We start from the raw sequence: 57,671 nt of genomic DNA, 5'->3' as shown, positions 1-57,671 counted from the left end.
GCGGTCGTTCCGGCCGGCGAACACGAGCGCCTCACCGGGAGTGGGCAGCCCTTCCGAGACCTTCAGCGGCCGCACTTGCGCTCGGGCGTCCAGCCGGATGACGGCCACGTCGCGGCCCCGGTCCACGTGGATGTAGGTGCCACCCAGCCGCCGGCCGTCCAGGAAGGACATGTCCACCCGGGTGTCGTCGGGCTGGACGCAGTGGGCCGCCGTGAGGGCGTGCCTGCCGTCTTCCACCACCACCCCGGCACAGTGGCCGGGCTCCAGCGTCACCGTGGCGGCGGCCACGTCCTCCACGCCGGGAGGCCCCTCCTCCGAGCCCTGACAGGCCGCCAGCACCGCCATGCCCAGCGCTCCCGCGCACGCCAGCCACTTCCTCGAGCCCCCGCGCATCGTCCACCTCCCGCGCCTGGACGTGGCCCCCTGGCCGGCGTCCTCGCGAGGAAGGATGTGCACCCACCCGGCGGGCCCCTCAGGCAGGGCCGCCGGGCAGCCACACAGCCGGGGCTCGCTCTGGCCGACGCTCGCCGTGACGGCCCTGACTCAGGTCCACTGTTACCCGCATGGGTACCTTCGAACGTGCCCGTACCGTGGAAACGTGATATTCCATCGACCTCTGGATTTCGCTGACCCTCAGAGCCCCCTACCATCCCTGTGAGCGACGAGGAGAAGACAACCGTCCTGGACGAGCGCAGCCGTCCTCCAAGCTCGTGGGGGGACCGCATCCGCACGCCCATCACCCTACCGGGGGCTCGCGCCGGAGAGCGCCGCTCGCTGGAGCCGGGCATGGTGGTGACGGGGCGCTACCAGGTGGAGGGGCTGCTGGGTGAGGGCGGCATGGGCCGCATCTGGCTGGCGTCGGACCTGCACGAGCACCGGCGGGTGGCGCTGAAGGAGATGCAGGTCCCCGCGGGGCTGACGGCGGCGAAGACGGAGGAGCTGGTGCTGATGTTCCGGCACGAGTTCTTCGCGATGAAGAAGCTGCAGCACCCCGGCACGCTGAAGGTGTTCGACTGGGGCATGACGGAGGCCGGCAACCGCTTCATCACCATGGAGGTGGTGGACGGGACGGACCTGAGCACGCTGGCGCGTGAGAAGCCGCTGGACACGCGCACGTTGTACCGGGTGCTCATCCAGATGGCGCAGGTGCTGGCCTTCCTGCACTCGCGGCTGTACGTCCACTGCGACATCAAGGCCAGCAACGTGCGCATCACCCGCTCCGGCGCGGTGAAGCTGATGGACTTCGGGGTGATGCACCAGCTCGGCACGCCCAGCCCCGGCCGGCTCAAGGGCACGCTGGAGTACCTCGCTCCGGAGTGGCAGCGCGGCGCCAGCATCGACGGGCGCGCGGACCTGTACTCGCTGGGGGTGATGGCCTACTACCTCGTCACCGGCCGGCTGCCCTTCAAGCGCAACACGCCGGCGGCCCTGCTGGCGGACCATCTGACGCGCCCGCCGCCACGGCCCTCGACGATTTGCCCCGTGGAGCCGCAGCTCGAGGAGCTGATTCTCCTGCTGCTGGCCAAGGACCCTCGCGAGCGTTTCCAGGACGCGGGCGAGCTGCTGGAGGCGCTGTGCCACGCCAGCGGCGAGCCGCTGCCCGAGGAGACGCTGTCGGCGCGCGCCAGCTACCTGCACGTGCCGGAGGTGGTGGGGCGCTCCACGGAGCTGGAAGCGCTGATGAACGGGCTGGCCGAGGCGGACTGGGCCCAGTCCCGGGCGATGCTCATCGGCGCTCCGGCGGGCGTGGGCAAGACGCGGCTGCTCCAGGAGTTCGAGCTGCAGGCGAAGCTGGCGGAGGTGCCCTTCGGGCGCGGGCAGTGCCGGGCCGAGGGACAGGCCCCCCTGACGCCGATTACGCAGGCGCTGCGCTGCCTCATCCCGCACACGCCGGTGGAGATGATGCAGCGGCTGTCTCCGAAGCTGGGGCGGCTGCTGCCGGGGCTGGGGGCGGAGGCGGGCGCGGTGCCTCCCCAGACGGTGGGCGAGGAGAAGCTGGCCTTCTTCGGCGCGCTGGCGGAGTGGGTGCAGGCGCTGGGGCGCCAGATGACGCTGGTGCTGTGCTTCGAGGACCTCCAGTGGGCGGACAGCGCCACGCTGGAGGTGCTCAACGTGCTCATCCGCACGCTGCACGGCACGCGCGGCATGGTGGTGGGCACGTTCCGCTCCGGCGAGCTGAGCCGGCTGAGCCTCGCCTTCCAGACGGTGGACGAGAAGCTCACCACGCGCATGGACCTGGAGCCGCTGACGGTCGAACACGTGCGCACGCTGGTGGAGCTGGCGCTGCCGGGGCTGGCGGTTCCCGAGGGTTTCGTGACGCGGCTGCACGCCACCACGGGGGGCAACGCCTTCTTCGCCACCGAGTGCCTGCGCGCGCTGGTGGAGGAGAACGCGCTCACGCGCGTGGGCGGCCGGTGGAGCGCGGCGGAGGGGCTGGACACGCGGCCCCTGCCCGCAAGCATCGAGGACGCGGTGCTGGCGCGCCTGGCCACGGCGCCTCCGGAGCAGGTGGCGCTGCTGCGGCGGCTGGCGCCCGCGGGGCGCAGCCTGGAATTGCCCCTGGTGCGCGCGCTGGCGGACCTGCCCGAGGTGGAGCTGTTCGCGGTGCTCGACGGCATCGTCGAGCGGCAGTTCCTCCAGGAGGCCGAGGGGCGCTACGTCTTCACGCACGACACCGTGCACCAGGCCGTCTACGACAGCACGCCGGAGCCCGAGCGGCGGGTGGCGCACGGGCGGGTGGCGCTGGCGCTGCAGACGCTGCACTCGCAGCGGCCGGACCTGTCGCGCACGGTGGGCTGGCACTACCTGCGCTCGTCGGAGCCGGAGCTGGCCATCGGCCCGCTGCTGGACGCGGGGCGGGCGGCGATTGAAGCCCAGGCGCTGCTGGAGGCCACGCTCCTCTTGAAGGAGGCGGCGGCGCTGCTGGAGGCCGCGCCGGACTTCCCGGGACGAGACAGGCTGCTCTTGCGCATCTGGGTGACCATCGTGGAGGTGGGCTACTCGAGCGACCCGCCCACCTCGCTGGCCTTCGCGGAGAAGCTCTTCGCGCACTGGGCGGCCGGGGTGGACCTGGTGGCGGGGCAGCGGCAGGCGCTGGCGGAGCTGGAGGCGGCGTGCTCGGCACCCGAGGCCGAGCGTCCCGCGCGGCTGCGGGAGCTGTTCCGCGAGCGCGAGGCGGATGCGTACGCGTCCGAAGCGGACGTGTTCTGGAAGCAGGCGGAGCTGCGAATCCTCCAGGGCATGGCGCTGGCCATCCTCGGGCGCACGGAGGACCTGGCGGCGCTGGTGGAGCGCGTGCGGACCGAGCAGCCGGAGGTGTCGCCGTACCGGGCCGCGACGCTGCTGTCTCCGGCGATGGTCTGCGCGTATACGGGCCGCTTCGCGGGCGTGCTGGAGACGCAGTTCGAGCAGCTCGCGCGCCTGCGCGGGATGCGCGAGGCCCTGGGGCGGCTGCCCCGTCGCCTGGCCTGGGCGCTGGGCATGGGCGGCTACATGATGAACATGACCCTGGCGCTGCGGGGCGAGCCGCTGGACGCGCAGGCCACGCGCGACGGGTACGCGGCGGCGGAGGCGCACGGGTTCTCGGACGTGCGCGCCTTCCACCTGTTCTCGGTGGTGACGCGCGCGGCCTTCACGGGCGATGGCTCGGCCTTCGTGCCGGCGTTCACGGAGAAGACGGACCTGGTGCGGCGGCTGGGCAGCCCCCGGCTGATGGAGCGCAACCTGGCCATCTTCACTCCGCCCTACTACCTGGAGCGCGGCGAGCACGAGCACGTGGCCGCGGTGGTGGCCCGCGCGGAGGCGCTGGCGCGGGTGCTGCCGGGAGACCGGTGGCTGCAGAGCCACCTGCTGGTGTACCAGGCGTGCCGCGACGTGCTCTTCGAGGACGCGGCGGCGGCGCGCCAGTCGCTGCCGAGGGCCCTGGCCGCGGCCCGCGAGGGGGGGCTGCGCATGGAGACGCTGCTGCGCGTCTACGAGTCGCGGTTCGAGCGCGAGCAGGGGAACATGCTGTCGGCGGGTGACGCGGCGGAGGCGGCGCTCGCACGGGCGACGGACCCGATGCTGGCCAACCCGTGGGATGAAATCCTCGCCCGCCGGGCCATGGCGGCGCTGTTGCCCGGAGAAGAGGGCACCATGCACCTGCGGCGCGCGCTGGCGCTGGCGGAGCTGACGGGCAACACCTTGCAGATGGGGCTGGTGCACCTGGCGCTCGCGGAGCGCGAGCCCCTGGGCGAGTCGGTGGCGGAGTTGACGACGGCGGAGGCCCTCTTCACCGAGGCACGCGCCACCGGCCTCCTGTCGCTGGCCACCTCCGTGCGAACCGCCCTCCAGCGGCGCGTGGGGGTCCTGCGGAGCGCGTGAGCGCGCGGACCCGCTTTCCGCTAGGGTGCCCGGATGACCCTCTTCGAGGGGCTCCCCGCATGAATCTCCTCGTCGAACTGGGCATCGCCGTCGCCGGCCTCGTGCTCGCCGTGGTGCTGCTGAGCCTCAACCTCTGGCGCGCCATCCTCTTCCTCTTCCCCGGCAGCGTCCGCGTGGAGCCCGAGGCCCCCTCGGACCAGATGGACCTTCCGCTGGAGCTTGGCCCGCTGGCCGCCCAGCTCCAGGCGCTCGGCTTCGTGGCGCTCGGCAGCCACGAGGAGAAGCCCCGCCTCCAGCGCGCCACCCGCTCCTATGACTGGGCCCACCCGGGGGAGCGCGTGTTCGCCACGCTCCATCTGGGGCAGGACGGCTCCCCCCGGCTCTACCTCCTCACCCCGGTGGCGCCCCGGGGCTTCGTCATCACCGCCGGCTACCGCCGCCCCGCCATCGAGCTTCCCGGCGTCTACCGTTCCGGTTCACTGGAAGACGCTTCCCCGGAGCGGCTGCTGCGTGCCCACCTCCGGCGCCTGGAGGGCTTCACCCCCACGGGCGATTTCACGTGGGAAGGCCGCGTGGAGGCCGGGCGTTCCTGGTACCAGGGGCTCGGACGCAAGGAGATTCGGCGACAGAACCTGCAGGGGTTGTTGTTGACCGTCATGGCGCTTGCCATCGTCGCCAGCGCCTTCCTGGGCCGGCGGCTGCCCTGACGACTCAGACCCACACGTCATCACGTCACGGCGTGCGTGCACCGCGCGTCTGTTGAGAGTAGGTAGACGACCACCATGAAGAGCGTGTCCAAGAACGAGGAGATCTACTTCCTTTCCGGCAAGCGCACCCCGTTCGGTACCTACGGGGGCAGCCTGAAGGAGCTCAGCGCCACCGACCTCGCCGTGGAGTCGGCGAAGGCCGCCCTCGCCCAGGCGAAGGTGTCGCCCGAGGATGTCCAGCACATCGTGTACGGCAACGTGGTGCAGACCAGCGCGGACGCCATCTACCTGCCGCGCCACGTGGGCCTGCGCACCGGCGTGCCCGTGCCGGTGCCCGCCCTGGGCGTCAACCGGCTGTGTGGCTCCGGCTTCCAGGCGTTCGTCACCGCGGCCGAGATGATGCTCACCGAGCAGGCGAGCTGCGTGCTGGCCGGCGGCACGGAGTCCATGAGCCAGGCGCCCCACGTCATCCGCGGCGCCCGCTGGGGCCTGCCGCTGGGCAAGGGGAACCTGGAGGACATGCTCTGGACGGCCCTCACCGACAGCTACACCGGCCAGGCCATGGCCCTCACCGCCGAGCAGCTCGCGGTGGACTACTCGCTCACGCAGGACCAGGTGGACGAGTACGCCGTCCTCACCCAGAAGCGCTTCGCCGCCGCGCAGGAGGCGGGCCGCTTCAACGACGAGATTGCCCCCGTCACCATCAAGGGCAGGAAGGGTGACACCGTCGTCTCCCGCGACGAGCACAACCGTCCGGAGACCACGGTGGAGGGGCTGCGCAAGCTGCCCAAGGTCTTCAAGAAGGACGGCGTGGTGCACGCGGGCGCGGCCAGCGGCATCTGCGACGGCGCGGGCTCCATGGTGATGGCCACGCGCGGGTTCGTGGAGAAGCACGGCCTGAAGCCCATCGCCCGGCTGGTCAACTGGGGCATCTCCGGGTGTGACCCGCGCATCATGGGCATTGGCCCGGCGCCGGCCATCCGCCAGCTGCTGGAGCGCGCGCAGTGCCAGCTGTCCGACGTGGACCTCTTCGAGGTCAACGAGGCCTTCGCGCCGCAGTACCTCGCGGTGGAGAAGGAGCTGGGCCTTCCCCGGGACAGGACCAACGTCAACGGCGGCGCGATTGCCGTGGGCCATCCGCTGGGCGCGTCCGGGGCTCGCATCACCACCACGCTGGTGTACGAGCTGAAGCGTCGTGGTGGCCGCTATGGTATCGGGTCCGCCTGCATCGGCGGCGGCCAGGGCATCGCGGTGCTGGTCGAGGCGCTCTGATGACGGCACAGGACTTCCAACCGGGACGCGAGATGAGCAACGAGGTGGACGCGAAGACGGCCCGTGAGCGGGCCAAGGCCATCGCCGAGCAGCGCCGCGCCGAGCGCCGCAACCGCAAGCGCAAGTGCGTGGTGTGTGGCGTGGAAGAGAGTGACAAGACGCCGCTCACCGCCCACCCCGAGGGCATCGGTCCCGCCTGCAAGGACGAGGTCGCGTGTCTGTCCCGCAAGGCCGCGGGCGCGAGGTGAAGTAGACGGCCCGTGCCCCGTGCACCCGGTGCGGGGCTGCGACCGCGCCCTGGCCGCCCTGGAAGGTGGGGCGGCCCGGGCCTTCTGTTCGACGGAGAACCGCCGGCCCCCCGAGGAGCCGGGTCCGCCAGGACTGGAATGTCGGCCCCGTTTCTTGATGGCGGAATCGTCTCGGGGTAAACGTCCAGAATCTCTGGTTTAGACGAGGGTCGGAATGGGCGTTATCAGCTTCACGGGAGTCAAGGTGTTCTCCACGACTCTGGCGCGTGACCGCGAGAACATGGGTGAGAACATCACCAAGTGGCTCAAGGAGAACCCCAACGTCGAAGTGGTGGACAGGGTGGTGACGCAGTCCTCCGACAAGGAGTTCCACTGTCTGACCATCACGCTCTTCTACCGCGCGAAGTCCTGAGCGGCCGCGCGAGGGCGGAAGAGCCGGCATTCGAGGGCGCTCTCCCTGGTGACGGGGATGGGCGCCCTTGTCGTTTGGGGTTGCGAAGCGGCGGGGGTTCCACCACCTTTGGGCGTCCCTTGAGCGGTGAGTGGGAGGAGTACTGAATGCGACCGATGCGCAGCTTCGGCGGCAGGGGTGGTGGTGGACTGCCCGGCCTGGAGACGATGGCGTCCAAGCTGGCGGTCGCGCTGGTGGCTGGCTCCGTGCTGTTCCACCTCACCAAGGGAGGGCAGGGCGGGCTGCTGCTGCTGCTGCCGGACGTCGTCCTCCGCCGGCTGCTGCTCTGGCAGCCGCTGACCTATGCCTTCATCGAGGCGAGCCCCCTCGGCATCATCTTCGGCGCCATCATCATCTGGTCGATTGGTGGCTACCTGGAGTCCATCTGGGGCGGCAAGCGCCTGCTGCTGGTGGGGTTGGGCATCACCGCGCTGGCGGGCGTCGTGACGGCGCTGCTGGCCATGGTGGTGCCCGGGGCGACGACGCAGGCGTACACCGGCGGCAACGTGATGACGACGGTGCTGTGGGTGGCGTACGGCCTGAGCATCGGGCGCGGTGAGACGAACTTCTGGGGCATCCCCCTGTCCGGCAACGCGCTGGCCGGCATCGGCGCGGGCTTCGTCGTGCTGTCGGCCGTCACCGCCGGCTGGCAGACGCAGGTGCCGGACCTGCTCGCGCTGGGCATGGTGTTCGCCTACGTGCGGGGTGTCAGCCCGCGCCGGCTGATGCTGCACTTCCAGCACTGGCGCCTGCAGCGCCAGCTCAAGGACCGTTCCAAGCACCTGCGCGTGGTGCCGAAGAACCCGAACCGTCCGGACCGGGACCAGTACCTGAACTGACCCCGGGCCTCGGAGTTCCGTCCCTGGAGGGCGGCCTCAGTGGGCCGCCTCGGGGTGTCCGTACTGCTTGAGCTTGCGGTAGAGCGTGGCCACGCCGATGTCGAGCTGTTCGGCGGTGCGCGCGCGGTTGCCGCCATTCTGCGCCAGCACCGCGAGGATGTACTCCTTCTCCATGTCCTCCAGCCGGCGCGGGTTGCCGGTGGGGACGAGGCTGGGCGGCGCGGCGCGGACCTCCTCGGGCAAATCCTCCCGCTCCACGCGCTGGCCCTCGCACAGGGCCACCGCGCGCTCCACCGCGTTGCCCAGCTCGCGCACGTTGCCGGGCCAGCCGTAGCGCAGGAGCTGGTCGGCCGCCTCGGGGGCCAGGGCCGCCACCTTGCGGCCCAGCCGCTCGGAGGCCTCGGCCAGTAGCAGCCGCGCCAGGGGGAGGACGTCCTCGCGCCGCTCGCGCAGCGGCGGAATCTTCAGCTCGATGACGCGCAGGCGGTAGTAGAGGTCCTGGCGGAAGCGGCCCAGGCGCACCTCCTCCGCGAGGTCCCGGTTGGTGGCGGCCACCAGGCGCACGTCCACCTTGCGGCTGGTGTTCTCGCCCACGCGCCGCACCTCGCGCTCCTGGAGCACGCGCAGCAGCTTGGCCTGCATGGACGCGGGCACCTCGCCCACCTCGTCCAGGAAGAGGGTGCCGCCGTGGGCCGCCTCGAAGAGGCCCGCCCTGTCATGGGTGGCGCCGGTGAAGGCGCCGCGCGCGTGGCCGAACAGCTCGCTCTCCAGCAGGCTCTCCGTGACGGCGGCGCAGTTGACGGCGACGAAGGCCTTGTGCGCGCGGCCGGACTCGTCGTGGATGAGGCGCGCGACGCGCTCCTTGCCCACGCCGCTCTCGCCGGTGACGAGCACCGTGGAGTCCACCTTGGCCGCGCGGCGCGCCAGGTTGAGGACGCGCTGCATGGCCTCCGAGCGCGCCACCATGCCCGCCGGGTCCTCCGTCACGCCCGCCCGTGCGAGGGACTGCCGCTTCGCGCGCAGCTTGCGCTCGGCCTGCCTCAGTGCGTCCGTCACCTGCGCCAGCACGCCCTCCATGCACTGCGTTTCATAGAAGCGCAGCACCTCGGTGCACTCGGTGCTCCACTCCTCGGCGGGCCGGCCGACGAAGAGGCACGCCGCGTCGCCCTTGCCCACGCAGCGCAGCTCCGTGCCGTAGATGGGCTTGCCGTTGACGTAGCTCATGTAGCCGGACGCGAAGCCGGTGAGGCTCCAGCACACCGGCTGGTCCGCCTGGCCCAGGTGCAGCAGGTGCTGCTCGGCCTCATAGGAGTCGCGCCACTGCGCCTCGGCGAAGGGCTCCGGGCCCTCGTCCGGCCGGCGCTCCACGCGCTCCACCCGGACCTGCCCCTGCAGCATGTGCAGGCGCCCGCCCGCCCGCCTCCACATCGACTCTTCCGGCCAGGGCACCGCCGTCTTCAGGGCCTCCGCCGTCCTCCAGCCATGTGCGTAGCCCAGCCGGGTGAAGATGCCGCGGGCCGCCGTCATGCCCAGCAGGCCGATGAGCTCCTTGCGCAGCAGCCCCAGCGCCACCGGGTCCATCAGCAGCGCCCGCTGCCCCGCGAAGTGGATGAGTCCGCCCCCCGGCTCGAAGGACAACAACTCGTTCAAGCCCAGTTCGAATCCGGCAGCCACGGTGTACGACTCCCTTCCAGAGTGATGTGTCTCTCTATCAATCTGAGATGCTCCGCGCACGCGGTGACAGGCTCATGGAGTAATTCCAAGGGGTTGGCGTGTCGCGTGCCTTGGTCTTCCGGTTGCAGTAGAAGGTCCCGTCACCCGGCTCCGGAAGTTCCGAGCAGGGAACCCTGTCGATGCGCGGCTTCGCGCCGCGCTTGAAACGCAGCACCCCGAGGAGAACAGCTACATGAAGATGTCCCTGAAGAGCGCCGTTGCCCTGATGATTGCCCTGCCGTCCCTGGCGTTTGCCTCGACGTGGGACATCGACCCCGCGCACTCCAGCGCCGGCTTCACCGTGCGGCACATGATGGTGTCGAACGTGAACGGCTCGTTCAACGTGAAGAGCGGCTCGGTGAACCTGGACGACAAGGACATCACCAAGTCCACCGTCGAGGCGACCCTGGACGCGGCGTCCGTCAACACCGCCAACACCAAGCGCGACGAGCACCTGCGCGCCCCTGACTTCTTCGACACGGCCAAGTTCCCGACCATCTCCTTCAAGTCGAAGAAGGTGGAGCAGGCCGGCGAGGGCAAGCTGAAGGTCTCCGGCGACCTGACCATGCACGGCGTCACCAAGCCCGTCGTCCTGGACGTGACGGGCCCGAGCCAGGAGTCGAAGGACCCCTGGGGCAACATCCGCCGCGGCGTGCAGGCGACCACCAAGCTGAACCGCAAGGACTTCGGCCTGACCTACAACGCGGCGCTGGAGACCGGCGGCGTGGCGGTGGGTGAGGAGGTCACCGTGAACCTGGACCTGTCCCTGACCAAGAAGCAGCCGGCGCCCGCCGCGAAGCCGGCGACCGCGTCGGACAAGAAGTAGTCCGAAGCCACGGCTGACGCTGAATGACGAAGGGGCCTCCCACGGTGGTGGGGGGCCCCTTTTTCACTTGCGGGGGGAGCGACGTGGGCGCCCCCCGCCCGGGTTGTGCCTCAGCCTTCCGCCACCGCCTGCACGCTGGAGCGGTAGATGAAGATGCGGGCGGTGTTGGTGCGCTGGTCGGCGGGGATGACGAAGAAGCCCGGCGTGCTGCCCTTGAAGTCCCGCGAGAAGCCCGCGACCTGACGGCCGTCGTTGAAGGTGACGCGGATCTTCTGGCCCTCCGCCTGCGGCTGACGCACGCCGGCGCCGAGCATGAAGAAGATGGCCTTCACGCGCTTGCCGGGAATCTGCTCGGGGGCGAAGCCGCTCTGCTGCTCCAGCGAGATGACCTCGTCGAGCAGGTCGGCGTCGCGGATGGTGCCGCGCTTCACCTGGCCCTCGACGGTGTGGATGATGACGCGGTGCTCGCCCTCCACGAAGGATGTGACGGGTGCCGTGTCCGCCACGGCCGGCTGGGGGAAGAGCGGCTCACGCGAGGCTGCGACGCGGTTGGACGCCTGCGGCGCGGGCGGAGGCGGAGGGCGGGGCGCCGGAGGCGGCTCCACGGACTCCTCCTCGAGCTCGATTTCGGCGATCTCCTGCTCGAGCTCCACCGCGACCTCCTCCTCGATGGGGGAGGGCAGCGGGGCGTCGAGGTTGACGTCGATGTCGGCTTCGGGCTCGGAGAGGTGGTGGCCCTGGGCGCCGAAGGGGCTGTCGCCGCCGGACCGCCAGGCCGGAGCCTCGGGCTCGGGCTCCTGCTCCCAGGGCACCGACTCGGACGGCGCGGCGAAGCGCGAGGCGGTGGCCTGCGCTGGCGTGTCGCTCCACGAAGGCTCCGGCTCCGCGGGCGTGGCCTCGAGCATGGGCTCGATGTCCACGGGCGTGTCGCTCCACTCGGCCTGGACGCCCTCGGCGGGAGTGGACGTGTCCGCCAGGGAGACTTCCTCGACGGGGGCCTCGCTCCACTCCGGCGTGGCGGCGGCGGGCTGCTGCGCGCTCCACTCGGGAGCGGCCTCGGCTTCCGGCGTCACCCACTCGGGCTGGAGCTCGACGGGGGCCTCTTCGGCCGGAGCGGACTCCCACTGGGACGCGGGCTGCGTCTCGACGGAGGCCCATGCGGACGACGCCGTGTCCGTGGCGGGAGTGTTCCAGTCGGAGCCGGGCTGGGCCGCGGCGGTGGAGGACCACTCGGGCTGAGCGGCGGCTTCGCCCGTGGGCGTGGCCCACTCCGCCTGGACGGCGTCGGGAGCGAGTTCCTCGACGGGCGAGGCCCACTCGGGCTGGGCCTCGGTGGTGGCACCCGTCCACTCGGCCTGGGGAGCGGCGTCGGTCGCGGGCGTTGCCCACTCGGGCTGCGTGGCCTCGGGCGCCCCGGTCGTGATGGTGGACCACTCGGCCTGCACGGCGTCGGGAGCGAGCTCCTCTACGGGCGAGGCCCACTCGGCCTCGGGAGTTGCTTCGGCGGCAGGTGCGGCCCACGCGGCGTCGGGTGCCGCCTCGGCAGTGGGGGCGGACCAGTCCGTCTGCGCGGACGTTGCGGCGATTTCTCCGGTGGGTGCACCCCACGCGGCGTCAGGCGCCGAGTCAGCGGCGGGGGCGGACCAGTCCGTCTGCGCGGGCGCGGCCCACTCAGGCTGGGTGGCCTCCGCGGACGCTTCAGCGGAGGTCGCCCATTCGGCCTGGACGGCCTCGGGCTCGATTTCAGCGGCGGCCGTCCACTCCGGCTGCGCGGCCGCGGGCGCCTCGGTCGCGGGTGCGGACCACTCGGCCTGCACGGCGTCGGAAGCGACTTCGGTATCGGCGGACCATTCAGCCTGGGCAGTCTCGGAAGCGGCTTCGGTGGTGGCGGACCACTCAGCCTGGGCAGTCTCGGAAGAGACTTCGGTGGTGGCGGACCACTCAGCCTGGGCAGTCTCGGAAGCTCCCTCGGCGGAGGAGGACCACTCGGCCTGGACAGCCTCAGAAGCGACTTCGGTGGTGGACCACTCAGCCTGGGCGGTCTCGGAAGCAACCTCGGCGGTGGCGGACCACTCGGTCTGGGATGTCTCGGAAGCGACTTCGGTGGTGGACCACTCAGCCTGGGCAGCCTCGGGCTCGGCCTCGGTGGTGGCGGACCACTCAGCCTGGACAGCCTCGGGCGCGACCTCTTCGGCGGGCGTGGCCCACTCCGGCTGGGTGGCCTCGGGCTCGACCTCGGTGGTGGCGGACCACTCGGCCTGGACAGCCCCGGGCTCGACCTCGGTGGTGGCGGACCACTCGGCCTGGGCAGCCTCGGGCGCGGCCTCTTCGGCGGGCGTGGCCCACTCCGGCTGAGCGGCCTCGGTGGCAGCTGCCGTCCACGGCGCCTGGGCGGCGTCGGTCTCGGGCGTGGCCCACTCGGCCTGGAGCTCGACGGGCGCGGCCTCTTCGGCGGACGAGGTGGCCCACTCGGACGGCACGCTCTCGGGCGCGGCCTCTACCGGCGCGGTCCACCCGGTCTGGGCAGCCTGGGATGCGTCCTGCGCGGCCGGGGTGGCCCACTCGGCCTGTGTCGCCTCCGGAGCAACCTCCTCGACAGGCGTGGCCCACTCGGCCTGTGCCGCCTCCGGAGCAACCTCCTCGACAGGCGTGGCCCACTCAGCCTGCGCAGCCTCCGGTGCGGCCTCCTCGACAGGCGTGGCCCACTCGGGCTGCGCCGCGGTTTCCGCTTCACCGGTGGGCGTCGCCCACTCGGGCTGCGCGGCATCAGGAGTCGCCTCACCAGTGGGAGCGGCCCACTCGGCCTGTGCGGCCTCGGGAGAGCCCTCTTCGATGGGCGTGGCCCACTCGGCCTGGAGTTCGACGGCCGCTGCCTCTTCGGCGGCCGTCCCCCACTCGGAAGGAGTCGCGCTGGTCGCCGCCGCCTCACCGGCCGACGCGGCCCACTCAGCCGCGAAGGCACCAGGGGCGGCTGCCTCGCCGGCCGGCGGAGCCCACTCGGTGGCAAGTGCTTCCGTGGAGACCTCTTCGCCGGGCGTGACCCACCCGGCCTCGAGCTCCGCCGCCGCGGGCGCGGTCTCGGAAGGAGCCGCCGCATTCGCGGTCAGGTCGGAGGGCTCGGAGGCCGAGGCCCACTCGGGCTGCAGCTCGATGGGGGCCTCTTCGGCAGGCGTGGACCACTCGGGCTGCTCGGTGGAGCCGGACGCCTCCGTGGACGCATCACCCCACGAAGCACCGGACGTGCCCATCTCCGCGGCGAACTCGGCGTTGCTCGCGAGCGGCACGGCGTCGGCCGATTCCGCGCTCCAATCGGCGCTGGCGGCCTGCTCCTCGCTCATGAGCGGCACGGCGTCGGTCGACTCCGAGCCCCAACCCGCGCTGGACGACGGCTCCTGACCCGAGAGCGCCATGCCGCGCTCGCCCGGGCTCGCGAAGCGGCCGTAATCGACGAACTCTCCCGCGGCGGCGAGCGGCACGGCCTCCTCGGGATTGCCGCTCAGGTCGAACATCTCCTCCGCGGTCGGGGTGCCCGCGAACGCATGGGCCGCGGGGGACGCCGGCGCCGGCGTCCCGGCGAGCTCGACGGTATCGGCCTGGAGGTCCGGTCCCACCTGCACCGAGCGGAGCTCGAGCGAGGTCTCATCCGGGTTCTCGAACGGAGACCCGGCGGACGCCATGGGGGCTTCGGGCTCCATCTCGGAGCCGAGGTCGGCCACGTCGAAGGTCGGCGGCTCCGTGCTCTCCGGGGCCGACTCGATGTCCATGACGTCGAGCGGCGGCTCCTCCGCGGAAGTCTCGCCCTGCGCCGACAGCGGAGCCTCCGCCGCGGCGAAGTCCGTCGCTTCGGACGCGTTCAGCTCGAACGTGGGAACGCTCTCCTCCGCGCCGGCCGCCTGGACGTCGTCAGCGGGCTCCATGCTCACGTCGGACGCCTCGAGCGCGATTTCCGCCGAGCCGGCCTGCGCTTCGAAGGAGGACGCGTCGCTCATGTCGGACGCGTCGAGGGCAATCTCCTCCGAGGCGGACTGCGTTTCGAAGGAATGCGCCTCGGAGGCGTCGAGCGAGAACTCCGTCGAATCGCCCTGGGACTCGGTCGCAGCCGATTCGCTGGAGGCAGGAGTGCCCAGGTCCCAGGCGTTGGACGAGACCTCCGCGGACGGAGTCGCCTCGTCCGGGGATGCGGCCTCGAGCATGTCGGAGGCGTCGAGCGCCAGCACCGAGGGCTGCGTGTCCGACTCAGCGGCCGGGTCGGCGGGAGTCAGCGCGGCGACGTCGATGATGTCACTCGCGTCGGCACTCTCCGCCTCCGAAGGCTCCATCGGCTCCACGGCGAGCGGGGCGGACGCCCAGGCTTCGTCCATGGGCGCGGGCGAGCGTTCCTCGGCCAGCACCGGCTCGCTTTCGGCCGTCGCGTCGACCAGCTCGACCTCGGAGGAGGGGACCTCCAGCTCGGCGGAGGCGAACTCCGCCTCATCGGACGGCGCCGCCGCGGCAACGGGCGCCTCGGCGGAAGTGTCCGGCGCCGACTCGACCTCCATCGACAGGTCGGCGAATGAAGACTCCAGCGAGGACTCGGGCTCGGAGGCGGCCGGGACCTGGGGCTCAGAGGCCGTCACGGACGAGAAGTCATCCTCCGCGACCATCGCGCCCGGCTCGGTCTCCGGCGCCTGCGCACCCTGCTCCCCAAGGTCGGCGGTGACGTCCGCGAACGAAGCGGACGGGTCCGGAGTGGTGTCCACCGCGACGTCCGACTCCATCACCTCGAGCACGTCCTCAGAGGAGGTGGACGTGGCCTCGGTGCCCGGCTCCTGCTGTGCGTCCAGCGACTCCTGCTCGGCGGCGGGAGCGCCAGCCGTCTCGGCGGCGCCAGGGGTCATCCAGGGCGCGGGCTCGCTCAGCGCGGGGATGTCGATCTCGTCCGCGGTGAGGCTCAGGTTGTCGGGCTCGACAGGGGCCTGCGGCGCGTAGCCGGACCAGGCCTGCTGTGCATTCGGATCCGCCTGCCAGCCACCGGCCTGGCCCTGCGCATTCGGGTCATAACCCTGCTGCGCATTCGGGTCATAGCCCTGCTGCGCGTTCGGGTCATAGCCCTGGGCATTCGGGTCGTAGCCCTGCTGCGGCCAGGCCGCGTAGCCCTGGTTCGGGTCGTAACCCGGCTGCGCATAGGCCTGACTCGGGTCGTAACCCGGCTGCGCATAGGCCTGGTTCGGGTCGTAACCCTGCTGCGCGTAGGCCTGGTTCGGGTCGTAGCCCTGCTGCGCGTAGGCCTGATTGGGGTCGTAGCCCTGCTGCGCGTAGGCCTGATTGGGGTCATAGCCCTGCTGCGCGTAGGCCTGCTGGGCGGGGTAGGCGTACCACTGGCCGTCGGCGCCGTAGTAGCCCTGGGGCTGCTGGGCGTAGTCGGCGGGGTAGGCGTACCACTGGCCATCGGCGCCGTAGTAGCCCTGGGGCTGCTGGGCGTAGCCGGCGGGGTAGGCGTACCACTGGCCATCGGCGCCGTAGTAGCCCTGGGGGGCCGCCTGTTGCTGCCATGCGGAGGCGTCCGGCACGGCGGGAGCGTCCTGGATGCCCAGGAGCCCGCGCAGCTCGCTCCAGCGAGCCTCCTCCACGGGAGACAGGCTTCCCAGCTTCCGCTTCTCGTCCAGGAAGCGAAATTCTCTCATCGCCGCGCGCGTGTCCGACATCCGTCACCTTGCTGCGGGACAGCGTACAAACCGACTCCTGCCGCAGCGTAAATAGGGGGCTGTGAGTGTAGGGGACTCCCGGGGAGGGGTAAACCAAATGGACCGGGCTTGGCTGGCAGCCTCCCCTACTGGAAGGCGGCCCGCACCTCCTCGTCCATCGTCGCAAGGGTTTCCCCGTAGTGGTCCCGCAGTCCCTCCTCCAGGGGTTTGCCCCGGCACAGCTCGCGAGTGAAGGTGAGGAGCCGGCCCGTCCCCCCCCTTCGCACCAGCTCACGCACGGCCACGCCGGAGGTGCCGTACGAGAGGGCCGGGCTCCGGGTGTACATGAGGGTCTGGTCCCCCATCTCCGCCAGTTTGGGCAGCCGGTTCGCCTTGGCCGCGCTCACCAGGGCGTTGTGGACGACCCGCTCCGGTTCCTCCCGACCCAGGTAGCGCCACTCGACGTACTCGGCCAGCCCCTCATTGAGCCAGGTGGGCAGGAGGTGGCCGCCCTTGTCGCAGAAGTCGTCCAGCGCCGCGTGCACGTACTCGTGCACCAGGGTGGCCCGGGTCTGCTGGGTCAGCTCCGCGGCGTCATTGATGCGGATGGCGTCGTCCGAGTAGAGCCCGGCCACCCCGCGCGCCCGGCGCGCCCCGAAGTGGACGCTGAACTCTTCCCGTGTGTACAGGATGACATCCACCGGCGACTCGCGGGCCTCGCCCAGCATGCTCCGGGTGAAGTCATATGCCTCCTCCAGCGCGGAGACGATGCGGCCCTCGTACTCGGCGCGTTGGCTGAAGTCGCGCTCGTTGTTGAAGTAGCGGATGACGAAGCGCCCGTTGGAGCGCGTGCGCATGCCCCGCGGGTCCGTGCCGGACTCGTACGTGAGGCTGACCGCGCGCGTGTCGCCCTTGCCGCCGTTGCCCACCGCGGGTGCGTTCTCCAGGGCGGTGCCCGAGGGGCGCCGCCCCGTGCCGGGCTTGCCGTTCATCAACCGCTCCAGGCGCTCGGCCTCCTTGCGCGCCTGGCCCTCCTCGCTCGTCTTCGCGCGGGCCTGCTGAATCAGCCGCTTCGCCTCCGCGCCCTCGCGCGAGCGGGGCGGTACCTTCTCCAACACCGCCAGGGCTCCCGCGGCGTCCTGCTCCTCCAGCAGCAGCCTGCCCAGCTCCAGCCCGAAGGCGCCGTCCTTCGGGTGCCGCTCCAGGCCCTTGCGCAGGGCGGTCTCCGCGGCGGCCCGCTGGTCCGTCTTTCGAGCGGAGCGGGCAAGGCACTTCAGGGCTCCGGCGGACGCGTCGAACACCACGGCGCGCTCGCCCAGCGAGTACGCCATCACCGCGTCCTCCTCCAGCAGGGCCTCGCACCCCTTGAGCAGCGCGCCGGAGATGGTGCGGCGCTGGGCTTCCGGTACGCCCGCCACGTCACCCGAGGCGAAGGCCAGGTACAGCTCCTCCCAGGCGCGGCGGGCGGCGAGCTCCTTCGCCTTCTGTGCGGACGGAGGCGGGGCGGCGGCGATGAGCAGGGCGAGCAGGAGGGTACTCATGACCCCAGTATGACCGAGCCCCCGCGCGCTGGCGCAAGGCCCCCGCGGCCCCGCCGTGTACTACTTGCGGGCCACCTGCCAGCCCAGCCCGCGCAGGGCCTGCATCAGCTCCTCGATGTGGCCGGGGCCGGTGGTCTCCAGCGTCACCTCCACCATGGCCTCGCCCAGGCCCGCCTTGGAGAAGGCGCGCTCGTGATGGATTTCCACCACGTTGGCGCGCAGGTCGGCCACCTGCGTGGTGAGCTTCGCCAGCATGCCGGGCCGGTCCGGCAGCCGCACCTCGAGCTGCACCAGCCGTCCCGTCTTCACGAGGCCGCGCTCGATGATGCGGCTGATGACGTTCATGTCGATGTTGCCGCCGCTGAGGATGATGGCCGTGCGGCGGCCCTTCGCCATGGGCACGTCGCCGCTGAGCAGCGCGGCCAGGCCCACCGCGCCCGCGCCCTCCACCACGCTCTTCTCCTGTTCCAGCAGCGTGAGGATGGCCGCGGCGATTTCCTCCTCGTCCACCGCCACCACGTCATCCACGTACTTGCGCACCATGGGGAAGGTGAGCTCGCCCACCCGCTTCACCGCGATGCCGTCCGCAATCGTGGTGCCCGCGGCCGGGAGGTCCACGAGGTGGCCGGCCTCGAGGGACGCCTTCATGCTGGCGATGGTGGACGTCTGCACGCCCACCACGCGGATGCCCGGCTTCTGCTCCTTCAGCGCGCAGGCGACGCCGGAGATGAGCCCTCCGCCGCCGATGGGGACGAGCACCACCTCCAGGTCCGGGCACTGCTCCAGCAACTCCAGGCCGATGGTGCCCTGGCCGGCGATGACATGCGGGTCGTTGAAGGGGTGGACGAAGACGAGTCCCTCCTCCTTCTGGATGCGCAGCGCCTCCGCGTACGCGTCGTCGTAGTTGGAGCCCTTGAGCACCACGCGCGCCTTGTACTCGTCACGCGTGCGCGACACCTTGATGAGCGGCGTGCGCTCCGGCATGACGATGGTCGCCTTGATTCCGAGCCGGAGCGCGTTGTACGCCACGCCCTGCGCGTGGTTGCCGGCCGACGCGGCGATGACGCCCCGGCGCCGCTCGTCCGGGGAGAGCGTCAGCAGCTTGTTGAGCGCCCCGCGCTCCTTGAAGGCGCCGGTGCGCTGCAGGTTCTCCATCTTGAAGTACACCGCCGCGCATTCCGTCTTCTCCGTGAAGTAGTCGGACTGCGGGCACGGCGTGGGACGGATGGACTCGCGAAGGCGCTCACGCGCGGCGAGGATGTCCTGGAGGGTGACCATGTGGGGCGCGTGTAGCGGATGCGGGCCCCGGGCGGAAGAGACACGCGGCGGGCGGACGTCCTTCCGCCTGTCCCGCCGCGCCGCGCCGCGTTGGCCGGAGGACATCCGGCGCCCCTGGCGGGGTGCGTCAGATGCCGCGCAGCACGGTGGCCTTGCCCACCCGGCCGATGGCGAGGATGTAGGCCGCCGTCCGCATGGAGACCTTGCGCGAGCGGGCCACCTGGGCCACGCGCTCGTAGGCCTCCTTCATCGTCTTCTCCAGCTCCGCGTTGACGCGCTCCTCCTCCCAGGAGAGGTGCTGGAGGTTCTGCACCCACTCGAAGTAGCTGACCGTCACACCGCCCGCGCTGGCGAGCACGTCCGGCACCACGAAGATGCCGCGCTTCTCGAAGATTTCGTCCGCCTCCGGCTGGGTGGGGCCGTTGGCGCCCTCGATGATGAGCTTCGCGCGCACCGCGTGGGCGTTCTCCCGGGTGAGCACGTGGCCCAGCGCCGCGGGGATGAGCACCTCGCAGTCCGCCGCCAGCACGTCCTCGTTGCTGCACGGCGCGCCGCCCGTGAAGCCCGTCACCGTGCCGGTGCGCTTCACGTGCTCGAAGAGGGAGGGGATGTCCAGGCCCTGCGGGTTTCGCACGCCGCCCAGCACGTCCGACACCGCCACCACCACGCCGCCGTCCTCCCAGAGCAGCTGCGCGGTGTGGCTGCCCACGTTGCCAAAGCCCTGCAGCGCGAAGCGCGTGCCCTTCACCGGCAGGCCCAAATCCCTCAGGATTTCACGGCACACGTAGAGCAGCCCGCGCCCGGTGGCGGCCTCGCGGCCCTTGGAGCCGTACAGCTCCAGGGGCTTGCCCGTCACCACCGCCGGCGAGTGGCCGTGGTAGCGCGAGTACTGGTCCATGATCCACGCCATCACCTGCGGGTTGGTGTTGACGTCGGGGGCGGGGATGTCCCGCGTGGGGCCGATGACGTCCTGCACCTGGTCCACGTACTTGCGCGTCAGCCGCTCCAGCTCCTTGAGGCTGAGCTGCGACGGGTCGCAGGCGATGCCGCCCTTGGCGCCGCCATAGGGCACATTCACCACCGCCGTCTTCCACGTCATCAGCGAGGCGAGCGACGAGCACTCGTCCTGGTCCAGGAGCGGGTGGTAGCGCAGGCCGCCCTTCATGGGGCCGCGGCTGTTGTCGTGCTGAATCCGGTAGCCGAGGAACGTGCGAATCTCCCCCGAGTCCATCTCGATGGAGACCTGCACCTTCACCTCGCGCAGTGGCGTGGCGAGCAGCGTCTCGATGGGGGTGCCCACGTCCATGATCCGCGCGGCCTTGCGGAAGAAGTAGTTGGTTCCCTCGACGGCGCTCATGGCTTCGAATGCTCCTCGCGCGAGACCTTAACAGAAGGGGTGCGCTACCATAGGAAACTGCCAATGCCTTCCGGCCCTCCAGATGCTTCCCCCGCGAGTGGCCACCTGCACGGACTGGCCCGGCGCATCCGCGCGCTGCGAGAGCGCCGGGGCCTCACCCAGGAGGACTTCGCCGCCCGCTGCGGCATCTCCGTCTCCTTCGCGTCCCTGCTGGAGCGCGGCGAGCGCAGCCCCAGCTACGAGACGCTGCTCCAGGTGGCGTCCGCGCTGGAGCTCCCGCTGTGGGAGTTGCTGCGCGTGGACGACGCGCAGGACGCGGGCGTGCACCGGCTGGAGGCCTTCGTCCGGGCACGCCGGCTGTCGCGGGCCGAGGTGGACCGGCTGCTGGCGGTGGCGGAGGTGATGTTCAGCGAGGCGGCTCCGGAGAGGGCTGCGACGTCCACGCCCGAGCCCGCGCGCTGCGGTGAGCCCGGGTGTGGCCGGCCGGTGCTCGCCCGGAGCCTGTGCACCGCCCACTACCATCGTGAGCGGCGCAGGAAGGCGGCCGGAGCGGGCACCGCGGGGGAGTAGCCCCCGGCTACTTCTTCTTCGCCCGCTCCACCTTCAGCGTGCGGTCGCCGTGCGGCTTGCCATGGGTGGTCTCGAAGCCGGCCACGTCCTCGTCGGCGACGAAGACGTACGCGTAGGTGGGGCGCAGGTCCATGCGCAGCACCTTGCCCGCGGGGGCCCCGGCGGCCTCCAGCGCGCTGGTGACACCCGCCTCATCGAGCCCGTCCTGGCGGCCCAGGCCCACCCACAGGCGCGTCTGGCCCGGCACGTCCGGCAGGGCCTCGGCGCGCGGCCGGCGCTCCTCGCGGGCCCCACGCGGGCGGTGGCGCTCCACCTTCAGCGCCTTCTCGCCGTGCTGCTTGCCGTTGAGGGCCTCGAACGCGGGCGCGTCCGCCTCGGCCACGTAGGCGTAGCCGTACGTGGGGCGCAGCACGGTGCGAAGCACCTTGCCGGCCGGAGCGCCCAGGGCCTCCAGCGCGGCGGGCAGCTTCGCCTCGTCCATGCCGTCATCCATGCCTAGGTTGGTCCACAGCTTCACCTCGCCGGGGCCCGCGTCCGGGGACGGGGGCGGGCGGGGCGTGGACTCGCGCTCGGTGCGCGGCTTGCTGCGCTCCACGCGCAGCGTCTTGGTGCCGTGCTGCTTGCCGTTGAGCGCCTCGAAGGCCGCCACGTCGTCCTCGGCGACGAAGACGTACGCGAAGGTGGGGCGCAGCTCCGCGCGCACCATCTTCCCCACCGGGGCGCCCGCGTCCTCCAGCGCCGTGGCGATGCTGCCCGGGCCCAGGCCGTCCGCCGTGCCCAGGTTGACCCACAGCTTCACCTCGCCAGGGCCGGCCTCCAGCGCCGCCGCGCCGCCGCCGCGCTCACGCCGGGGCTCGTCGCGCCGGGGGCGCCGCTCGCGCTCCGCGTGCTCCGCCCGCTCGGGACGCTCCGCGCGCGCCGCCGGACGCTCGCGCCGCTCCTCGCGCTCCCGCCTCTCGCCGCGCTCGCGCTTCTCGCCGCGCTCCCGGCGCCCGCCCTCGCGGGCCTCCGGCTTGCGCTCCTGCGGGGGCTCGCGCCCCTCGGCCGCGGCGGCCGCCGCCGCCTTCTCCATGCGCAGGTGGCTGAAGAAGTACTTCAGCAGGAAGGCGATGAGGTCGTCCGCGTCCGGGCGCGTCTTGAGCTGCGAGGCCAGGGGCAGGAAGCCCTCGAAGATGGAGGAGCCGGCCGCCTCGTGGATTTCGCGCACGTGGCGCTCGGTCCACAGCCGCATCGCCTCCTCGGGCGCCGGCATCTCGCGCTTCTCGAACTTGATGCCGTACTTCTTCTCCAGCGTGGTGTACGTGGCCAGCTCGCGGCCGGAGAAGAGGTTGATGGCGGTGCCCTTGTTGCCGATGCGGCCGGTGCGGCCCACGCGGTGCAGGTACACCGCCGCGTCCTCCGGCAGCGAGTAGTTGATGACGTACTCCAGGCCGGAGATGTCGATGCCGCGCGCCGCGATGTCCGTGGCCACCATGAAGGCCACCTCGCCGCGCTTCACCTTGCCCATCACCCGCTCGCGCTCCTTCTGCGGCAGGTCTCCGTTGAGCAGCTCCGCGTCGAAGCCGTTGCGGTTGAGCACCGCCGTCACCAGCGCCGTGTCATCCCGCGTGTTGCAGAAGATGATGGCGTTCTGCGGCTCTTCCTTCTCCAGCACGTAGATGAGGTTGCGCGGCTTGGGGAAGGCGTCCGACACGTCGTAGCGGATGTGGTGGATGTGCTCCACCGTGAAGACGTCGCCGGACAGCAGCAGCGTCTCCGCGTTCGTCGTGTAGCGGGCGATGAGGTTCTGGATGTCGGTGGGGACGGTGGCGCTGAAGAGCAGCACCTGCCGCGTCTTCGGGAGGCGGTCGAGGATGCGGGTGACCTCCTCGTAGAAGCCCTGGTTGAGCATCTCGTCCGCTTCGTCCAGCACCGCGTGGTCACACCCCTCCAGCTTCAGGTTGCCGCGGTTGATGTGGTCGAACACGCGGCCGGGGGTGCCGACGATGATGGGGGTGCCCTCCTCGAGCGCGTCCTCCTGCTGCTTCATGGAGGCGCCGCCGTAGATGGCCGCCACCTTCACGCCCTTGTGCTTGGCGAGCATCTTCAGCTCGTCCGCCACCTGGAGCGCCAGCTCGCGGGTGGGGCAGAGGATGAGGGCGCGGACCTTCTTCTCGTCGGCGGGAATCTTCTCCAGCAGGGGCAGGCCGAACGCGGCCGTCTTGCCGGTGCCCGTCTTGCTGCGGACGATGAGGTCTCGTCCCTCCATGGCGGGCCGGAAGGCGCGCGCCTGGACGGGGGTGGGGTGGGTATAACCGCGCTCCGCCAGTGCGAGGCGGAGGGGCTCGGAGAGGTTCATGTCGTCGAAGCCGATGTCCGCGACGTACTCGGCGGGACGCATCGGGGCTTCGTCAGGCGCCGGACTGCCCGGCGTGGTCTCTGGGTTGTCGCTCATCAAGCATGGGCATAGCCCCTGCATTACCCTCTGGCAACAATCGCAGCACTTTGCTGTATGGAGTGCCCATGGCGAATGGGAGGAAGAGAACCAAAGGAGCGTCCCCCCGCCCTCGCGCGAAGCGGCCAGCCACGGCGGAGGTCGTCGAGGCGGAGGTCGTGGAGCCCGAGGCGGAAGGGCCCGGGGCGTCGGCCGACCCGGACGCCCTGGAGCCGGACCCCTCGGAGCTGGCCGAGGTGGAGTCCGACGTGGACCTGTCCACCCCCGCCGTGCCCACCCAGGCCCTGGCCCGGGTGGCGGACTCGGGGCTGGCCACGAAGGACCCCCTCCAGGCCTACATGGCGGAGGTGCAGCGCCACCCCCTGCTGACGCGGGAGGAGGAGGTCGCCCTCGCCCGGAAGTACCGCGACACGGGGGACGTGGGGGCGGCCTACCGGCTGGTGGCCTCCAACCTGCGCCTGGTCGTCAAGCTGGCACACGAGTACCACCGCAACCCGCTCTCCCTCCTGGACCTCGTCCAGGAGGGCAACATCGGGCTGATGCAGGCGGTGAAGAAGTACGACCCCGAACGCGGAGTGAAGCTCAGCAGCTACGCCGCGTGGTGGATTCGCGCCTACATCCTCCGCTACATCATGGACAACTGGAAGATGGTGAAGCTGGGGACCACCGAGGCCCAGCGGAAGCTCTTCTTCAAGCTGCGCCAGGAGCAGGAGAAGCTCATCGCCCAGGGCTTCGAGGCCAGCCCCAAGCTCCTGGCGGAGCGGCTCAACGTCAGCGAGCAGGACGTGGTGGAGATGGACCAGCGGCTGGGGCACGACGAGGTGTCCATCGACGCGCCGCTGCGCGGGGACGAGGACTCGGGCGCGACGCGCGCCGACCGCTACCTGCCCTCCGCCGCCATGCCCGCCGACGAGCGGCTCGGCGCCGAGCAGCTCAAGGCCCTCTTCCACGAGAAGCTGGCCGAGTTCGCCCGGACGCTGGAGGGCAAGGAGCGCTTCATCTTCGAGAACCGCCTCGTCTCCGACGAGCCCCTCACGCTCCAGGACATCGGCGACAAGTACGGCGTCAGCCGCGAGCGCGCCCGGCAGATTGAGGCCGCCCTCATCAACCGGATGCGCGAGTTCATGCGCGAGCAGATTCCCGACTTCGACCTCGTTGCAACACCAAAGGTCTGACGGCCCCGGAGCTAGGCCGGACAGCCAGGGAGCCCCGGGATACACCGCCGGGCGGGGGCGGTATGCTGGCCGCCCGGCGCCGTTCATCTCGGACTTCAGGGGGCCTTCGCATGTACCGCATCACCCGCTTCGCGGGAGTGTGTCTCGCCATCGCCATGTTGATGGTGCTCACCGGTTGCTCCGGCTCGCTCCGGAAGAACTACATGCGGGACAAGGCGGCGGAGCACGTCTACCGGAAGCCGCTGGCGGAAATCTGGCCGCGCGTGCACGAGGTCATGAATGACAAGGGCTACTCGTGGCGGGAGAACCCGGGCCGCTACGTGCTGGAGACGGAGTGGCGTGAGTCCGGGGGCGGCACGCTGGGCCCCACCACCTCCTCCAAGTTCCTGGTGGAGGGCGTCTCCCGGGCGGACGGGGGCTGCGTGCTGCGGGTGCAGCGGCTGGACCGCACCACGCAGGAGATTGGCACCAACTACACGGACGGCGTGGTGAGGACGCGCACGGAGCGGGCGGTGGCCATCTCCGGCGGCGGCGCCCGCAGCTCGCTGCCCACGCAGCAGACCTTCGCCAGGGACTTGCAGATGGAGCTGGAGCTGCTCCAGCGCATCGACCCCGAGGCGGCCGCGAGGCTGGAGGCGGACGCGAAGAGCGCCCACCCCTGAAGCCCTCCTCGCGCTCCTACTTCTTCCAGGGGCGCGAAATCACGCAGGCGTTGATGCCGCCCACGCCCATGGACAGCTTGCCCGCGCAGCCCGCGGGCGCCGCCACCGCCTCGTCGAAGACGAAGCGGCCGTGGACGCGGGAAATCTGCTTGTTGAGCTCCGCCTGCTTCAGCGGCGTGGGGTACACCTTGCCCTGGCCGTAGCCGAGGTACTGGGCCGTCAGCTCCCAGCCGCCGCCCGCCGCCATGCCGTGGCCGAAGGTGCCCTTGCGCGCGGTAATCAGCACCGACTCGGGCAGCACGTCGCGCAGGTTCTGCACCTCCAGGAAGTCACCCGGGGTGGCGGTGGCGTGCAAATCCCAGCTCCCCATGTCCGCCGGGGTGGCGCCGGCGGCGTCCAGCGCCTCGCGGATGGCCAGCGTGGGGCCCTCCTTGGACGGGGTGATGATGTGGTCCGCGTCCGCGGTGACGCCCACGGACACCGGCTCCATGCCCAGCGGCTTGAAGCCCCTGGCGGTGAAGTGCTCCAAGTCTCCCAGCACCCACACCACCGAGCCGCCGGCGATGTGCGTGCCGCGCAGTGCGGTGAGGGGCTTGGAGACGGCGGCGTCCGCGGAGATGACGCGGGCGTTGTAGAAGCCGCCCACGACGAGCGGGTTCGGTGCCGCGTCCGTCATGCCCATGACGACGGCCTTCGCCTGGCCGAGCTGGATGGCGTTGATGGCCAGCTTCAGGCCGTAGCCGAAGGAGGAGCACGCGGCCACCGGGGCGAACGTCATGCCGGTGATGTGCCCCAGCATCGAAATCTGCGAGGCGGGCGTGTTGTGGATGTTCCACAGCACGTTGGAGGACACCGAGTTCCAGGGCGGCTCCGGGGAGCTCCACTTCTTCTGCAGCCGCGCGTTGCGGGTGCGCTTCTCCTTGATGACGGCCAGCTTGGCGGACTCGACGTCGCCCTCGTCGGGCACGCCGAGGGCTTCAATCTCGCGCAGCTCCGCCAGGTACTCGCGCAGCTCGGTGGAGCGGCCGGCCCAGTAGTGCCACCAGGCGTCCTCGGCCTCGTCGCGCGTGGCCTCGTCCACGGTGGAGGGCTCCGGCGGCAGGCCGGGCAGCGGCTCGCGCGTCTCCAGCCACTGGCGCAGGACGGCGTTGCGCTCCGGGGCCGCCCAGAAGCGGTCCCACCGGCGCTGGGCGCGGTACAGGTCCAGGGAGATGGCCTGGATGGTGGGCAGGTCTCCCAGGCCGGTGCCCACATAGACGTGGGCGCGGGGCCCCAGCGCCTGCAGCTCCTGCTCCAGGCCGGGGTTCTGCGAGAGCGACTGGATGAAGGCGCCGATGGCGAACTGCGTCGGCTGGCCCATCTTCCGCTCGAGCTGGGAGAAGCGGCTGCCGGGGAAGCGGGCGTCAATCCATGGCTTGTACTCCGCCAGGTCGAACTCCGGCATGCCGACGAGGAAGTTGTCCGGCCCGAAGCCGTTGAAGGGAGACAGCCAGCTCTCGGAGGACGAGAGGTTCCTCTCAAAAGCTTCGATGTTCCTGGACCGGGGGGCGACGACGCCCCAGCCGAAGATTCCGACTCTACGCACGGGAGGGCTTCCTTGCCGCTAGGGGGAGAGCGGCTCGATTTTCAGATTGTCGAAGTGGACACGGGTCTTCCAACCCGAGAACCCGAAGTACTGGTTGCGCGGCCCCTCCAGCGGAGCGGGGTCCTGGAGGGTGAGGAAGGGCTGGCCATCCAGCTCCCACGCGAGGTGGCCTCCGCGGCGGGTAATCTTGATGTGGTGGCGCTTGCCGGCCACCACCGCCGCGCCGTCGCGCACCGCGCGGTCGTTGGTGTGCTCGTGCTGACGGGCAATGGCGGACTGGGTGTTGCGCCAGCCGCCGAAGATGAAGACGTAGCCGCTGGCCGTGTACTGCAGCCGCAGGTCGCCGGCATAGAAGGAACGGCCGTCGCCCCAGGCCTCCACCTTGATGTCGCCCTCGGGGTTCTCCGTCCAGGCGTCGAACTCGATGGTGGCGTTGGTGGGGATGGGCCGCTTCAGCCACACGGGGCGGTTGTGGGCGAGCTCCACCACGAGCGCGCCGTCCACCAGCCTCACCGCGGAGGGGTTGGTGACGTTCCACGCGTCGCCCAGCTCGGAGCGGTTGAAGTCGTCCGCGTAGGGGCCGGGCGGCGGCGGGGGCGCGGCGGCCCGGGGCGCGGTGGCGGGCAGCCGGTCGGGCGTGTCCACGCGCAGGTTGTCGTAGAAAATCTGGGACTCGTTGCCGGACAGCCCCAGCCGGTCATGGCCCGGGCCCTTGAGCGGGAACGGGTCGTCCAGCTCCAGCAGCGTCTCGCCGTCGACGGACCAGCGCAGCAGCGAGCCGCGGCGCTCGATGCGCCAGTGGTACGTGCGGCCCGCCTGCACCGGGGTACCCCGGGCCTCCACGCGCACCTGGGTGTCCTCCTTGAAGACGCCGCTGCTCACGAGGTCGGCGCCCTGGCCACCCCCGGACTCGGCGACGCGGGCGGCGCGGCGCTTGAGCGCGTCCAGCGAGGGCGCGTTCATGTCCTTGCGGGCGAGGACGGACAGGGAGTTGTTCCAGCCGCCCTGCACCAGCACGTAGCCCGAGGAAGGGTCCACGCCGTTGCCGAAAATCTCCACCCGGATGTCGCCCTCCGGGAACTCGGACCGCACGTCGAACTCGACGGCCACATCGTCCGGCAGGGGAGCCTGCAGCCAGAGGGGGTTGTTCTTCACTCCCGGGGCGAGCAGCTCGCCGCGCACCGTGCGCCAGAAGCCACCGGTGGTGAAGAAGTCGCGCTCCACCACGGCCGGGTCCGAGAAGTCCTGCGAGTAGGGCAACGCCGCCGTCACGTCCGCCTCACCGCGGAAGAGGGCGTAGTGGATGAGGGGCGCCTGCATGAGGAGGATGAGGCCGGCGAGCACGGCCCAACCCCTGCGGGACAACCCCACGGGCTTCACCCACGCGTGGGAGGCGGGGGCCTCCTGCTGGGGAGCGGGCGCCGCGGGGACGTCCTGTTGCTTTTCCTTCTCCTTGCGCCTGGCCTGGCCCATCAGTCCTTACGGGGGGATTCCGGGGGGAAAGGCGGCGGAATGTACGCGCCGGGCCGCTGGACGTAAAGCACGGCCCGGAGGGGAGGGCCCGTTACTTGACCCCCCACCGTTTTTCGAGCGCCCGCTGCTCCGCCTGTCGTTGCTTCAGCCGCTCGCGCTCGGCGCGCTCCTTGTCCGCCTGCTCGGGAGAAGGGCGGACCGCCAGCTGGTACACGGCGCCCGCCACGGCGAAGAGGCCCGCCGCGACGATGACGCCCCACGGCCGGCCGGCCACCGCCGCCACCAGCCCGCCGAACTGGTGCAGCGCCGCGAGCGCGCCGATGACCAGCACCCACGCGCCCACCGCCGAGGCGACCAGCACGCTGACCTGACGGTGGAGCAGCGCGCCCACCAGCCCGCCGATGATGAAGCCCGGCGCGAAGCCCAGCAGGAAGTCCTGGGGCCCGGCGATCTGCCCGGCGACGAGGCCCAGCGGCACGCCCAGGCCCAGGAAGGTGATGGCCGGCGGGAAGAGGAAGCCCATGGCGAGCAGCACCACCGCGACGACGGTGGGCAGGCGCCCGCCCAGCATCTCCGCCGGCAGGCCCAGCTTCGTGACGACGACCTGCGTCCAGAGCAGGCCCAGCACGCCGCCGATGGGGCCCGCCAGCACGCGGAACAGCCTGCCTCCGCCCACCAGCAGCAGTGTCACCCCGGCGACGCAGCAGACGATGCCGCCCCACATGGGCAGCAGCCGGTAGATGCCCACCCAGCCGGAGGGGTTGAACGTCTGGTACGCCTTGAGGGCCTGGAGGAGGCCTTCCATGGCTCCATCTCCTTGCTTCTTCGAAGCGGTGCGCGGCCGGGACGGACGCGCGGACCACCTCTCTAGCTTATGCGTACCGGGATAGCGCCAGCATCAGCAGCACGATGAAGACGGCGGCGGCCAGGAGGGCGTAGCCGTACAGGTCGCGGGGCGTGGAGGTGCGCCGGAGCAGCTCCTCCGCCTCCGCCCGGTCCTCGGGGGAGGGGTTGCCCGCCAGGATGCGCTCGGCGTCGCGCCGGGCGCCGGCCACGTCACCCGCCTCCTTCCGGGCCCAGGCGGCCCGGACCTCCGCCGAGCCGGGTTCCGGGAGCGTCTGTCCGCCTTTTGCCATGGGGCCCCTCTATACCGGGGAATGCGAGCACCCGTCGACGGTATATAGAAACGCTCCATGTCCGCCCGGCGATTGACGCGTCGAAACCTCCTGCTCGGCTCCGCCGCGCTCGTCCCGCTGCTGTCCCGGCGGGCGGACGCCTTTGGCGAGAAGAGCCGCTTCATCCCCGCGGTGGCCCGCCACGGCGGCCGCTGGGACTCGCGCCTGTCCGGGCTGCGGCGCATCGCCTGGGAGCTGCAGCGCCGCACCTCCGTGGAGGTGGTGCCGGACGCGCGCCCCTTCGCGCTCAGCTCGCCGGAGCTCTTCGAGTACCCCTTCCTCTACTTCGGCGGCGAGGGCGGCTTCCCCGCGCTCACCGAGGCGGAGGTGGCCAACCTGCGCCGCTACCTCACCTACGGCGGCTTCCTGCTGGCGGACGCCAACGACGGCAGCGACGGGGACGGCTTCGACAGCGCCTTCCGCCGGGAGATGGCGCGCGTGCTGCCGCAGAACCCGCTGGCGCCGGTGCCCTCCAGCCACGTGGTGTTCAAGTCCTTCTTCATGCTGGACTCGGCGCCGGGGCGGCTGCTCAACAAGCCCCAGTTGATGGGGGCCATGCTGGGCAAGCGCGCCGCGGTGCTCTACTCGCAGAACGATTTGGCCGGCGCGTGGAGCCGCAGCGAGTCCGGCGACTTCGAGTTCGACGTGTCCCCCGGCGGAGAGCCCCAGCGCGAGCTGGCCGTGCGGCTGGGCATCAACATCTGCATGTATGCCCTCTGCCTGGACTACAAGGACGACGCCGTCCACCTTCAGCTCATCCTCAACAAGCGGCGCTGAAGCCCCGGCCCGATGCCGAAAGCCTGGATGAACCCGCCCACCTTCAACGCCTGGAAGTTCGTCAGCCTCTCCCCGCTGCCTCCGTGGGCGCTGGTGCTGCTCGCCCTCGGACTGGTGCTGGGGGTGGCGCTGGCCGCCTGGGGCGTGCGCCGCGAGCCCTCGCGCGGGCGCCGTGTCCTCCTCTGGGCCCTGCGGGTGGGGGCGGGCGTGGCCGCGTTCTTCTTCCTGCTGGAGCCCGGCATCCGCCACCTGCAGGTGGCGCGGATGAAGAACCGCGTGGCGGTGCTGGTGGACCGCTCCGCCTCCATGAGCTTCCCCACGGAGCCCGGGGGCCCCACGCGCACCGCGCAGGTGGCCTCCTTCCTGGAGAAGGCCGCGCCGCGGCTGGCGGCCTTGCAGGACCGCTTCACGGTGGAGCTGTACGGCTTCGACCCGGAGCTGGCGCCGGTGACGGCCGCGTCGCTGGCGAAGGAGCCGGCGCGCGCGGGCACCACGGATTTGCTGTCCGCGGTGCGCTCGGCGGCGGGCGCGGGGCAGGGCTCGCGCAAGCTGTCGGGCGTGCTGCTGTTCAGCGACGGCGCGGACAACACGGAGCTGAAGGCGGGCGTGGTGGGCCGGGCGCGCGCGGCGCTGGCGGACCTGAACGTGCCCGTCTCCACCTTCACCGTGGGGCAGGAGGCGCTGAAAGATTTGGCGGTGGAGGGGCTGAAGGTGGACGACTTCGCCTTCGTGCGCAACTCGCTCACCGTGGAGGTGGAGATTCACGGCCGCGGCTTCAGCGGGCGCGAGATTCCGGTGGTGCTCAGCCAGGAAGGCAAGACGGTGGCGAGCAAGACGGTGCGCCTGGAGTCGTCGGACGACGTGAAGCCGGTGGCCTTCACCTTCACGCCGGACCAGACGGGGCGCTTCGTCTACACGGTGACGGTGCCCACCTTCCCGGACGAGGCGGTGGCGGACAACAACAGCCGCTCCTTCACGCTGAAGGTGATTCGGGACCGCGTGCGTGTGCTGCTGGTGGTGGGCCGGCCCTCGTGGGACGAGCGCTACCTGCGCGGCCTGCTGAAGCAGGACGCCAACGTGGACCTGGTGTCCTTCTACATCCTCCGCACGCTGTCGGATGACCCGGGCGTGGTGAGCGACCGCGAGCTGTCCCTCATCCCGTTCCCCATGGAGGAAATCTTCGACACGAAGCTGGACACCTTCGACGTCGTCATCTTCCAGAACTTCGGGCACGCGGACCCGTCGCTGTCCATCGCCGAGTACGAGCGGAACCTGGAGCGCTACATCCACAACGGCGGCGCCTTCGTGATGATTGGCGGCGACAGCGTGCTGGGCGAGGGCCGGGCGACGATGCCCACGCTGATGGAGGCGCTGCCGGTGGCGGCCGCCGGCCCCGCCAACCCGGAGCTCTTCACGCCCCGCCTGACGCCGGAGGGGCTGCGCCACCCGGTGACGTCCATCGGCACGGGCGCGGCGAGCACGGAGGCCGCGTGGGCGGAGCTGCCGCCCATTCCCGGCGCCAACCTCACGACGGCGCGCCCCGGGGCCACGGTGCTGATGGACCACCCGCACCTGACGGCGAACGGGAAGAACGCGCCGCTGGTGGCGGTGTGGGACTACGGCCGGGGCCGCTCCCTGGTGATGGCCACGGATGCGTCCTGGTACTGGGCCTTCGCGGCGCACAAGGATGGCTCGCCCAGCCGCGCGTATGACCGCTTCTGGGGCAACGCGCTGCGGTGGCTGGTGAGGGACCCGGACCTGACGACGCTGAAGGTGACGGCGGACCCGCCGTCGGTGGAGCCGGGGCGGCCCGTGGGCGTGGTGGTGCAGGCGCGGATGGCGGACTACCAGCCCGCGCTGGACGCGCAGGTGCGGGTGGAGCTGTTCTCCGTGACGGCGCAGAAGCCGGTGGCCGTGCAGACGGGCACCACGGGGGCGGACGGCGTGGTGCGGCTGGAGTTCGCGCCGCCCGAGCCGGGCCCGTACAAGCTGCTGGCCTCGGCGAAGAAGGGCGAGACGGACCTGGGCTCGGGCGAGGACGCGGTGGCGGTGCGCGCCGTGGGGCCCGAACTGTCGGACGCCTCGGTGCGGCCGGAGTTGATGGAGCAGATTGCGAAGGCCACCGGGGGCAAGGCGTACAGGCTGCCCCAGGACGGACTGCCCGACGTGCCGCTGCTGGACCCGCCGGTGGTGGAGGTGGGCCGCGCCAAGGACCAGCCGCTGTGGGACCGCTGGTACTACCTGGTGGCGCTCATCGGGCTGCTCGGCGCGGAGTGGTTCGCGCGGCGCCGCTTCGGCTACGTGTGAGCGGCTGGCACGCGGCGCCATGCCGCCTCGGCTACGGCTTCCAGGACCTGCGCTTCACGCCGGTGAAGGAGGCGCGTCCGGTGCCCTGAGCGCGCCGCTCTCCGAAGCGAGCCTCAGTTGGCGCGGAAGAACGCGATGCTCTTCTGGAGGCCCTCCGGCACCGAGCTGAAGTGGTCGCCGGGGATGGAGTGGGCATCCACGTCCAGTCCGGCCTTCCGCGCGTGCAGGGCCGTCTTCAGGGACTTCTCGCCGAAGTAGGACTCCTCGCTGCCGAAGAAGAGCCGGGTGGGGCACTTGAAGCTGCTGGCGAAGGCCCCGGGGGAGCGCATCTTGATTTCGCGCGGGTCCGCCATGGCGAAGGGGACGATGTCCTCGCGTCCCTCGATGAAGCCCTCCTGGTCCGGAGAGCCGGAGAGCGACGTGGCGGCCTTGAAGGCGCGGGAGGACTGGGCCGCCAGCAGCGCCAGGGTTCCTCCCACGCTGTGTCCGGACACGTAGATGCGGGAGGCGTCCACGCCCGGCACCCGGGCGAGCGCGTCCGCCGCGGCCAGCACGTCGTCCACCTCGTCATAGAAGAAGCTGAAGGTGCCCGGCTGTCCGTTCTCTCCGCGCAGCAGGGGCGTCATCACCACGAAGCCCGCCTCGCGAAGGGGGCCCGACATCTCCCAGTCCTCCTGGCCGAACGCGAAGCCTCCGTGGAGGAAGAGCACCGCGGGATGCTTCTTCCCATCCTGGGGGACCTCGCTGACGAACGCGGTGAGGTCCAGGTCTCCCGAGCGATAGGTCACCCGGGTCGCGCCCGGGAGGGCCTCGACCGCTTCTCCCTCCTGTGGAGAGGGCCCCTTCCGGAGCAGCGTCGTCTTGAAGCCGCTGCGCGCCTGGGCGTAGTCCTCTCTGGCGGCTTCTCCCGCCGGAGTGCAGCGGCAGCCGGAGGTGAGCGCCAGGAGGGCCGCCGCGAGGTAGAGCGGGAAATAGCGGGCGGGGAGTCGTCGCATGGGGACGGGTTACAACTCCAACGCGCGGTCCCCTGCAAGTGCCGCCCTGGCGCTGGAGGCGCGGGGGGCCTCTCCGTGAAGGGAGAGGCACCCGCCGCGCGGGCTACCTACTGCTGGGACTTCTCCACCACGCCGCAGGCGATGCGGCCACCCGCGTCACCGGTCGGGTCGGAGTAGTAGTCGTCCTCCTTGGTGTGCACCATCGCCGCCGAGCCGTCCTTGTCGAACATGGACTTCAGGGTGAGTCCGTTCTGGGCGAAGAAGTCGAATTGCGCGCGGCCGTCCTGGCCCACGTAGAGGTTGGGCAGGTCACCCGCGTGCTTGCCCTTGGGCGACATGATGCCGTGGGCCTTCTTGTGCGGGTTGAAGTGGCCACCCGCCGTCTTGAAGTCCGGGGCCTCGCACTTGCCCGTCTCGTGGATGTGGAAGGCGTGCTGGCCCGGCGGCAGGTTGCTCAGGGTGCCCTTCACCAGCACGCCCTGGGCCGTCTGCTCGAACGTGATTTCACCCACGTCCTTGCCCTCGGCGTCCTTCACCAGGGCCTTCGCCGTCTCTCCCTTCTTCGGCGCGGGCTTCTTGGCCTGCGCCGGCGCACCCGCGTCCGGAGCCCCCTGGCCCTGGGCCTTCTCGCCCTTGGCCTTGTCCTGGGCCTGGGGCGCGGCCTGCGCCTTGTCTCCCTTGGCCTTCTCCTGGGCCTTGGGCGCGGCCTGCGGGGCCTGGGCCAGCGCGGGAGCGGCGGCGAAGAGAGCGGCGGCGGTCAGCAGGGAGTGAATCTTCATGGGTGGGTCCTTCCTCCTGGGTAGGTCGCTACGAAGCGAAGGTGGACACTAGCCACCCGGAGCGCCCGGCGCCCTGGAAACCGTGCGGGCCGGCGAGCGAAACCACTGGGAGCCTTCACTTCGCTTCCGGCTTCCCCAGCGGCACCGGCACCACGCGTGAAGCACCGAAGGCCGGTGCCCAGAGGCCCTGGACCTCGGGCCCGTTGAGGAACCGCACGAGCGCCCGGAAGGCGGGCAGGGGCCCCCCCAGCGAGTCCGCCCAGACCTGCCCCCGGGGCGAGAGGTTGGGCACCAGCGGCCCCAGCTCCGCCAGCGTCGACACGGAGCGGGTGACGACCAGGCCCTCGTCCCGCAGGCGCTGGGGGACGTACAGCGGCGCGAAGCGGGCGTGCCGGTGGTCGTGGACGCAGCCCTCCTCCTCCAGCAGCGCCGCCGACAGGGGCAGCTCGCGCACGTTGAAGAGGAGCTTCACCGCGCCCAGGTGCGGGTCATACGGCCCGCGCAGCCGGTGGTCTCCGCGGGGGATGAGGCGCCGGTCCAGGTAGCAGTACGCGCGGGCCTCGGGCGGCACCGTGCCCCGGTGGCGCGCGCCCCCGTAGCGGAAGAAGGGACGCACGTGGCCCGGGTCCACCTCCAGGGGCGGGCCCGCCTTCAGCGCGCGCAGCTTGGGCAGCAGTGCCTCCGGGAGCCCATGCGCCCGGGCGAAGTCGGGAAGCGCCTCTTCGCGGGCCAGGGCGAAGGCGCGCAGGCGGGCCAGCAGCCGCTCCGGGTCCGCGTCCACCAGCAGCTCGTCGAAGCGCGTCTTCACCCCGGGCAGGCTCACCGGGACGAGCGTGGTGAGCGGCTCACCTTCCGCGCGCCAGCGTGCGTCCAGCGCCTCGGCCTCCGGCGCCGTGGGGACCAGACGCCACTCGGGCGCCACGGGCGTGAAGTCCCGCCAGCCGCCGTCCTGGCGCTCGAAGCGGGGCGCGGCGCGGGCGCCCGGCAGCGAGGACCACACGGTGATGCAGGTGCGCACCTGCGTGCCACGGAAGACGCCGGGCCCCAGGTCCACCACCTCCCGCAGGGCCAGTGTGTCCAGCAGGGACTGGCGCAGCGGGGCGTAGAGGAAGGCGTCCAGCAACGTCGCGGGGGTGATGAAGGCGAGCACTCCCGGGCGCGACACCAGCCGGTGCGCGGCCACCAGGAGGAAGAAGGCGAAGTCGTCGCGCAGGCTGGTGCCGGGCGGCAGGGCCAGGGGCAGCAGCGCGCGCAGCCGGGCGTAGGCGCCCGCGTCCTTCAGCACCGGCGAGGTACCGTTGTAGGGCGGGTTGCCCACCCACAGCTCCCGGTGCTCCGGCGGCGTGGCGGCGAGCAGCGGCTCCAGCCCGCCCCGGAGTGCATCGCCCGCGCGCACGTCCGCGCCGGGCACCCGGGCCTGGCAGACGCGCGCCACCTCCGGGTCCAGCTCCAGGCCGCACAGCCGCGCGTCGGGCCGCAGCCGTGCCGCCGCCGTGAGGAACGCGCCCGCGCCACAGGCCGGGTCCACCACGGTGAGCGGGCCCTCGCCCAGGTGCGCCAGCGCGAGCGCCAGCGTGCGTTCCACCAGCGGCGCGGGGGTGAAGAAGGCGCCCACCGCCTTGCGGTCCAGCCCGGGGAACTGATGGACGAGCCTCTCCTCGTCCACCCCCCGTTGCCTGTAGCCAGCTCGCCGCATCCGGTTCCCCCCATGCTACCCACCGCCATACCGTGCGGGGGCCGCTCCGCTCCAATGCGCGTGAGTGGAAAACGTTACCGTGGCTTTCGCGTCAACCCTCTGCCCTGGAGTCGGAGGCCGGAGTCGTCCCGGACACGGTGGCGGCCGCGCTCCCGGCCCCGGCCTCCGCCGGGGGGCACCCCTGGCTGCGGATGCGTTTCGTGCCCCGTCGCGGAGAAGGACCTTGCGGTTGGCGCGGTCTCCGATGAGATAGCGATTCGTTGAAGACGCGTTATCGAACGACTCTCCGCCCCGTGGGCGCCACGCCGGTGGAATGAGCATTCTCCGGCATGGCGGACGCGGGGCCGGGCGCCTGCTCCCCCGTCAGCCGGTCCGGGGTGGGCGGCTTCGAGGAGGACAGGTATGGCGGCGAGAAGTGACGAAGAGCTGATTGTGGCGGCACGACAGGGCGATGAGGGTGCCCTGGAGGAGTTGCTCAACCGTCATGAGCGCCAGGTGTACCGGTTCGGCCTGCGCATGTGCGGCTCGGAGGAGGACGCCAAGGAGGTGCTCCAGGAGACGCTGCTGACCGCCTTCAAGGGCCTGCACGCCTTCCGTGGAGACGCGGAGCTGTCCACCTGGCTCTACCAGGTGGCTCGCAGCCACTGCTTCCGGACGCGGCGCCGGCGGGCGGGCGTGCCCGAGGAGCACCTGTCGCTCGACTCACCCGCCGCGTCCGAGGTGCCCACCGAGGGGCAGCCTCCCGACGAGGTCTCCCATGCGCGGCAGATGGGAGAGGTGCTCCAGGCCGCCATCCTCGCGCTGCCCGAGAACTACCGCGAGACGCTCATCCTCCGGGACGTGGAGGGCCTGTCCGCCGAGGAGGCCGCGAAGGTGGTGGGCATCGAGGTGAGGGCGCTCAAGAGCCGGCTGCACCGCGCGCGGATGCAGCTTCGCGAGCACCTGGCCACGCTCATGGGAGAGAACGCCGCGGCCGGCGGACATGGCTGCCCGGAGCTGGCCCAGGAGCTGTCCGAGTACGCGGGCCAGGACATCGACCAGGCCGCCTGTGCCCGCATCGAGGAGCACCTGGGGCGCTGCCCGCGCTGCGCCGAGGCCTGTGACTCCCTCAAGCGCACCGTCTCCCTCTGCCGCCGCATTCCGGGGGACGAGGTGCCCGCGCCCGTGCGCGCGGCGGTGCGGCAGGCGCTCCACGGCGCCGGGCCGGCGCGGGCCTCTCCCTAGAGGGAGTGGCCGCAGTTCTTGCAGTACCGTGCGTCCAGGTCGTGGCCCTGGACGCCGCAGCCGGGGCAGGCGCGCGTGTCCACGGAGTGGCGGGTGGCGGCGGCCAGCTCCACGGAGACGATGCCGGTGGGCACCGCGAGCACGCCGTAGCCCAGCACCATCAGCACGGAGGCGATGAACTGCCCGAGCACCGTCTTGGGGGTGATGTCGCCGAAGCCCACCGTCGTCATCGTGACGATGGCCCAGTACATGGCCCGGGGGATGTTGTCGAAGCCGTGCTTCTCGCCCTCCACCAGGTACATCACCGAGCCCATGACGACGACGACGCTGAGCACGCCGCCGAGGAAGACGGTGATTTTCGGCCGGCTGGCGCGCAGCGCGGTGAGCAGCACCTCCGCCTCTCCCAGCAGGTGGGCCAGCTTGAGCACGCGGAAGACGCGCAGCATCCGCACCGCCCGGATGACCAGCAGGGACTGGGCCCCGGGGAAGAACACGCTCAGGAAGGTGGGGAGGATGGCCAGCAGGTCCACCAGTCCGAAGAAGCTGAGCGCGTAGGCCAGCGGCCGGCGGACGGCGATGAGCCGTAGCACGTACTCCACGGTGAACAGCACCGTGAAGCCCCACTCCAGGGCGCGCAGCTCGAGGCCGAACCGCTCGCGCACCCCGGCCACGCTCTCCATCATCACCGCGGCGACGCTGAAGAGGATGGCCCACAGCAGGGCGATGTCGAAGGACTTCCCCGCGGGTGTGTCGGATTCGAAGATGACTTCGTGCATCCGGGCGCGGAGGCCGCCCGCCGGGCTCTGCTCGGTTTTCCTGGACACGGCGCCAGTCTAGGCGCCCCGGGCCCATTGGAAAGTAAGGACGGGACCCGGACCCCTTGGTGGCCCGGGCCCCGTCCCTTGCCCTCCCTTCGAGGAGGAGGAAGGAGGGCAAAGTCGTGTCAGGCCTGGCCGGGCGTGGGCACCGCGGGCGGCGTGCCCGTGGCGGTCGACGCGGGCACCTCCGGCGCGGGCATCGTGGGCTTCGCCGCGCCCACGTGCATCCGGTGCTTCACCTCCGCGAAGCGGTCGGAGGCCTCCTGCTCCGGGAACATCAGCGACACCAGCACGCCCACGGCGAAGGCCAGGGGAATGGTGATGATGCCCGGGTTCTTCAGCGGGAAGAGCGCCGTGGCGTTCTTCAGCAGGTCCACCTGCACCGTGGGCGACAGGAAGATGAGCACCACCGCGCTGCCCGCGCCCGTCAGCATGCTGGCCACCGCGCCATTCGTGGTGAAGCGCTTCCAGGCCATGGACAGCAGCAGGGCGGGGAAGTTGGCGCTCGCGGCGATGGCGAAGGCCAGGCCCACCATGAAGGCCACGTTCTGCCCCTTGAAGGCCACGCCCAGCAGCACCGCCAGCACGCCGAGCACGAGGCTGGCCAGCCTCGCCACCTGGAGCTGCTCGTGCTCGGGCGCCTTGCCCTTGCGCACCACGCTGGACCACAAGTCGTGGGACAGCGCCGCCGCGCCGGACAGCGTCAGGCCGGCCACCACCGCGAGGATGGTGGCGAAGGCCACCGCGGAGATGAAGCCCAAAAAGCCCGTGCCGCCCACCACTTCCGCCAGCATGGGCGCCGCCATGTTGCCGCCCTTGTCCACCCCGGTAATCGCCTGCCGGCCCACCAGCACCGACGCGCCGAAGCCGAGGATGAACGTCACCAGGTAGAAGTAGCCGATGAGGCCCGTGGCGTAGAACACGCTGCTGCGCGCCGCCTTCGCGTCCGGCACCGTGTAGAAGCGCATCAGGATGTGCGGCAGGCCCGCCGTGCCGAACATCAGCGCCACGCCCAGGGAGATGGCCTCCAGCGGGCTACTCACCAGCTTGCCGGGCGCCAGCGTCTCCGGGCCGTACACCGTGGCCGCCTCGTTGAAGAGGGTGAGCGGGTTGAAGCCGAACTTGTAGAGCACCGCGCCGGCCAGGGCGGACGCGCCCGCCAGCAGCAGCACCGCCTTCACGATCTGCACCCACGTGGTGGCAATCATCCCGCCGAAGAGCACGTACAGAATCATCACCGCGCCCACGATGATGACCGCCATCTCGTAGGACAGGCCGAAGAGCAGGTGGATGAGGTTGCCGGCGCCCACCATCTGCGCAATCAGGTAGAAGCTCACCACGGTGAGGGTGCCCAGCGCCGCGGACAGGCGCACCGGCGTCTGCTTCAGCCGGTAGGCCACCACGTCCGCGAAGGTGTACTTGCCCAGGTTGCGCAGGGGCTCGGCGATGAGGAACGTCACCACCGGCCAGCCCACCAGCCAGCCCACGGAGTAGATGAGGCCGTCGAAGCCGGACGTGGCCACCAGGCCCGCGATGCCGAGGAAGCTCGCCGCGCTCATGTAGTCGCCGGCCAGCGCGAAGCCGTTCTGCATGGCGCTCACGCCGCCACCGGCGGCGAAGAACTCGGACGTCGTCTTCGTCTTGCGCGCCGCCCAGTACGTAATCGCCAGGGTGATGCCAACGAAGAGGAGGAAGAAGATGATGGCCGTGGCGTTGGGCTGGCCGAGCTGCGTGCCTGCTGCTGCGGTCGGGTTCATGCGGTCCTCACTTTCCGCCACGGAGTTGGTGCAGGGCGCGGTCGTACTTCCCGTTCGCCCAGACGATGTAGATGCCCGTCAGCCCCCACGCGGTGAGGATGACGAGCGCGCCCAGCAGGATGCCGACGGACAGCCCGGGGGTGATTTGCTGCCCCATCAGCGGCTTGTTGAAGGCCACCAGCAGGATGAAGCCGAGGTACGCCACCAGCGTGGCCACCGTGAGCACCGCCGCCACGCGCCAGCGTGACGCGGCGAGTGCTTCCAGCGCCTCCTCCTTGGAATTCGCGGACATCGTCGTTCCTCCTCTCAACGCTTGGACTGCGTGGGCATGCCCTTGACGAGCAACTCATCGAGGACGGCCGGGTCGGCCAGGGTGGTGGCGTCGCCCAGGTTCTCCGTCTCACCCGAGGCAATCTTCCGCAGCATGCGGCGCAGAATCTTCCCGGAGCGCGTCTTGGGCAGGCCGTTGACCAGAACCACACGGTCCGGCGTGGCGATGGGGCCGATGACGTGGCGCACCTGCTCCTTGAGCGCGCCCACCATCTGCTCGGGCGAGGCGTCCTGCCAGTCCGGCTTCATGGTGACGAAAGCGCACACTCCGGTGCCCTTGAGGTCATGGGGGAAGCCCACCACGGCGGCCTCGGCGACGGACTCGTGGGCCACCAGCGCGCTCTCCACCTCGGCGGTGCCCAGGCGGTGGCCCGAGACGTTGAGCACGTCGTCCACGCGGCCGGTAATCCAGTAGTAGCCGTCCTCGTCGCGGCGGCAGCCGTCGCCGGTGAAGTACAGGCGGGGGAAGCGCGAGTAGTACGTCTCCACGAAGCGCTGGTGGTGGCCGTACAGCGTGCGTGCCTGCCCGGGCCACGAGCGCGCCAGGCACAGGTTGCCGGTGACGCCGTTGCCCTCGATGACGCGGCCCTCGTCGTCCACCAGCACCGGCTCCACGCCGAAGAAGGGCAGGGTGGCCGAGCCGGGCTTGCACGGGGTGGCGCCGGGCAGCGGCGCAATCAGGATGCCGCCCGTCTCCGTCTGCCACCACGTGTCCACCACGGGGCAGCGGCCCTCGCCCGGCACGTCGTGGTACCAGCGCCACACCTCGGGGTTGATGGGCTCTCCCACGGAGCCGAGCAGGCGCAGCGACTTGCGCGAGGACTTCTTCACCCAGCCGTCGCCCTCCTTGATGAGGGCGCGCAGCGCGGTGGGCGCGGTGTAGAGGATGGTGGCCTTGAGGTCGTCCACCACCTGCCACAGCCGGCCCGCGTCCGGGTACGTGGGGGTGGACTCGAACATGACGGTGGTGGTGCCCATCGCCAGCGGCCCGTAGAGGATGTAGCTGTGGCCCGTCACCCAGCCCAGGTCCGCGGCACAGAAGTGCACGTCGTCCGGCTGGATGTCGAAGATGTAGCGGAACGTCGTGGCGGCATAGACGAGATAGCCGCCGGTGGTGTGCAGCACGCCCTTGGGCTTCCCGGTGGAGCCGGAGGTGTAGAGGATGAAGAGCGGGTCCTCGGCGTCCATCCACTCGGCGGGGCAGGTGCCGCGGTGCTTGGACATCTCCACGTCCAGCCAGGAGTCGCGGTCCTCGCGCATGGGCACCTCCTTGGGGGTGCGCCGCACGACGAGGATGGAGCTCACCTGGGTGAGGCCCTCCACCGCCTCGTCGGCGATGGCCTTGGTGGGCACGAACTTCGGGCCGCGCGGGCCCTCGTTGGCGGTGACGAGCACCTTCGCGCCCGAGTCGAGGATGCGCTCGCGCAGGGCCTCGGAGGAGAAGCCGGCGAACACCACCGAGTGCACCGCGCCGATGCGGGCGCAGGCCAGCATGGTGTACGCGAGCTCCGGCACCATGGGCAGGTAGATGCAGACGCGGTCACCCTTGCGCACGCCGTGGGCCTTCAGCACGTTGGCCACGCGGCCCACGTGGTGCTGCAGGTCGCGGAAGGTGATGACCTCATATTCGCCGGGCTCGTTCTTGGCCCAGATGATGGCGGGCTTGCCGGGGCGCGTCTTGGCGTGGCGGTCCACGCAGTTGAAGGCGACGTTCAGCTTGCCGCCGCCGAACCAGGAGAAGTCCACCTGGTCGGCGTCCACGTCCAGAATGGTGTCCGGCTTGTGGAACCAGGTGAGCTGCTGGGCCATCTCGCCCCAGAAGGCCTCGGGCTCTTCCAGGCTCTTCTTGTAGAGGCGCTTGTAGTCCTCCAGGTTCTTCACGTGGGAGGTGAGGCTGAACTTCTCCTTCGGCTGGATGAACGTGTCCTGCGTCTGCGTCATGGGGTCATCCTCGTGGCGTGAAGTGGGGGTCAGTAGAAGAACTGGAGCTGGGCCGTGCCGGTGATGCCGGTGTCGGCCTCGGAGAGGTCGCCCACCTTGGAGATGGCGACCTCGGTCTTGAGGTTGAAGGTGTGGGCCTGGAACCAGAGGTTGAAGCCGGGGCGGATGACGAGCAGGTCCTGGTTCACCACGCGCGAGTTGAAGTACTCGCCGGAGAGGACGGGCTCGAGCCTGCCGAAGCGGTAGCCCAGCTCGGAGAAGAAGCCGGTGCCGCTCTGCGCGTTGTCCATGCCCTCGCGGTAGTGGAAGACGGTCGTCTGGAAGACCACGGCCTGGTCATTGGCGAGGGGCAGGTCGAGGAAGACGTCCGAGGAGAGCGCGAGCGAGTCGTGGACGCCGGAGGCGGTGGCGACGGCGGAGGGCTGGTAGTCGGCGCCGAGGCCCACGGAGAGGCGCGGCTTGTCGTCGAAGTAGATGCCCTGGAAGAAGAGGTCCTCCTCGCGGGTGAGGAAGTACCAGCGGACGTTGGCGACGCCGCGGGGGCGGTCGTCCGGGTTGACGGTGGCCTCGGGCTTGCGGACGCCCTCGACGCCGTTGAGGAGGGCGGCGCGGAAGCCGAGCTTCCCCACGAAGCCGCGGAGCTGGATGCCCGTGTCGCGCCAGACCTTGCCAACCCCGGGGGTGAAGCGGACGAGGCTGGAGTGGTAGTCCACCGTGTTGAGGGCGACGGCGCCCTGGAGGTTGTGGCGGGAGAGCGGGGCGATGAGGAGGCCAGCGTCCACCCAGATCTTCTCCGCGAACATGTAGGAGATGAACGCGTCCTGCATGAAGAGCGTGACGTCGAAGTTGCCGTCCTTGCCGTAGTTGGGCTGGTCCGTCTCGATGAAGAACGACAGGTTCTTGGTGACGTTGCCGAAGACGAGCAGGCGGACGCGCCGCAGGAAGAGGTCGGTGCCCACGTCACCGGTGGGGGCTCCGTCCTTGATGAGCTGGAGCTGCGGCTGGAGGAGGACGTTGACGTTGAGGGAGGCCTCTTCGCCGAGCGTTATCTTCCCCGCGGACGCGGGGCCGGCGTGCAGCAGGGCCACGAGCGCGGCCAGGAGCGACAGCAGGCGGAAGGGGAGTGGGCGCATGCCCCCGTCCCAGAGCAACGCCTCTGCCAACGCACGTTGCCCGGATATTCAGGACCTTACGGGTTGGCCCGGTGCGTCAGGGTGTTACGGAAGGTGACGGTGTCGTTACCCTGGTAACGATTCGTGCAATGCGTCGTAACGCGTGTGGAGTGTCTTTGACCCCTGCATGACGCAGAACAGGCGTGTGCCTTCAAGGGCTGACGCAGCTTGTCATGCGCGCTTCAGCCACCGAGCGGCCTCAGCAGTCCGGCTTCACCGAGCCGTTCCTGGATGGATGCGGCGAGTGCCACGTGCGCGGGATGGGTGGCGGTGAATCGCTCGGGGGTGAGGATGACGAGCGTGCCCTTGTCCTCCACGGGTTCGATTCGCACCGGCGCTGGCAGGGGCGGCACCGTGCCACGGCTGCGCGAGAAGTACATGGCCCAGCCCACGAAGGTCCCCGGCTCGGCGGCCTTGAGGACCTCCGCGCGATGGATGTGCGAAGTCGCGATGCCCCACTCCGGCTCCCAGGCGAGTGCCATGGCGCGAAGAGCCCGGGTCATCACCTCGGTATTGATGAGCCGCTGCGCGACAGGCCCTTGCCGCGGAGGATTGAGCGTGCACGAATTACACACGTTTGTGGAGGTCAGGCCACACTTCAGAATGATCCCGGTGGTGCTCCCCTGGGGCTCTCCGTTCCATGCCGTGAGGCTGAACCCGCCCAGAAGTTGATGCTTCTTGTTCGAGAACAGCTGCACGAAGGTTGATGCGCGAGGAACAAGCAATTTCTTGAGCGCCTGCTCACGGGTTCTGCCTGTTCCGTACCAACTCGTCCAAGTTGGGTCCAGTGGGCCAAGACCTTGAAGGAGGGACTCCACGCGCTGTGCACAGGTCTCGGCTGGCTCCTTGCGAGCAGGCCAGTACACACCTGCGTAGTAGTCTTCATTCATGTGGAACGCTCCTCGAGGATCTCGCTGGAATGTGGACGATCTCGATTCTGCTGAGGCCGTTCGCATCGAAAAGCTTGCGGAGGTAGTCAGCCAGTCTCTTCTCCGCCACGACCCACCGCAGGGGCACTCCGTTGGCAGCTTCGAACTGCTTTGTCGCCTGCGAAAGGATGCCGTCGAAGCCTTCGAAGAACGAGAGTGGCTCCAGGTTGTCGTCAATGAACTTCGCGATGTTCGGGCCCTTGGTCTCCAGGAGGATGTCCGCATCGAAGCCGTCGAAGTCCACGAAGTCCCTGGGACCACTGCCGGTCCGTACACGGTAGACCCATCCTTCAGGCGCACCCGTGTTCTGGGCCTGGTACTCCCTGGCGGCGGGCTTCATCCCCTCGTTCTTCTGCTCCCACCGTCCAGGACCGCGCTGGGGTGGGGGCCAGGACCTTGTGGGGATGCCATTGCCTCCACCGCCTGCTCCGGCGCTGGCCGCGTGCAGGACATAAAGGGCAGTGGCGCCCTCGCCAGCAACCGTTACGAGCCGACCGGCTGGGACTGCCACCGCGCGCAGCGCCAGGGTGCCATCGGCTGCGAGGGAGAGCACGGGCACACCGAGTTGCCCCAGCCGGCTCCCGGCGGAGGCGATGCGCGCACTGCCCGCGCCCGCCGTGCCGCACGTCAGCAGGATATTGCTCAGCAGTCTGGAGGCCTGCCGTACCTGCTCGCCATGGGGCAGAGCGCGGTATCGCTCCCAGTACTCCGGGCTGTGCTCAATCAGCGTTCGTACCGCGGAGGGCAACTTCGCCAGGCCTGCGAGGCTCTCCTCGGGCTCCAGCACCAGCGTCACCACGCCGTTCACGGTGTCCTCTACCGCCCGGCCCATCCCCTCCACTGCGGGGCCCGCCGTGTTCGTGTCCGGCCTGTAGCTGCCCGCCACGCGCGCGTCGGGATGGTGCCCGAGGTCGTCCTCCAGTCGGTACAGGTGCGCGTCGCCCCGCGTGCCGTAGAAGGGTCCTACCTCGAAGCCTTCCGCGCGGAGGGTGCCGTCAACCAACTCCACCTCCCCCGCGTATTGAAGCGCCTCGCCTGTGGTGGAACTCACCAGGTAGCCATCAGGCCGAAGGACGAGCGTTCCCGCATATCGCCGCATGCGGACGTGCAGTTCTTCGCGCGATATGTGCCTGCCAACCTGAACCACGCCCACCAGCAGGTGGGCCGCCATGCGTCGCGGGCCCCAGTCGCGCAGGGGGGCCTCAGCTTCCAGCAGTCGCGTCAACAGCGCTGCTGCTTGTGGCGGTGTCAGTTTCCGCCCGTCCACGGGCAGCAGGGTGGGGGAGACGCCAGCGCGCACCATCAGGCCCTGGAACCAGTCAACGTCGACGAGCGATGACTCGATAGGGCCGAGCCCGCTTTGAGTGCGTTGCTCCAGTGCTCGTTGGTGGAGGAACTGGGACTGGGGCAACGTCCCCCTGCGGAGATGCCAGGAGAGAGGGTCGTCTATCGGCAACGGGCCGCCCGTGCCGCAGCCGCTGAGCACCACTGCCAGCGCGAGGAGGGCACAGACCTGGAGGCTCAAGGATGGACGTCTCGCTTCATGCCATGGCCCTCGTATGGACGATGCTCCGCCTGAAGAGAAGTGATGGAGTTGTGACCACGGAACGATTCGAGCAGTGCGCCGTAACCGGTGTTTCGTCGCGGACCCGTGTACGGCGCGGAGCATACGCGTGCCTTGGAGGGCTGCCGCAGTTCGTCAAACGATGGGTGCGCGGTGCAGATCGAGCAGGTCCGGGGCATTCCGTTCCAAGAGGCCTTCGAAGGCGCTCCATCCGTGTGCGACGATGAAGCGGACTTCACTGGGGAGGACGGGGAAGAGCCAGACAAAGACAGTGGGAGGCGTGGTGCTGGAGAAGGTGGCGAGGCTCTCCGGGAAGAGGACCGGGCTCGAGGCGTAGAGAGCGGTGGCTTCGGTGCCGTGCAGGATGGGGCCGCCGAGGTGGACTACTTCTCCTCGGAGCAGGGCCCTGTGGTCCTGGAGCATGCGGGTCGCGACTTCGAACAGCGTGCCCGCGAGTTCATCCCGTGCCTGTGACGCTTGAACGGAAAGGAGGAGTTCCTGTCTGACCTCTCTAGCCCCCTTCAAGCGGAGCACGTGATGGCTGAGTCCGAGGGTGGCGTAGGTGGTCGCAGAGGTGTCGGGCTGGTCCCGGAATCGGCAGCCCTGCACCCCCGTTGGGGCCCCGGAGGCAGAGCAGCCTCTTTCAATGGAGCCGAGGATACTCTCCAGGTGCGTGCTGATGTTCATGTGCATCCGTAGGCATCGATGCCGTCAGGTGCTACCAGCAACGAGAGGAACTCGCTGGCGAAGGTGCCGCCATGCGGCGGGATTATTGCCGCCGTGAGCTTGGCCGAGAGGCTTTTCGAGCGCGCGAACTAGTCCGAGGTTGTCGGTCTACGCGTTTCTCTAGTTCCTTTTCCAGCGGCTCAAGCAGGTCACCACGGCGGAACTGCGCAGCGACTCGGGGCAACGCCGTTTCTTCCGTTACGCCCAGTACTTTCAGTGCTGCTGTGACCTTGCGAACAGCACTCTTGTACAGTTTCTGTCGGTTCTTGTCGAAGTACTCACGGATTGCCGGAAGGTTCTCGTGGTCTACAGAATCTCTCGTTACGTCTTTGCTCCGCAGAAGGACATCTCCGACCACCATTGCCAAGAAGTGCGATGCATAGGGGACAAAGCGAGCTTGCAGGCTACCCCGTTTGCGTTCGTTCTCAACGAGTCGGAAAACAAGCACGGAGAGGAGGACGTGTGCGGGAAGCAAGTCTTCGCGAAAGATTTCTTGGTATAAGTCACCGAAAAGCCTGCTGCGCCTGAACTTGGCGGCATTAGGCTTGCGACGCCAAACTGCCATGATGGCTTCTGCAGCTACGGAGGAAGTGATGGTATCGCCTCCCGTCGCTATGTCGTCACGCTTGCGCTTATACTCGAACCCCAGTTCCTTGAGGCCGAGGGCCAATCGGTCTTGAATTGGATCGTTAGAGCGCAAGTCGGTCAGGTCGACAGGGTTTTGGCTGTTTGTTGCGTATGTGATGTTGTTGACGAGGTCGTCATCTCGACTTGCGAGTTCATAGAGTCTGAGGAGAACGGAGCTCGCTTGGTAGTCGCCAGTGGGGTCGTCTTGTATTCTTTTTTGGATTGTTTTGCTGGTCTGTCCTCCGTTCACAATTTGGAGGTTTTCGACGCGAATTGTGTGGTCGCCTCCCTGGAGTGCGTTGTGTGTAAACTTGGTGCAGATGGCGGTAATGCCGTTGTTGAAGAAGTAGAAGTTCGATCGCTGCTTGGGGTCCTCAAGAGTCTTGTATATTGCTGAGTTGACACGATTGTCCTTTAGGCCTAGGTAACGCCTGATGTTCCGCTCAAGCAGTTTGTCGCCATTTGTTTCGAACAGCTTTCCAATTTCTCCCACCTGGACTCGGCCGATAAAGACTCGCCGAAAGTCAAACTCTTCAAGGATTGACTTCCCAACCGTGCGAAGCGTCGCGTCGACCGGTTGCTGTCTGCGCATTAGTTCTACGAGTGCGCGGTGATTGAAATGTGTAAAAACTACTCGGTCATTTGGGAGCGCCGCCTCCCGGATACGAGCATCTCCATTGGATTCCCAGCGCCCGCCGTTGTTGCAGAGAACAATGTGTACCTTTGGGAAGTTCCCGTCTACAATCAGTGAACGAATCTCGGTGAGGGCAACGGTGAGTGTGTTGCGAGCCTGGATCTTCTTTCTGGGATCGAAAATTACTCGGATGGTTTCGATGATCCGGCCAATGGCATTGGCTGGGTATCCTGATGTTCCGTCGAGGCTCTTGCTGTACTTTCCTTGGAAGAGGGTGACGTCAAACTCTCCGTCCTGCACATCGCCAATGTGGAGTGCGTCGATTCCGCCGTCGTCCCCGCCGTCAGTTAGCATTTCGATGGCGGAGTCTTCATCGAGTTGAAGTAGTGACTGGGCGCAAAGGACAACAAATGCTGCAGACTTTCGCTTATGCGAGTCTCCTGATGCCTCGTGGCCTAGTCGGGCGACCAGGTCAGCCTTGCGCCGTTCGGCGAACGCAGAGACTCGCTGGTCGATGAGCCCCGCATCTACATCGGTCTTGAGGAGAGTTGACTTGGTCGTGGCCACTAGTCGTTCCACCAAGCTGAAGAGGTTTGAGGTTGTGAGGCTAGCAACGTTCTTTGTGGGGGACCATACCTGGGTCCTTCCATATTGCGGGTAGGAGGTTCCTGTCTCCGTGCACACCGCCGATGCTGTGGTCTTCTTTTGCTGCGTGCCGTCATGGCGTTACATGGATGGAAGTTCTTGAAATGCAAGTACATCTTATTCGTGATGTCCAGTGCGTACTGGTAGGAGCACCATCAAGTACGTCTGCACTTTCTCACGCCCGCGTGCGGGGAATGCCCAGCTTCTGGCGCTTCTCCCACAAGGCCTTGCGGCTGATGCCCAGCCGCTTCGCCAGCTCCGTCTCGCCCATGTGCTCCTGGTGCTCCAGCACGAAGCGCCGGAAGTACTCCTCCATCGAGTCCGGCGAGCCACCGACCTCCTCGGCTTCGCTCTCCCCGGAGTCCCGGGCCTCGGCGTCCGCGGCGCCGTGGCCATTCCCTTCCGGCAGCTCCAGCGCCAGCAGGTCCGGCGTCACCACCGGCCCATCCGCCAGGATGACCGCGCGCTCGATTGCGTTCTCCAATTCGCGCACGTTGCCGGGCCACGGGTGTGACGTCAGCGCCATCATCGCGTCATTGGAGAACGACGCCGAGGCCCGGCCAATCTTCCGGCACGCCTTGTCCAGCAGGTGCTTCGCCAGCGCGGGGAGGTCCTCTCCACGCTCCCGCAACGGCGGCAGTCTTATCTCCACCACCCGCAGCCGGAAGTAGAGGTCCTGCCGGAACGCTCCCTCCTGCACCCGCCGTGGCAGGTCCCGGTGCGTCGCCGCGACGATGCGCACGTCCACCTTGCGCGGCCGTGTCGAACCGACGCGCCGCACCTCGCCGTCCTGCAACATCCTCAAGAGCCGCGCCTGCGCGGGTGCCGGCAGCTCGCCAATCTCATCCAGGAATAGCGTCCCGCCGTGCGCCGCCTCCACCAGGCCCGCGTGCGCCGCCTGCGCTCCCGTGAAGGCGCCCTTCTCGTGGCCGAACAGCTCGCTCTCCAGCAGTCCCTCCGGAATCGCCGCGCAGTTCACCGCCACCAGCGGCCCGTCCGCCCTCGGGCTCTGTGCGTGAATCGCCCGCGCCACCAATTCCTTGCCCGTGCCGGACTCCCCCAGCACCAGCACCGTGGCCGGGGAGGGCGCCACCTTGCGGACGCGTTCGAAGACCTCGCGCATCGGCCCGCAGCTCCCCACCATGCCGCTCACCGGGTGTGCCTGCTCCACCTCGCGCTTCAGCGCCGCGTTCTGCCGCGTCAGCTTCCCCTCGCGCAGCACCCGCTCCACCTGCATCAGCAGTTCGTCGTGGTCGAACGGCTTCGCGATGTAGTCCACCGCCCCCAGCTTCATCGCGTCCACCGCCGACTTCACCGTGGCGTAGCTCGTCATGATGAGCACCGGCACCCCCGGGCACATCGCGATGACGTCCGTCCCCGGAGCCCCGGGCAGTCGCAGGTCCGACAGCACCAAATCAAACGAGTCCAGCGAGTAGTCCGCCGCCGCCTCCTGCACCGAGCCCGCCTCGGATACGTCGTGTCCCGCGCGCACCAGCAGCCTGCGCAGCTCCGTGCGGATGATGGGTTCGTCCTCGATGACCAGGATGCGACTCATGCCAGTGCCCCCCGTCCGGACCGTGCGCTCAGCCCCACCCCGCGCGAGTCCGGAAGGCTCACCGTGACGCTAGTCCCTCCCCCCGGCCGGTTGTCCACCAGCATCGTTCCCCCGTGCTCCCGCACGATGCCCGCCACCAGCGCCAGCCCCAGCCCCGTTCCCTCGCCAGGCTGCTTCGTCGTGAAGAACGGCTCGAAGACGCGCTGTGCCAGCTCGCCGGGGATGCCGTGCCCCCGGTCCAGCACGCGCAGGTGCACCCCATCGTCCCCAGCCTCCGCTTCCAACTCCACCACCCCGCCGTCCGGCGACGCGTCGATGGCGTTGGTCAGGAGATTCACCAGCACCTGCTCCAGCCGCTGCGGGTCCGCCAGGACCTCCAAGCCCTCCGGGCAGCGGTGCTCGAAGCGCAGGCCGCGGTCCTTCCGGGCGCCACGCGCCATCCTCGCGAGCTCCACCGCCTCCGCCAGCAGCGGCCCCACCGCCACCCGGGTGAAGGGGCGCGCTTCTCCGCCCACCGTGCCCGCATGGCTGAAGCCCACCAGCGCCCGCACAATCGCGTCGATGCGCCGGCACTGCTGGAGGATGAGCCCCACGCGCTCGCGCACGGCCTCCGCGTCGTCCAGGTCGTACTTGAGGTTCTGCGCCAGGCTCGCAATCGCCGTCAGCGGGTTGCCAATCTCGTGCGCCACGCCAGCCGCCACCCGCCCCAGCGACGCCAGCCGGTCCTGGTGCGCCAGCCGCGCGTCCACCGCCTTGCGCTCGGTCAGGTCCTCCACCAGCAGCGCCATGCCCTCGGACGTGCCTCCGTCCTCCTCCGTCGGCGACACCCGCGAGCGGTGCATGCGGAGGATGCGCTCCCCGCCAGCCACCGTGACACGCGCCTCGGTGTCCTCCTCGGCCCCGGCCGCGAAGCCGGACAGCAGCGGCCCCCACGGCTCCGGCAGCGCCGCCAGCGTGTGCCCCCGCACCGCGCCCGGCTCCACGCCCGACAGCCGCTCCAGCGCCGCGTTCCAGATGACCACCTCGCCGTCCGGGCCCACCGCGCACACGCCCAGCGGCAGGTCCTCAAGGATGTGCCGCAGGTAGCGCCGCACCGCTTCCAGCGCGAGCACCGGCCCGCCCTGCATGCCCCGCGCGTCCCGCAGCAGCTCCTCCACGAAGCGGAGCTGCTCCGCCAGCGCCGTGCGGGAGCCGGGCTCCAGCCGCAACGCCTCCTCCACCGTCAGCCGCGCCAGCACCGGGCCGATGAGGCCCGACAGGTTCCGCTCCACGCCGTCGCGCAGCCGGCGCAGCTCCGTGGGCCGGCGCTCGTCGGGAGGCAGGCCCAGCGCCGCCAGCGCCCGGTCCACCTCCGCCGCCGCGGCCTCCTCGCCCAGCAGGGGGGCCAGCCGCTGACGGAACTCCTCGGGCGAGCCCGCCTCCACACCTCCCGACGCCAGCGCGGGCGCCTCGCGCGTGCACGCCCGCGCGGCCTCCGCCTCCGCCGCCGACTGCCTCGTGGCCAGGGACACCGCCACGAACGCCAGCGTGTTGAGCGCCAGCGACGTGAAGGTGGAGAAGCCCCACGGCTCGTCCGAAGGGAAGCCCAGCAGGCCCGCCACGCGGCGCGTCCACACCACCACTCCGGGCGAGGCCCACAGCGGAACCACCAGCGTCATCGCCCACGTCGCGGCGCCCATGCCCAGGCCCGCCAGGAAGCCCGCCCGTGTGCCGCGCTTCCAGAAGAGCAGCCCCAGCACGCCCGGAGCGAACTGCGCCACCGCGACGAAGGACACCAGCCCCAGGTCCACCAGCCCCGTGCCGCGCGTGTCCAGCAGCCGGTAGAAGCCGTAGCCCGTCAGGATGATGACGGCGATGAGCAGCCGGCGCGCCCAGAGCAACCAGCCATACAGGTGCGCCCGGCCGCGCGCGAACCCCAGCGGCAGCACCAGGTGCGTGAGGCACATGGGCGCCAGCGCCAGCGTGGTGACGATGACCATGGCGCTCGCCGCGGACACGCCACCCAGGAAGGCCACCAGCACCAGCCCCGTGGCCCCGCGCGACGCGGGCACCGAGAGCACGTGGAAGTCCGCGGGCCAGGGCAGCCCCACCGCGTCGCCGCTCCACAGCAACACCGGCACCGCGAGGTTCATCACCAGCAGCACCAGCGGGAAGGCCCAGGTGGCCGTGGACAGCGCGTCCTTCTCCGGGGCCTCGGTGAAGGCCACGTGGTAGCTCCGGGGCGTCAGGAAGGCCGCCGTGCACGACAGCGCCAGCAGCGGCGCCCAGGACGCATCGCGCGCGGGCGCTTGCATGTCCTCCACCGCCTCCGGGTGTGCCTCCAGCCATGCCAGCAGGCCCTCCACGCCGCCGAACACCGAGGACACCGCCCACACGCCCACCGCGACCAGCGCCACCACCTTCACGGCCGACTCGAAGGCGATGGCCAGCATCAGCCCCTCGTGCCGCTCGCGCGGGGTGAGGTGCCGCGCGCCGAAGAGGACGGAGAAGCCGGTGAGCACCGCGCAGAAGCCCAGCCCCACCAGCGTGGGCGAGGCGGAGGGGCTGAGCACCTTCGCGGACTCGACGACGGCGCGCACCTGCAGCGCCAGGTAGGGCAGGCTGCCGGCCAGCATGAACAGCGTCACCGCCGTGCCGGTGGACTGGCCCGGGTAGCGGAAGGCGAGCACGTCCGCCAGCGAGGTGAGCTGCAGCTCGCGCGTCAGCCGCAGCAGCGGGCGCCACAGCACGGGGACGAGCAGGCACGCCAGCGTGACGCCCAGGTAGATGCCCAGGTAGCGGAAGCCGTGCCGCGCCGCGTAGCCCACGCTGCCGAAGTAGGACCAGGACGTGGCGTACACGCCCAGCGCCAGCGAATACACCAGCGGGTGCTGGGTGATGCGCGAGGGGATGACGCCGCGCTCGGCCGCGTAGGCCACCAGGAACAGCACCAGGAGGTACACGACGGACGCCGCGACGAGCGAGCCCAGCTCAAGCGTCATGGCCGCCGCTCCGGTGCGCCGCCCAGCCACCCAGGGCGATGACGCCCAGCCAGACGATGAAGGGCAGGTACCCGGGCGCGCCCTCCGCCAGCCACAGCCGGCGCAGCGGTGAACCGAAGAGGAGCACCGCGATGGCGAAGACGAGCAGCGACAGCATGGCGGGCGCGTCGGGCTCGGTAGGGCGCTTCATGCCGGGGAGGATAGCAGTGGTGCGGCGGCCGGAAGCCAGGGCAGGCAGGCGGGCGGCTCGCACTGGAGCCCTCCCGCGGGGCGGGGCTGCGAGGCGTGCCACCACACCGGCTACAAGGGGCGCTCCGGCATCTTCGAGCTGCTGGTGGTGGACCCGGACCTCCAGGACCTCATCGCCCGGGGCGAGCCCACCGTGACGCTGCGCCGCCATGCGCGCCAGCGCGGCCTGCGGACGCTGGTGGAGGACGCCCTGGACAAGGTGTCCTCCAGGGCGACGACGCTGGCGGAGCTGGTGCGGGTGGTGCCCTACCGCCACATCCTCGCCGCCCGCGACGAGCGCGACGGCGCGGAGTAGGATGCCGCCGCTTCCAACGAGGAGGAGGGGGGCCATCCGATGATGACCGTTCAGGAGCTGCGAGCGCTGAGCCGTCGCTTGACCGAGGCGTTCTTCTGCCGGCAGGTGGGGCCGTTCGTGCTGGTGCAGAGGCCCCCCAGCCCGGTGATGGCGCAGCTCGCGTTGAAGATGGGCGCGGCGCGCACGACGATGGCGCGGGACATTCCCAGCCTGGAGCGGCAGCAGGTGGCCCTCTGGCTGCACTTCGACGCGCTCTCCGTGGCCACGCTGCCTCCGGTGGAGGGGCAGGACGTGCTCACCGTGGGCCGCCAGCCGGACTGCGACCTGGTGGTCAACGAGCCCTCCGTCTCCAAGCGCCACGCGCGGCTCTGCTGGCATGGCCCGGAGGTAGGCTGCACCCTGGTGGACCTGCGCTCGAGCAACGGCACCTTCGTGAACGCGAAGGAGCTGGAGCCCGGCGGCGAGGTGCACGTGCGCGACGGCGACCTGCTGGGCTTTGGCGACGCGACGTTCGCCTACCTGCTCGCGCCGTCCTTCTACGCGAAGATGCAGCGCATCTCCCTGTGAGCCGTGCGTGGACGGGGGCCTCCCGTTCCACGCGCACAGGGGCTACCTGAGGGATATGGCAGGGGCAATGGAGAGGCAGGCGGCCGGACACGGGGCCGGAGGGCTCCTGGGCGCCGTGGGGTACAGGCTCAAGGAGACGGCCTCCGGTGCGCCCCAGACGCCGGAGGCCCAGGCCGACGAGGCCCTGGAGACGCACGAGCCGGAGACGCCGCTGTGCTGCTCGCGCTGCGGCCACCCGGTGACGCGCGTGCGCCACCGCATCGCCGTCAACGGCCGGCATTCCCACACGCGCGCCAATCCGTACGGCTTCGTCTACCACTTCGGCTGCTTCGCCCAGGCGGACGGCTGCACCGTGGACGGCCCGCCCACCGAAGAGGAGACGTGGTTCCCGGGGTTCCGCTGGCAGGTGGCGCACTGTGCCGCGTGCCGCACGCACCTGGGCTGGGCCTTCCGGGGTGAAGGCAGCTTCTTCGGCCTGCTGCTCGACAGGCTCACCCTTCCTTCCTGAGCGTGCTACGCCTTCGGACGCGCGACGAACGCGAGCCGGGAGGGAGCGCACGTGGAGACGAAGCAGGGAGACTTCGGGCCGCCGCGGGACGAGCAGGAGCTGTCGGCCACCGCGGACATCATGATGCACTCGTACGCCATGGCCCCGGCGGACGCGGCGGCCTGGACGCAGCGGGTGGGCGCGGCGAACCTGCGGCTCCTGCGTGAAGGGGGGCGGGTCGCGGGCACGCTCGTCTCCATTCCCATGGGCCAGTGGTACGGCGGGCGCGACGTGCCCATCATCGGCGTGGGCGGCGTGGGCGTGTCCCCGGTGCACCGGGGACATGGCACCGCCACCCGCCTGATGCAGAGCCTGCTGCGTGAGGCGCGCGAGTCCGGCGCGCCGCTGTCCACCCTCTATCCCGCCACCCAGCCCCTGTACCGGCGCGTGGGCTACGAGCACTCCGGCGCGCGGTATGAGATTCGCGTCCAGGTGCCCGCGATTGACGTGCAGGAGCGCACCCTGTCGCTGCGTGCCATCGAGGAGCGGGACGAGGCCGCCATCACCGCGTGCTATCAGCGCATGGCGCAGTGGAGGCAGGGCTGGCTGTCGCGGAGTCCCTACCTGTGGGCCCGCGTGCGCGCCCCTCGTGCCGGGGCGGCCCATGGCTACCTCGTGGAGGGCGCGTCCGGCGTGGAGGGCTACGTGTACCTCGTGCGCAAGCAGACCACGGGGTTCAATCAGGAGTTGATTGCGTCCGACCTGGTGGCGAACACGCCCGCGGCGGCGCGGCGGCTCCTGAGCTTCCTGGGCGACCACCGCTCCCTGGCCAAGGAGGCGGTGTGGTACGGCGGGGCGGACGACCCGCTGCTCCCGCTGCTGCGCGAGCAGACCTATTCGGTGAAGCTGGACATGCACTGGATGGTGCGCGTGCTGGACGTGGCGAAGGCGCTGGAGGCACGCGGCTGGCCGGTGGGGCTGTCCGGAGCGCTGCACCTGGAGGTGGAGGACGACCTCCTCCCAGAGAATCGGGGGCGCTTCGTGCTGGAGGTCTCCGACGGCGTGGCGCGCGTGCGGCGAGGCGGGGAAGGGCGGATGCGGATGCACGTGCGCGGCCTGTCCTCGCTGTACACGGGCTTCCTGTCCGCGGAGGCGCTGCGGGCCATGGGCGCGCTGGAGGCGGACGACGCCTCGGTGCGCGCGGCGGTGTCCCTCTTCTGGGGGCCGCAGCCGTCCATCCGCGACATGTTCTGACGCGGGCGTGGCCGGGTCAGCGCAGGACGTGCTCGGCCTGTCCGTAGGGCAGGTCCGCGTGGACGCCGTGCTCGCGGCACCAGGCGATGAGCTTGCGGGACTCGACGAGCTGCGGCGAGTTCTCGTGGTAGCCCATCACCATGACGTGGCCCAGCCAGGGCTCGCGGCCCATGGCGTAGATGTGGACCTGCTTCGGCTTCAGCCTCTGCACGATTTCGATGGCCCGCGCGGCGTTGGAGCCGTTGAGCCGCCGGGACTGGTCCATCTTCCGCTGGAGCGGCGCGGGCAGCAGCGGGCCGTACATCCAGCTCAGCGGGCCGCCCTCGGACTCCATGCCCAGCCACATCATGTCGATGTCGCCCACCTCGCGGTGGACATGCTCGTAGAGGCGGGGCTCCAGCGCGTTGGAGTCCGCCGCCATCAGCAGCGTCCGTCCCTCCAGCTTGACGAGGTGGGCCAGCTTGGCCTGGATGTTGAGGTCGCCGTGCTCGCCGATGAAGGGCAGGCCGATGAGCTCTCCGCCGGGCAGCGGCAGCGACTCCAGCTCCGAGAGGGCCACCACGTTGGTGAAGCCGAGCTGCTGGAGCATCAGCTTGAGCGACGGGTCCGCCAGCCCGCCGCCGCTGCTGGCCGGTACCACCACGGTGCCGATGCGGTGCCGGAGCTGCAGCAGCGGCTCGAACATCAGGTGGTCCGCGTGGCCGTGGGTGATGAGCACGTAGTCGATGTGCTCCGGAAGGTCCGAGTACGTGTAGCGCCGCAGGTCCGACGGCACGTCGTAGCTGATGACCGGGTCCGTGAGGAGGCTCACCTCGCGCGACTCGATGAGCACGCAGGCGTGGCCGAAGTAGCGGACCCGCACGCCGTCTCCGTCGTAGCGCGGCGCCGGGGGCGGCGGCTGCTCCGTGAAGAAGGCGGCGAAGGTGTCACGGTCCTTCGAGTCGATTCCCAGCGCCTCGCGTACCGCCTCCGCGGAGCCGGGCCGGCGGCGCATGGAGAAGAGCGTGTCGAGGGCCCCGGTCCGGTAGGGCACCCTCGCGATGAGGCTGCCGTCCGCCGTGTCCAGCCGCGGGGTGCTGAAGACGTAGGGCCGCGCGTCCTGGTGGATGAGCCGCAGGGACAGGCTCTGTGAGGACGTGCGGTGGAAGGGGCTGCGGTAGAGCAGCGGCTCGAAGAAGCGCGGCGAGGCCCGGTTCTTCAAGTCGTACGTCAGCTCCACGTAGCCGCGCAGGAGGTCGGGGACCCGGGGGTACAGCTCCTCCAGCGAGAAGCCCTCCGCCGAGTCCAGCAGCGCGTCCAGTTCCTTCACGGCCTGGGCGTACTGGAGCGACAGCGCCTCTTCCTTCAGCGTGCGCTCCAGCAGCGCCTTGATGTCACCCAGCCGGTCCACGCCGTAGTTGATGTAGGGGCCGCCCCGGAGCGCCGGGCTCTTCAGCGCCGCCACGTGGATGGCCGGGTTGGCGACGAAGGACTCCATGATCTTCACATGGAGGTTCGCCACGAACAGCGGCGCCGTCATGGGAGACGCCAGGAACCACCACGCGTACCACTGGTTGTAGAGGGGCTCGGCGACGACGTTGGGCTTCAGGTACAGGTCCTGCTGGGACATCCCATGCTCCTCGGGTGATTCCGGCTCGGAGTTCCGGGGACCCCTGAGACCCCGGAACTCCAGGACTGTAGCGCCTGCCTTCCGGTGTGACATCCCCCGGGGCGCTCTCGGGCAGGGGGAAAGGAAGACCGGCCGCTTGCTCGGGGCAGGCGTGGTTGTGACGTATCTTCGACCTTCCGGCAGGAACGGAAGTTCCGGAGTTCTCCCGCCACACCTTCGACCATGCACCAGCCGCGCACCCTCATCGACCTCCTGGAAGAGCGAAGCCTCACGCGTGCCGAGCATCACCTCTACACGTTCCTGGAAGACGGAGCTGGAGAGGGCACCGCGCTGACGCGCGGAGAGTTGTATTCACGTGCCCGGCGTATCGGCGCGGCGCTCCAGCAACTGGCTCCCGCGGGCGAACGCGCGGTGTTGCTGTA

General features: G+C 70.2%; 44 protein-coding genes and 1 pseudogene (1 of these 45 running past the window's edge). 18 read left to right on the top strand and 27 right to left on the bottom strand.

Annotated elements, in window-relative coordinates; genetic code table 11:
• On the bottom strand, positions 1-393 hold the 5' portion of the coding sequence (locus tag K8638_RS37685; RefSeq protein ID WP_223759564.1) for a serine protease. Its footprint begins 270 nt before the window's first position; 393 of the gene's 663 nt are visible here — the first part of the coding sequence; its start codon is at positions 391-393; its stop codon lies off the left edge, out of view.
• 393 nt (positions 394-786) lie between these two features.
• Between K8638_RS37685 and K8638_RS37680 the strand changes: the two genes are divergently transcribed.
• The 6 genes from K8638_RS37680 (at position 787) to K8638_RS37655 (ending at position 7,879) form a co-directional block, all read left to right on the top strand.
• The gene (locus tag K8638_RS37680; protein ID WP_223759607.1) at positions 787-4,362 is read left to right on the top strand and encodes a serine/threonine-protein kinase; all 3,576 of its coding nucleotides are present in this window, start codon (positions 787-789) and stop codon (positions 4,360-4,362) included.
• 59 nt (positions 4,363-4,421) lie between these two features.
• Positions 4,422-5,069, top strand: coding sequence for a hypothetical protein (locus K8638_RS37675; protein ID WP_223759563.1), 648 nt, complete (start codon positions 4,422-4,424; stop codon positions 5,067-5,069).
• A gap of 75 nt (positions 5,070-5,144) precedes the next feature.
• Complete coding sequence (locus K8638_RS37670) at positions 5,145-6,341, top strand: acetyl-CoA C-acetyltransferase (RefSeq protein ID WP_223759562.1); 1,197 nt, start codon at positions 5,145-5,147, stop codon at positions 6,339-6,341.
• A gap of 32 nt (positions 6,342-6,373) precedes the next feature.
• Positions 6,374-6,589, top strand: a complete 216-nt coding sequence (locus K8638_RS37665; protein ID WP_169350314.1) for a hypothetical protein — start codon at positions 6,374-6,376, stop codon at positions 6,587-6,589.
• 214 nt (positions 6,590-6,803) lie between these two features.
• The gene (locus K8638_RS37660) at positions 6,804-7,001 is read left to right on the top strand and encodes a hypothetical protein (RefSeq protein ID WP_169350308.1); all 198 of its coding nucleotides are present in this window, start codon (positions 6,804-6,806) and stop codon (positions 6,999-7,001) included.
• Positions 7,002-7,147: 146 nt separating this feature from the next.
• A complete protein-coding gene (locus K8638_RS37655) occupies positions 7,148-7,879 on the top strand; it encodes a rhomboid family intramembrane serine protease (protein WP_223759561.1) in 732 nt (243 codons plus the stop codon).
• Between the two features lie 36 nt (positions 7,880-7,915).
• On the opposite strand, the gene K8638_RS37650 is transcribed toward K8638_RS37655, so the two are convergent.
• Entirely contained in the window at positions 7,916-9,553 is a 1,638-nt protein-coding gene (locus K8638_RS37650; protein ID WP_223759560.1) for a sigma-54-dependent Fis family transcriptional regulator, read from the bottom strand.
• A 232-nt stretch (positions 9,554-9,785) separates the two neighbouring features.
• Here K8638_RS37650 and K8638_RS37645 point away from each other — a divergent pair, with 232 nt between their 5' ends.
• Complete coding sequence (locus K8638_RS37645) at positions 9,786-10,418, top strand: YceI family protein (RefSeq protein ID WP_223759559.1); 633 nt, start codon at positions 9,786-9,788, stop codon at positions 10,416-10,418.
• Between the two features lie 110 nt (positions 10,419-10,528).
• Here K8638_RS37645 and K8638_RS37640 read toward each other — a convergent pair whose 3' ends face one another.
• The 4 genes from K8638_RS37640 to K8638_RS37625 form a co-directional block, all read right to left on the bottom strand.
• Entirely contained in the window at positions 10,529-16,081 is a 5,553-nt protein-coding gene (locus tag K8638_RS37640) for a hypothetical protein (RefSeq protein WP_223759608.1), read from the bottom strand.
• 146 nt (positions 16,082-16,227) lie between these two features.
• The gene (locus K8638_RS37635) at positions 16,228-17,622 is read right to left on the bottom strand and encodes a tetratricopeptide repeat protein (protein ID WP_223759558.1); all 1,395 of its coding nucleotides are present in this window, start codon (positions 17,620-17,622) and stop codon (positions 16,228-16,230) included.
• A gap of 60 nt (positions 17,623-17,682) precedes the next feature.
• Positions 17,683-18,900 (bottom strand): threonine ammonia-lyase, encoded by a 1,218-nt coding sequence (gene ilvA / locus K8638_RS37630; protein WP_223759557.1) that lies wholly within the window; start codon positions 18,898-18,900, stop codon positions 17,683-17,685.
• Positions 18,901-19,027: 127 nt separating this feature from the next.
• Positions 19,028-20,257: a Glu/Leu/Phe/Val dehydrogenase gene (locus K8638_RS37625; RefSeq protein ID WP_223759556.1), complete on the bottom strand. Its 1,230-nt coding sequence runs from the start codon at positions 20,255-20,257 to the stop codon at positions 19,028-19,030.
• A 63-nt stretch (positions 20,258-20,320) separates the two neighbouring features.
• On the opposite strand from K8638_RS37625, the gene K8638_RS37620 reads away from it, so the two are divergent.
• Positions 20,321-20,827 (top strand): helix-turn-helix domain-containing protein, encoded by a 507-nt coding sequence (locus K8638_RS37620; RefSeq protein ID WP_223759555.1) that lies wholly within the window; start codon positions 20,321-20,323, stop codon positions 20,825-20,827.
• Between the two features lie 7 nt (positions 20,828-20,834).
• Here the strand turns inward: K8638_RS37620 and K8638_RS37615 are convergent, their stop codons facing one another.
• Positions 20,835-23,261, bottom strand: a complete 2,427-nt coding sequence (locus tag K8638_RS37615) for a DEAD/DEAH box helicase (protein WP_223759554.1) — start codon at positions 23,259-23,261, stop codon at positions 20,835-20,837.
• Between the two features lie 68 nt (positions 23,262-23,329).
• Here K8638_RS37615 and K8638_RS37610 point away from each other — a divergent pair, with 68 nt between their 5' ends.
• Positions 23,330-24,436 (top strand): RNA polymerase sigma factor RpoD/SigA, encoded by a 1,107-nt coding sequence (locus K8638_RS37610; protein ID WP_223759553.1) that lies wholly within the window; start codon positions 23,330-23,332, stop codon positions 24,434-24,436.
• Between the two features lie 110 nt (positions 24,437-24,546).
• Positions 24,547-25,098 (top strand): hypothetical protein, encoded by a 552-nt coding sequence (locus K8638_RS37605; RefSeq protein ID WP_223759552.1) that lies wholly within the window; start codon positions 24,547-24,549, stop codon positions 25,096-25,098.
• 16 nt (positions 25,099-25,114) lie between these two features.
• On the opposite strand, the gene K8638_RS37600 is transcribed toward K8638_RS37605, so the two are convergent.
• The 4 genes from K8638_RS37600 to K8638_RS37585 all read right to left on the bottom strand — a co-directional run bounded on the left by K8638_RS37600 (position 25,115) and on the right by K8638_RS37585 (position 29,292).
• Positions 25,115-26,683: a beta-ketoacyl synthase N-terminal-like domain-containing protein gene (locus K8638_RS37600; protein WP_223759551.1), complete on the bottom strand. Its 1,569-nt coding sequence runs from the start codon at positions 26,681-26,683 to the stop codon at positions 25,115-25,117.
• Between the two features lie 18 nt (positions 26,684-26,701).
• Positions 26,702-28,156: a hypothetical protein gene (locus K8638_RS37595; protein ID WP_223759550.1), complete on the bottom strand. Its 1,455-nt coding sequence runs from the start codon at positions 28,154-28,156 to the stop codon at positions 26,702-26,704.
• Positions 28,157-28,247: 91 nt separating this feature from the next.
• Positions 28,248-28,961 carry a hypothetical protein gene (locus tag K8638_RS37590; RefSeq protein WP_223759549.1) on the bottom strand — a complete coding sequence of 238 codons (714 nt, stop codon included), beginning with the start codon at positions 28,959-28,961 and terminating at the stop codon, positions 28,248-28,250.
• Between the two features lie 67 nt (positions 28,962-29,028).
• Positions 29,029-29,292: a molecular chaperone DnaJ gene (locus K8638_RS37585; RefSeq protein WP_223759548.1), complete on the bottom strand. Its 264-nt coding sequence runs from the start codon at positions 29,290-29,292 to the stop codon at positions 29,029-29,031.
• 57 nt (positions 29,293-29,349) lie between these two features.
• On the opposite strand from K8638_RS37585, the gene K8638_RS37580 reads away from it, so the two are divergent.
• Positions 29,350-30,108, top strand: a complete 759-nt coding sequence (locus tag K8638_RS37580) for a DUF4159 domain-containing protein (RefSeq protein ID WP_223759547.1) — start codon at positions 29,350-29,352, stop codon at positions 30,106-30,108.
• A 27-nt stretch (positions 30,109-30,135) separates the two neighbouring features.
• Positions 30,136-32,415 (top strand): glutamine amidotransferase, encoded by a 2,280-nt coding sequence (locus K8638_RS37575; protein WP_223759606.1) that lies wholly within the window; start codon positions 30,136-30,138, stop codon positions 32,413-32,415.
• Positions 32,416-32,528: 113 nt separating this feature from the next.
• Here K8638_RS37575 and K8638_RS37570 read toward each other — a convergent pair whose 3' ends face one another.
• The 3 genes from K8638_RS37570 to K8638_RS37560 all read right to left on the bottom strand — a co-directional run bounded on the left by K8638_RS37570 (position 32,529) and on the right by K8638_RS37560 (position 35,885).
• Entirely contained in the window at positions 32,529-33,410 is an 882-nt protein-coding gene (locus K8638_RS37570; RefSeq protein ID WP_223759546.1) for a S9 family peptidase, read from the bottom strand.
• 107 nt (positions 33,411-33,517) lie between these two features.
• Positions 33,518-34,189 carry a superoxide dismutase family protein gene (locus K8638_RS37565; protein WP_223759545.1) on the bottom strand — a complete coding sequence of 224 codons (672 nt, stop codon included), beginning with the start codon at positions 34,187-34,189 and terminating at the stop codon, positions 33,518-33,520.
• 115 nt (positions 34,190-34,304) lie between these two features.
• The gene (locus K8638_RS37560; protein ID WP_370644220.1) at positions 34,305-35,885 is read right to left on the bottom strand and encodes a class I SAM-dependent DNA methyltransferase; all 1,581 of its coding nucleotides are present in this window, start codon (positions 35,883-35,885) and stop codon (positions 34,305-34,307) included.
• Between the two features lie 402 nt (positions 35,886-36,287).
• Here K8638_RS37560 and K8638_RS37555 point away from each other — a divergent pair, with 402 nt between their 5' ends.
• Positions 36,288-37,109 carry a sigma-70 family RNA polymerase sigma factor gene (locus tag K8638_RS37555; protein ID WP_223759543.1) on the top strand — a complete coding sequence of 274 codons (822 nt, stop codon included), beginning with the start codon at positions 36,288-36,290 and terminating at the stop codon, positions 37,107-37,109.
• Here K8638_RS37555 and K8638_RS37550 read toward each other — a convergent pair.
• From K8638_RS37550 to K8638_RS37485, 12 genes are all read right to left on the bottom strand, one after another.
• A complete protein-coding gene (locus K8638_RS37550) occupies positions 37,106-37,933 on the bottom strand; it encodes an ion transporter (protein ID WP_223759542.1) in 828 nt (275 codons plus the stop codon). The two genes, K8638_RS37555 and K8638_RS37550, sit on opposite strands and share 4 nt — an antisense overlap.
• A 119-nt stretch (positions 37,934-38,052) precedes the next feature.
• Positions 38,053-39,684 carry a sodium/solute symporter gene (locus K8638_RS37545; protein ID WP_223759541.1) on the bottom strand — a complete coding sequence of 544 codons (1,632 nt, stop codon included), beginning with the start codon at positions 39,682-39,684 and terminating at the stop codon, positions 38,053-38,055.
• Between the two features lie 7 nt (positions 39,685-39,691).
• Positions 39,692-39,976 (bottom strand): DUF485 domain-containing protein, encoded by a 285-nt coding sequence (locus K8638_RS37540; RefSeq protein WP_223759540.1) that lies wholly within the window; start codon positions 39,974-39,976, stop codon positions 39,692-39,694.
• Between the two features lie 14 nt (positions 39,977-39,990).
• Positions 39,991-41,955 (bottom strand): acetate--CoA ligase, encoded by a 1,965-nt coding sequence (acs, locus tag K8638_RS37535; protein WP_223759539.1) that lies wholly within the window; start codon positions 41,953-41,955, stop codon positions 39,991-39,993.
• 29 nt (positions 41,956-41,984) lie between these two features.
• Positions 41,985-43,088, bottom strand: a complete 1,104-nt coding sequence (locus K8638_RS37530) for a hypothetical protein (RefSeq protein WP_223759538.1) — start codon at positions 43,086-43,088, stop codon at positions 41,985-41,987.
• A gap of 221 nt (positions 43,089-43,309) precedes the next feature.
• Complete coding sequence (locus tag K8638_RS37525) at positions 43,310-44,017, bottom strand: immunity 52 family protein (protein WP_223759537.1); 708 nt, start codon at positions 44,015-44,017, stop codon at positions 43,310-43,312.
• The gene (locus K8638_RS37520; RefSeq protein ID WP_223759536.1) at positions 44,010-45,581 is read right to left on the bottom strand and encodes a Tox-REase-5 domain-containing protein; all 1,572 of its coding nucleotides are present in this window, start codon (positions 45,579-45,581) and stop codon (positions 44,010-44,012) included. Before K8638_RS37520 ends, K8638_RS37525 begins: the two co-directional genes overlap by 8 nt.
• 174 nt (positions 45,582-45,755) lie before the next feature.
• Positions 45,756-46,313, bottom strand: coding sequence for a suppressor of fused domain protein (locus K8638_RS37515; protein WP_223759535.1), 558 nt, complete (start codon positions 46,311-46,313; stop codon positions 45,756-45,758).
• Between the two features lie 76 nt (positions 46,314-46,389).
• Positions 46,390-48,174: an AIPR family protein gene (locus K8638_RS37510; RefSeq protein WP_223759534.1), complete on the bottom strand. Its 1,785-nt coding sequence runs from the start codon at positions 48,172-48,174 to the stop codon at positions 46,390-46,392.
• Positions 48,175-48,427: 253 nt separating this feature from the next.
• Positions 48,428-49,807, bottom strand: coding sequence for a sigma-54 dependent transcriptional regulator (locus tag K8638_RS37505; RefSeq protein ID WP_223759533.1), 1,380 nt, complete (start codon positions 49,805-49,807; stop codon positions 48,428-48,430).
• Entirely contained in the window at positions 49,804-52,788 is a 2,985-nt protein-coding gene (locus tag K8638_RS45040) for an ATP-binding protein (RefSeq protein ID WP_305071222.1), read from the bottom strand. Before K8638_RS45040 ends, K8638_RS37505 begins: the two co-directional genes overlap by 4 nt.
• The gene (locus K8638_RS37485; protein WP_223759532.1) at positions 52,778-52,978 is read right to left on the bottom strand and encodes a hypothetical protein; all 201 of its coding nucleotides are present in this window, start codon (positions 52,976-52,978) and stop codon (positions 52,778-52,780) included. Before K8638_RS37485 ends, K8638_RS45040 begins: the two co-directional genes overlap by 11 nt.
• Positions 52,979-53,122: 144 nt before the next feature.
• Between K8638_RS37485 and K8638_RS37480 the strand changes: the two genes are divergently transcribed.
• From K8638_RS37480 to eis, 4 genes are all read left to right on the top strand, one after another.
• Positions 53,123-53,332 carry a hypothetical protein gene (locus K8638_RS37480; RefSeq protein ID WP_223759531.1) on the top strand — a complete coding sequence of 70 codons (210 nt, stop codon included), beginning with the start codon at positions 53,123-53,125 and terminating at the stop codon, positions 53,330-53,332.
• Between the two features lie 39 nt (positions 53,333-53,371).
• The gene (locus K8638_RS37475) at positions 53,372-53,899 is read left to right on the top strand and encodes an FHA domain-containing protein (protein ID WP_223759530.1); all 528 of its coding nucleotides are present in this window, start codon (positions 53,372-53,374) and stop codon (positions 53,897-53,899) included.
• 115 nt (positions 53,900-54,014) lie between these two features.
• Positions 54,015-54,407, top strand: a complete 393-nt coding sequence (locus K8638_RS37470) for a cereblon family protein (protein ID WP_223759529.1) — start codon at positions 54,015-54,017, stop codon at positions 54,405-54,407.
• Between the two features lie 51 nt (positions 54,408-54,458).
• Positions 54,459-55,640 carry a GNAT family N-acetyltransferase gene (eis, locus tag K8638_RS37465; protein ID WP_223759528.1) on the top strand — a complete coding sequence of 394 codons (1,182 nt, stop codon included), beginning with the start codon at positions 54,459-54,461 and terminating at the stop codon, positions 55,638-55,640.
• A gap of 16 nt (positions 55,641-55,656) precedes the next feature.
• Here the strand turns inward: eis and K8638_RS37460 are convergent, their stop codons facing one another.
• A complete protein-coding gene (locus K8638_RS37460; RefSeq protein ID WP_223759527.1) occupies positions 55,657-57,249 on the bottom strand; it encodes an MBL fold metallo-hydrolase in 1,593 nt (530 codons plus the stop codon).
• A 222-nt stretch (positions 57,250-57,471) separates the two neighbouring features.
• Here K8638_RS37460 and K8638_RS37455 point away from each other — a divergent pair.
• Positions 57,472-57,671 (top strand): annotated as a pseudogene (locus tag K8638_RS37455) (AMP-binding protein); the annotation flags it as partial.

This window comes from Myxococcus sp. RHSTA-1-4, assembly GCF_020037125.1.
In the GTDB taxonomy this organism is placed as follows: domain Bacteria; phylum Myxococcota; class Myxococcia; order Myxococcales; family Myxococcaceae; genus Myxococcus.
The sequence above is the reverse complement of the archived record's forward strand: the minus strand, read 5'-3'. Positions and strand labels throughout refer to the sequence as shown.

Bases quoted from the DNA above. Each gene is read 5' to 3' on its own strand.
- K8638_RS37680 (WP_223759607.1), top strand. From the start codon at position 787: ATGGTGGTGACGGGGCGCTACCAGGTGGAGGGGCTGCTGGGTGAGGGC.
- K8638_RS37675 (WP_223759563.1), top strand. From the start codon at position 4,422: ATGAATCTCCTCGTCGAACTGGGCATCGCCGTCGCCGGCCTCGTGCTC.
- K8638_RS37670 (WP_223759562.1), top strand. From the start codon at position 5,145: ATGAAGAGCGTGTCCAAGAACGAGGAGATCTACTTCCTTTCCGGCAAG.
- K8638_RS37665 (WP_169350314.1), top strand. From the start codon at position 6,374: ATGAGCAACGAGGTGGACGCGAAGACGGCCCGTGAGCGGGCCAAGGCC.
- K8638_RS37660 (WP_169350308.1), top strand. From the start codon at position 6,804: ATGGGCGTTATCAGCTTCACGGGAGTCAAGGTGTTCTCCACGACTCTG.
- K8638_RS37655 (WP_223759561.1), top strand. From the start codon at position 7,148: ATGCGACCGATGCGCAGCTTCGGCGGCAGGGGTGGTGGTGGACTGCCC.
- K8638_RS37645 (WP_223759559.1), top strand. From the start codon at position 9,786: ATGAAGATGTCCCTGAAGAGCGCCGTTGCCCTGATGATTGCCCTGCCG.
- K8638_RS37640 (WP_223759608.1), bottom strand. From the start codon at position 16,081: ATGAGAGAATTTCGCTTCCTGGACGAGAAGCGGAAGCTGGGAAGCCTG.
- K8638_RS37635 (WP_223759558.1), bottom strand. From the start codon at position 17,622: ATGAGTACCCTCCTGCTCGCCCTGCTCATCGCCGCCGCCCCGCCTCCG.
- ilvA (WP_223759557.1), bottom strand. From the start codon at position 18,900: ATGGTCACCCTCCAGGACATCCTCGCCGCGCGTGAGCGCCTTCGCGAG.
- K8638_RS37625 (WP_223759556.1), bottom strand. From the start codon at position 20,257: ATGAGCGCCGTCGAGGGAACCAACTACTTCTTCCGCAAGGCCGCGCGG.
- K8638_RS37620 (WP_223759555.1), top strand. From the start codon at position 20,321: ATGCCTTCCGGCCCTCCAGATGCTTCCCCCGCGAGTGGCCACCTGCAC.
- K8638_RS37615 (WP_223759554.1), bottom strand. From the start codon at position 23,261: ATGAGCGACAACCCAGAGACCACGCCGGGCAGTCCGGCGCCTGACGAA.
- K8638_RS37610 (WP_223759553.1), top strand. From the start codon at position 23,330: ATGGCGAATGGGAGGAAGAGAACCAAAGGAGCGTCCCCCCGCCCTCGC.
- K8638_RS37605 (WP_223759552.1), top strand. From the start codon at position 24,547: ATGTACCGCATCACCCGCTTCGCGGGAGTGTGTCTCGCCATCGCCATG.
- K8638_RS37595 (WP_223759550.1), bottom strand. From the start codon at position 28,156: ATGGGCCAGGCCAGGCGCAAGGAGAAGGAAAAGCAACAGGACGTCCCC.
- K8638_RS37590 (WP_223759549.1), bottom strand. From the start codon at position 28,961: ATGGAAGGCCTCCTCCAGGCCCTCAAGGCGTACCAGACGTTCAACCCC.
- K8638_RS37585 (WP_223759548.1), bottom strand. From the start codon at position 29,292: ATGGCAAAAGGCGGACAGACGCTCCCGGAACCCGGCTCGGCGGAGGTC.
- K8638_RS37580 (WP_223759547.1), top strand. From the start codon at position 29,350: ATGTCCGCCCGGCGATTGACGCGTCGAAACCTCCTGCTCGGCTCCGCC.
- K8638_RS37575 (WP_223759606.1), top strand. From the start codon at position 30,136: ATGAACCCGCCCACCTTCAACGCCTGGAAGTTCGTCAGCCTCTCCCCG.
- K8638_RS37570 (WP_223759546.1), bottom strand. From the start codon at position 33,410: ATGCGACGACTCCCCGCCCGCTATTTCCCGCTCTACCTCGCGGCGGCC.
- K8638_RS37565 (WP_223759545.1), bottom strand. From the start codon at position 34,189: ATGAAGATTCACTCCCTGCTGACCGCCGCCGCTCTCTTCGCCGCCGCT.
- K8638_RS37560 (WP_370644220.1), bottom strand. From the start codon at position 35,885: ATGCGGCGAGCTGGCTACAGGCAACGGGGGGTGGACGAGGAGAGGCTC.
- K8638_RS37555 (WP_223759543.1), top strand. From the start codon at position 36,288: ATGGCGGCGAGAAGTGACGAAGAGCTGATTGTGGCGGCACGACAGGGC.
- K8638_RS37545 (WP_223759541.1), bottom strand. From the start codon at position 39,684: ATGAACCCGACCGCAGCAGCAGGCACGCAGCTCGGCCAGCCCAACGCC.
- K8638_RS37540 (WP_223759540.1), bottom strand. From the start codon at position 39,976: ATGTCCGCGAATTCCAAGGAGGAGGCGCTGGAAGCACTCGCCGCGTCA.
- acs (WP_223759539.1), bottom strand. From the start codon at position 41,955: ATGACGCAGACGCAGGACACGTTCATCCAGCCGAAGGAGAAGTTCAGC.
- K8638_RS37530 (WP_223759538.1), bottom strand. From the start codon at position 43,088: ATGCGCCCACTCCCCTTCCGCCTGCTGTCGCTCCTGGCCGCGCTCGTG.
- K8638_RS37525 (WP_223759537.1), bottom strand. From the start codon at position 44,017: ATGAATGAAGACTACTACGCAGGTGTGTACTGGCCTGCTCGCAAGGAG.
- K8638_RS37515 (WP_223759535.1), bottom strand. From the start codon at position 46,313: ATGCACATGAACATCAGCACGCACCTGGAGAGTATCCTCGGCTCCATT.
- K8638_RS37505 (WP_223759533.1), bottom strand. From the start codon at position 49,807: ATGAGTCGCATCCTGGTCATCGAGGACGAACCCATCATCCGCACGGAG.
- K8638_RS45040 (WP_305071222.1), bottom strand. From the start codon at position 52,788: ATGACGCTTGAGCTGGGCTCGCTCGTCGCGGCGTCCGTCGTGTACCTC.
- K8638_RS37485 (WP_223759532.1), bottom strand. From the start codon at position 52,978: ATGAAGCGCCCTACCGAGCCCGACGCGCCCGCCATGCTGTCGCTGCTC.
- K8638_RS37475 (WP_223759530.1), top strand. From the start codon at position 53,372: ATGATGACCGTTCAGGAGCTGCGAGCGCTGAGCCGTCGCTTGACCGAG.
- K8638_RS37460 (WP_223759527.1), bottom strand. From the start codon at position 57,249: ATGTCCCAGCAGGACCTGTACCTGAAGCCCAACGTCGTCGCCGAGCCC.